We start from the raw sequence: 54,757 nt of genomic DNA, 5'->3' as shown, positions 1-54,757 counted from the left end.
TGGCCGAGCACGCCGGGTTCCGGCTGTTCGTCGATCCCGGCTACGCCACGTTCCCGAGGCTGCTGCGGCATGCCCCGGCCGCATCGGTCGACGCCGTGCTGATCAGCCACGGGCATCCCGACCACTGCGCCGGCCTCAATCCCCTGCTGCGGGCGCGGGCGCTGGCGGACGACCCGCCGCCCGCCCTGCCGGTGTACGCCCCGCACGGTGCGCTGGACGCCGTGCTCACGCTGGACCGGCCGGGCATGCTCGCCGCCGCGTACCGCCTGCACTCCTTCCGCCCCGGCGACCGTCTGCGGATCGGCCCGTTCACCGCCGAGACCCGGCTGCTGCCCCATCATGTGCCCAACGCGGGCATACGGCTCTCCGCCGCGGGTTCGGTGCTGGCCTACACCGGCGACACCGGCCCGAGCCCGGACATCGCGCACCTGGCCGAGGGCGCGGACGTGCTGCTGTCGGAGGCCACGTACGCCCGCCGGGTCCCGGCCGCCGACGCGCCCTACCTGCTGACCGCCGAACTGGCGGGCCGGTACGCCCGGCAGGCCGGAGCCGCGCGTCTGCTGCTGACCCACCTCTGGCCGGGGTCCGACCCGGCGGCGGCCCTGGAAGCGGCCGGGGAGACCTTCACCCGGCCGGCCGGCGTGGCCGTCGCGGACCTCGTCCTCGACTTCTGAACCCGCCGCCCCTTCCGCCCCGGCACCGCTCCGGCACCGCCCCTTCCGCTCCGGCACCGCCCCGCGACGCCGGACGCCGGACGCCGGTCACCGTGCCTGACGCGGTGGCCGGCGTCCGTCCCCTTGCCCGTCGGGCGGGCGGCGCTCAGTGGGCGGTGACCAGTTCCTGGCCGGCGCTGCCCTTCGCGCCGCTCCCGGAGCCGCGCAGCGCCGCGATCCCGATGAAGACCATGGACGACACGCCGGCCAGGGCGAAGGCGGTGAAGCCCCAGTCGCCGTGGCCCGCGGCGAGCAGCTGGCCGCCGAGCCACGGGCCGAAGACGGCGCCGAAGCGGCCCATGCCGGAGGTCCAGCCGACGGCGGTGGCCCGGCTGTCGGGCGTGGAGCGGATCGACACCGTCGCGTAGATCATCGTCTGGGCGCTGTTGAGGAAGACGCCGGTGAGGAAGACGACCGCCATGGTGACGCCGGTCGGCATGTGGACGCTCAGCAGGAAGACGCCGGCGGCGGTGAGCGCGAACCAGATCGCCGAGATGCGCGGGGCGCCGAAGCGGTCGGCGGCGCGGCCGGCCACCAGCATGCCCACAATGCCACCGAGGTTGAAGACGACGACGAAGGTCAGGGCCGAGCCGAGCCGGTAGCCCTCGCCGCGCATCAGGGTGGGCAGCCAGGTGGCGACGCCGTAGACGAGCAGCAGGCCGCCGAAGGAGGCCAGCCAGTACAGCAGGGTCTGGACCCACTCGCCGCCGCGGAACAGGCCCACCAGGGCGTCGAAGCGGTCGGCGGCGGTCTTCCTCTCGGCCGTGGCGGGCAGCTCCACGTCGTAGCGGGCGGCCAGCGCGCGGGCCTCCTCGTCGCGGCCCTTGGCGACCAGGAAGCTCAGCGACTCGGGCAGCATCTTCGCGAGCACCGGGGCGAACAGCAGCGGCGCCACGCAGACCCAGAAGGCGGCGCGCCAGCCGGCGGGCTCGATGAGCCACTTGGCCACGTAGGCGGAGAGGATGCCGCCCGCGTGGTGGGCGGTCATCAGCAGGCCGATGACGATGGCGGCGCGGCCGCGCGGGGCGTAGTCGGAGACCATGCTGATCGCGGTGGGCAGCAGGCCGCCGAGGCCGACGCCCGCCAGGGTCCGGCCGAGGCCGAAGACCTCGACGCTGCCCGAGATCGCGCAGACGCCGGAGGCCAGCGAGAACAGGGTGACGCAGGCGATCATCAGCTTCTTGCGGCCGATCCGGTCCGCGACGGTGCCGGCGGTCAGGGCGCCGACGAGCATGCCGAAGGTGGCGTAGCTGCCGAGGTCGCCGGCCTGCTCGGGGGTGAGGCCGAAGGTCTTCGTCTCGAGCAGGTGCGGCAGCACCGAGCCGTAGATGAACATGTCGAGGCCGTCGAAGAGGACGGCCAGCCAGCACAGGGCGACGGCCAGGAGGGCCAGTCTGCTGCCGCGAGCGGACAGGGAGGGGGAGGAGGACATCTTCGTTTTCCTCTCGTCCAGGAGACATTGCCTGGAGGGGATCTGGGATGCGGGCCGACGCGGCTCGTGCGGCTGACCCGTGCGCTAGACGCTAGGGAGCCACCCCAAAAGAGTCAACGCTTTTGTCAACAATCTCATCAACGATCCGGAAACGGCAGGGGGTGGGGGCACACTCCGGTGCGCCCCCACCCCCGTGGCCGTGACCGCTCTAGGCGACCGGCGGCGTGCCGTGCGTGTGGAAGGACTCGATGGTCTTCAGCCCCCAGGCCTGGCCCTTCCCGCGTTCCTCCTCGGTCCAGGTGATCAGCGGCCAGTCGGGCGCCAGCACCAGGCGGGTGAGCGGGTTGCACAGTTCGACGCGGTTGCCGCCGGGCTCGTAGACGTAGAGGAAGAACGTCTGCTGGATGGCGTGCTTGTGCGGGCCGGTCTCGATGAACACGCCGGTGTCGATGGCGAGGTCGGCGGCGCGCAGGATGTCCTCGCGGGTGTCGGTCGCGAAGGCGATGTGGTGCAGCCGCCCCGAGGAACCGGTCCAGTCCGACGTGTAGACGACGTCGTACGACTTGTTCGTGAAGGTCAGCCAGCGTGCGGCGATCTTCCCCGAGTCGAGCCGGATCTGCTCCGTGGGCCGCGCGCCGAGGACGTGTTGCTGGAACTCGGCGTTGGCGAGCACGTCGGAGGCGAGGAAGTTGACGTGGTCCAGGCGGCGCACGCCCACGCCCCGGTTGGGCTTGGCCTGCGGCTGGTTCTTCAGCGCCGGTCCGAGGTCGTCGGGGCAGCGGTAGTGTTCGCTCTCCCAGTACAGGGCGTGCTCGTGGCCGTCCGGGTCGGCGGTGACGTAGATCTTCCCCAGCCCGGGCTCGTCCTCGGTCCACCGTCCGGTGCCGCCCGCCTCCTCGATGGCCCGGACGCGGCGCTGGAGGGCCTCCTCGCTGGAGGTGCGCAGCGCGAGCCGGCCGAGACCGGGCTGTTCGCGGGCGGTGAGGACCAGGCTGTGGTGCTCGTAGTCGTCGAAGGTCCGCAGGTAGACCGTGTCTCCCTGCCGACCGTTGACCGTCAGGCCCAGGTAGTCGGTGAAGAAGGCGACACTGGCGTCCAGGTCGGGCGTGTAGAGCTGGGCGTGACCGATGTGGGCGATGTCGCCGAGCGGTGGAGTCATCGTCGACCTCCTGGGGATGGTGCGGGTAGGGGGGCCGTCTCGGCGGACCGGGGGAAGACGGTGCCGTCGAAGATCTTGCGGGCGGTGCGGACCACGGCCGTGCGGCGGGCGACGGGCCGGCCGGCGGAGTCGGTGCCGAGGGTACTTTCGATGTCGAGGAACCCGGTGGGGTGCTCGATGCGGACCCGGTCGCCGCCGACGGGCAGCTCGGCGAGGTCCGCGCCGACGGCGCCTTCGATCCGAAGGCCGGCGGCGACACTCGCGGCACCAAGTACGCCGATCGAGGGGTGGCAGCGCACCGGAATGAAGGTGCGGGTGGTGACCGCGCCACCGTCGCGGGGCGCGGCGAGGAGCGTGAGCTTGGGCACGGTGGTGTCGGAGACGTCCCCGAGGCCCATCAGCCGCCCCGCCTCCAGGCGGATCGCGCGGAGCCGGTCGGCGAGCGCGAGGTCCTGCTCCAGGTCCTCGGGCCGCTCGTAGCCGGTCGCCTGCAGGGAGGACGCGGCGATGAGCACCGTGGGCATGCCGTTGTCCACGCAGGTCACCGGGGTGCCGTCGATGTCGTCGCGGACGTTGCCGGTGGGCAGCAGCGGACCGGCGCCCGGCGGGAAGGCGATCACCACCGGCGCGGCCGTGCCCGGCACCCCGGAGATCTCCGCGTCGCCCGTGTAGCGGACCCGGCCGCCCGGGGTGGGGAAGGCCGCCGTGGCGTGGCCGCCGCTGTTGACCATCCTGATGCGTACGGCGGTCTCCTCCTCCCCCGCCGCGACCAGTCCGCGCTCGACGGCGAACGGGCCGACGCCGGCGAGGATGTTGCCGCAGTTCTGACGGTCGCTCACCTCGGGCCTTTCGACGCCCACTTGGAGGAAGAGGTAGTCGACGTCCGCCTCCGGGTCGGACGAGGGCGACACGACCGCCACCTTGCTGGTGAGCGGGTGGGCGCCGCCCAGTCCGTCGATCTGCCGCTCGTCCGGGCTGCCCATGATCCGCAGCAGCAGCGCGTCGCGGGCGGCCGGTTCGGCGGGCAGGTCGCGGGCCAGGAAGTAGGCGCCCTTGGAGGTGCCGCCGCGCATCAGCAGGCAGGGCACCGCGTCGGTCACGGCCGGTCTCCCGCGTGCGCGGCGTACTCCTCGTACGTCCGGTACTCGACACCGAGTTCCTCGAGCTTCTCGCGCAGCCGGTAGCGGTCCAGGCCGAGTTGGCCGCCGAGGAACGCGGCGCGGGACTCGGCCTCCCTGGCCTCCCGGGCCTCCGAGCGCTCGGCGGTCTCGCGGGCGCGCTCGCGGGGCACGACCACCACGCCGTCGTCGTCGGCGACGATCACGTCACCGGGGCGGACGACCTGGCCGTCGATGGCGACCGGCACGTTGACCGAGCCGCCGGTGGCCTTCACGGTGCCCTGCGCGGAGATCGCGCGGGACCAGGCGGCGAAGCCCATGTCGCGCAGTTCCTGGGTGTCGCGGATGCCCGCGTTGATGACGAGGCCGCACACGCCGCGCCGCCGCAGCGCGGTGGCGAACAGCTCGCCGAACATGCCGTCCGTGGAGGGCGAGGTGGTGGTGACGACGAGGACGTCGCCCTCACCGCACTGCTCGACGGCCGCGTGGATCATCAGGTTGTCGCCGGGCCAGCTCAGCACGGTCACGGCGGTGCCCGCGATCCGCACGCCCTGCTGGACGGGCCGGATCTCCGGGCCGAGCAGCCCGCCGCGGCCCATCGCCTCGCTCACCGTCGCCACGCCGAAGCGGGCCAGCGCCTCGACGTCCCGCGCGTCCGCCTTCGGAGGGCCGGTGACGATCACGCCGCTCATGCCAGCTCCTTCGCGATCTGCGGGTAGGGACGCATGTACGCCTCGGCCATGGTCTTGTGGGCCAGCCCCAGGTTGGGGCCGGCGTTGCGCTTGAGCTGGACGCCGCGGCGCACGGCGAGGTCGGTGTAGTAGTCCCACAGGTGCTGCTGGGCGCCGAGGCACTCCATCGCCTTGCGCTTGGTCTCCCACACCTCGGTGATGTCGAGCAGCACCTCGGGCCTGAAGCCGCTCATCTCGGGCTGGTGCGGCTCGAAGCAGAACACCGGCGGAGCGCCGATGATCCCGCCCTCGCCCGGGTAGCCGATGGCCTGGGCCAGGATCCTGGCCTGCAGCGCCATGCGGTTGGCGGCCGGGTGGTCGCCGTTGTACGGGTCCTCGGCCGGATGGGTGAGCACGACGTCCGGCTGGGTCTCGCGGTAGACGGCGACGAGCCGGTCGGTCAGCTCCTCGGTGGCCACCAGGGGGTAGTCGCCGGCGTCGAAGAAGCGGACCTCGGCGCCGAGGGTGGCGGCGGCGCGCTCGGCCTCGTCCCGGCGTATCGCCTTGATCTCCTCCAGTGTCCTGCCCTCGCGCCACGCCTTGGCGGACTCGCCGCGTTCGCCGAAGGTCAGGCACGCGATGGTGACCTGCTCGCCCCGGGACGCGGCCAGGGCGATGGCTCCGCCCGCCCGCCACACGAAGTCCCCGGCGTGCGCGGTGACGACGAGTGTGGATCGTGGGGCGGCGGGCGCGTTGGCCTGGGTCATTGCTCGAATCTCCTTGGTGGACAGGTGGGCGCGCCCGCCCCGCGCGTCAGTCGCGCACCGCGTCAGTCGCGCAGCGCCTCGATCACGCTGGTGAGGTGGGCGCGGACGGCCGTCTCGGCCGCCTGCGGGTCCCTGGCCCTGATCGCCTCGATCATCGCCAGATGCTCGTTCAGGGATTGCTGGGGACGCCCCGGCCGCAGCGCCAACTGGAAGCGGTGGCGCACCAGTTGTGCGTTCAGCCGCTCCAGGAGGTCCACGGCTGTCCGCTGGCCGGAGAACTCGCGGACCTTGGCGTGCAGTTCCTGGTTGAGTTCGGAGTACGTCACCGGCTCGCCGTCGGCGACGGCCTTGGTCATCGCCGTGCCGAGCTCCGTCAGCTCGGCGAGCTGGTCGTCGTCGGCCAGCACGGCCGCCTTGGCCGCGCACAGCCCTTCGAGGACCATGCGGCATTCGGTGATGGCGACCGCTTCCTCCACGGTCACCACCCGCACCCGCGAGCCGCGGTTGCGGATCCGCTCGACCAGGCCCTGTGCCTCCAGATCGATGAGCGCGGCACGGATGCTGGCCCGTGTCACACCGAACTGCTCGGCGAGTTCGTTCTCCACCAGCCGCTGTGCCGGTGCCATCTCGCCGTGCAGGATCGCCTGCCGCAGCTGCGCGAGCGCGTGCTGCTTGGCCTGCTCCCCGGTGCTCGGACGGGCTTCCTTCGGCATCGTTGCCCTCCCTGAGTGAGTGCCTGTCGAACCTAAATCTAGCCAGACAACATTGTCAACAATTTTGTCCGCCGTATTGCGGGCAGATATCGGTCACGCTTCCGCCGCCAAAGGTCCCCCGGCCCCGTGCTCGTGCCTGTCCGTCGTGACGAAGTGTCCTGTGCGCGGGGCCCAGAACCCACACTCTGTCGGCACCGGCGGTGCGGGTGCGGTGGCTAGGGTCGCCGTATGACCCACAGCTTCGCTCTCCACATCCCCGACGCCGAGCTCGAGCCCGAGCCGCTCGACCCCGCCCAGATCGTGTCCGGGACTCCGGAGGTGACCGGAAAGGTCGTCTGGGAGTCGCGGGACGGCCGGCAGATCCGCGGGATCTGGCAGATCACCCCCGGCGTCGTCACCGACACCGAGGCCGACGAGCTGTTCGTCGTGATCAGCGGGTCGGCGACCGTCGAGGTGGAGGGCGGGCCGACGCTGGAGGTCGGGCCGGGCGACATGGCCGTGCTGCGCGCGGGCGACCGCACGACCTGGACGGTCCACGAGACGCTGCGCAAGGCGTACGCGATCAACCTCTGAGAACCGTGTCAGTTCTGGTGAAACACGTCAGTTCCGGGAAACACGTCAGCCTCTGAGGGACAGCAGGCGCACGCCCTCGGCGAGGGCGTCGACGACCGGCTCCGGCGGGGTGTCCGGCTCTCCCGCCCGCCGTCCCGGCCGCCGGGTGCGGGCGAGCAGCGGAAGCTCCACCTGGACGCCGCCCCCACGGGTCAGGTTCACCGGGTTCCTCGCGTGCAGCCCGCGCAGCGCGCGCGGAATCTTCGCGAGGTCGGTGACCGCCTCGAACTCCGGCCGCAGCGCGCGCAGTCCGAAGGCGAGCAGCCGGGCCGCCGACCGGTTGCCGCCGCCGAGGAAGACGGTGCGCGGCGCCGCGTCGCGCAGGTGGCCGTGCAGGGAGACCGTCACCGAGACGTGGCAGAGGAAGTCCCGCAGCAGCGCGCAGTGGTCCGCGGCCATGCGCGGCGACGGGATGTGCACCGGCCGCCGCGCCCCCGGCCGGCTGAAGACGAGGCTGGTGGCGCCGCAGCGCGCGGCCAGCGACTCGGCGAGTTCGGCCGTACCCCCTTCGTTGGCGGCGTGCAGCGCCAGCAGCCCGATGCGGCTGCCCGGTGTCAGCGTGACCAGGAACGCGACGCCCTCGATCTCGACGCGCTCGGTCCGGACGCGCCGGGTCTGTCCGCGCTCGGTCTGTCCACGCTCAGCCTGTCCACGCTCGGTCTGTCCACGCTCAGCCTGTCCGCGCTCGGCCTGTCCGCGCTCGGCCTGTCCGCCCTCGGTCCGCTGTGTCATCACGGCTCCTCAACTCGTCGTCGGCGCGGGCATGTTGTACGGCGTCACCACCTGCGTGGCGGACGGCAGCGTGGGTCCCGCGGGCGGCAGCGCGCCGTGGAAGCGCATCACGAGGTGGCAGGCCTCGCGCATGTCCTGGCGCAGGTCGTGGTGGAGGACGGCGGACAGGCGGTGCTCACGCAGCAGGCGCGTGTTGTCGTGGTCGAGGTCGTGCGCGACGAACACCGCGCACTCGCGGCCCAGGTCCGCGAAGGCGCGCAGGGTGGCGATGTTGCCGCCGCCGATCGAGTAGACGGCGCGGATGTCCGGGTCCCGTTCCAGCGCGGCGCGCACCAGGTCGTACTGGGTGGTGTCCAGGCCCTGCCCCTCGGCGATCTCCACCAGGGTGCGGTCGGGGTGGTGGGTGCGCATCGCGCTGCGGAAACCCATCTCGCGCTCCTCCTCGTTGCGGAAGAAGCCGCTGCTGAGGCTGGTGAGCACATTGCCGGGGCGGTCGCCGAGCCACTGGCCCATGAGGTACGCCGCCGTCGCGCCGGCCGCCCGGTTGTCGATGCCGACGTAGGCCAGGCGCGGGGTGGCGGGCAGGTCGGTCACCAGGGTCACCACGGGGATGCCCGCGTCGGCGAGCCGGCCGACGGCGGCCGTGACCTCCGGGACGTCCGGCGCCTTGAGGATCACGCCCTGCGAGCCGCGCCGGGCGATGCGGTCCAGGGTGCGGGTCAGTTCCGCGGCCGGGCCGGTCTCACGGAAGTGGAAGCGCGAGCGGACGACCGCCGGGTGCAGGGAGGGCAGTTCCGTCTCCAGGGCGGCGCGCACGGCGGTGGAGAACCGCTCCGGCGCCTGCATCACTATGTCGATCATGAAGGTGCGGCCGACCAGCCGGACCTGGGTGCGCTGCCGGTCCAGATCGGCGATGGCCTGCCGGACCTCGCGGGCGGTGCTCTCCCGCACGCCGCCGCGCCCGTTGAGCACCCGGTCCACCGTGGCCTCGCTCAGGCCCGCCTGACGTGCGATCTCCCGGATGGGGAAGGGGTGGCCCACGGACGGCTCCTTGAGGGGTTTTTGATGGCTTCCTGCTGGTTGTTCGAGGGGTTTGTACTGACAACAATGACAGAGCTGCTTCGCTCCGTGCCCCCGAAGGGACGACGATGTCCTCGATGTCTTCGATGTCCTTGGCGTCCTCGGCGTCCTCGATGTCCTTCCGCTCCGCGCAACGCCGTGTGTGGCTGTCCGATCGGGACTGCGACCTCGACGCCTTCCGCGCGCTCGTCGAGACCTCCACCGACCGGGCCGACTACCCGTACGCCTCCGCCGTGCAGCACGGTGTCCTGGTCTACGACAGCGACCGGCTGCGCGGAGCCGCCGACCGCGCCGGCGTGCGGACCGAGCTGGTCCGGGCGCTCGCCGACGGGCCCGGCATCGTGGTCCTCAAGGGCGCCTTCCCCGACCCGGCCGTCGTCGACCGACTGAGCGCCGTCTTCGACGCCCTCATCGCCGGGCAGCGGGCCTCGGGCGCGCGGGCCGGCGACCACTTCGCCGCCCCCGGCGCCAACGACCGGGTGTGGAACGCGCTGGAGAAGGCGGCCCTCCACGACCCGGAGGCGTTCGCCGACTACTACGCCAACGACATGCTGGCGCTGGCCGCCACCGCCTGGCTCGGCCCCGGCTACCAGGTCACCTCGCAGGTCAACGTGGTCAACCCGGGCGGCGCGGCGCAGACCGTGCACCGCGACTACCACCTGGGCTTCCTCTCCGGCGAGGCGGCGGCCGGCTACCCGGCGCACGTGCACGCCCTCTCCCCCGTCCTCACCCTCCAGGGCGCGGTCGCGCACTGCGACATGCCCGTGGAGTCCGGGCCGACGACGTACCTGCCGCACTCGCAGAAGTACGGGCCCGGCTACCTGGCCTGGCGGCTGCCGGCCTTCCGGGAGTACTTCGAGGCGCACCACGTCCAGCTCCCGCTCGCCAAGGGCGACGCGGTCTTCTTCAACCCGGCGCTGTTCCACGCGGCCGGCGCCAACCGCTCCGCGGACATCCGGCGCACCGCCAACCTGCTGCAGGTGTCGTCCGCGTTCGGCCGGGCGATGGAGACGGTCGACCGCGAGGCCGTCGTCGGCGCCGTCTTCCCGGTGCTGCTCAGGCGCCGGGCGGAGGGCGCCGGCGAGGAGTGGCTGGAGAACGTGATCGCGGCGAGCGCCGAAGGCTACCCCTTCCCCACCAACCTCGACAGCGACCCGCCCGTCGACGGCCTCGCCCCGCCCGCGCAGGCGGACGTCGTACGGCGCGCCCTGCGCGAGACATGGACCCCGCAGGCCCTGCGCGACGCGCTGCGGGCCGGCGCCGAGCGGCGCGAAAGCCGACCGCGGGAAATCTGAAAGGACCTGCCCCTCATGGGACTTCTCGACGACAAGGTCGTCCTCGTCAACGGCGGCAGTCAGGGCGTCGGCGCCGCCGTCGCGCGGGCCGCGGTCCGCGAGGGCGCGGTCGTGGCCGTGACCGGGCGGCGCACGGCGCCCGGCGAGGCACTGGTGACCGAGCTGACCGCCGCCGGCGGCAAGGCCACCTTCGTACGGGCCGACCTGTCCGACGCCGAGCAGGCACGGTCCGCCGTCGGCGACGTGGTGGCGGTGTACGGCCGGGTCGACTGCCTGGTCAACTCCGCCGGCCTGACCTCCCGGGGCACGCTCCTGGACACCACGCCCGCCCTGTTCGACCAGCACATCGCGATCAATCTCAGGGCGCCGTTCTTCGCGATGCAGGCGGCGGTGGCGGACATGCTGAGCCGCGGGGCGCCGGGCACGATCGTCAACATCATCACGTCGTCGGCGCACGGCGGGCAGCCCTTCCTCGCGCCGTACGTCGCCGCCAAGGCCGGCCTCATCGGTCTGACCCGCAACGCGGCCCACGCCCACCGCTGGGACCGGATCCGCGTCAACGGCCTGAACATCGGCTGGACGGCGACCGAGGGCGAGGACGCGACGCAGAAGAGGTTCCACGGCGCCGGGGACGACTGGCGCGAGGAGGCCGCCGCGAAGCTGCCGATGGGCAAACTCGGCCAGCCGGACGAGATCGCCGACTTCGTGGTCCTCCTGCTGTCGGACCGGTCGGGCGTGGTCACCGGATCGGTGATCGACTGGGACCAGAACGTGCTCGGCGGACTCGACTGACCTCCCCCCGCCCCACCGCCCCGCTACGAACCGCACCACCCCGCACCACCCCGCACCCAAGGAGCAGCACCCCCATGCGCATCGGAATCCTCGGCCTCGGCCGCATCGGCGCCTTCCACGCCGAGACCCTCTCCGGACTCGACGCGGTGGACTCGCTCGTCGTGTCCGACCCGTTCACCCAGGCCGCCAAGTCCGCCGCCGAGCGGTTCGGCGCCGAGGTCGCGGACTCCCCCGAGGCCGTGCTGGCCGCCGGGGTGGACGGCGTGGTGATCGCCGCCGCGACCGACGCCCACCCGGACCTGATCCTGGCCGCGGTCGAGGCCGGCGTGCCCGTCTTCTGCGAGAAGCCGGTCGCGAAGACCATGGCCGAGGGCGTCGAGGTCCTCAAGGCCGTCGAGGGCGCCGGCGTGCCGATCCAGATCGGCTACAACCGCCGCTTCGACGCGGGATTCGTCGCGGCTCGGGCCGCCGTGCACAGCGGCGAGCTGGGCACGCTGCACACCGTGCGGTCGACCACCCTGGACCCGGCGCCGCCGCCGGCCGCGTACGTCGCCTCCTCCGGCGGCATCTTCCGCGACTGCTCGGTGCACGACTTCGACATCATCCGCTGGGTGACCGGCCGCGAGGTGACCGAGGTGTACGCCGTCGGCGGCAACCGGGGCGCCGACTACATCAAGCAGGCCGGCGACGCCGACACCACCGGCGCGATCCTCACCCTCGACGACGGCACCATCGCCGTGGTCTCCAACTCCCGCCACAACGGCCGGGGTTACGACGTCCGGATGGAGATCCACGGATTCGCGGACTCCATCGCCGTCGGCCTGGAGGACAAGCTGCCGCTGCGTTCCGTCGAGCCCGGCGTGACCTTCCCCGCGGGCACCCCGCACGACTTCTTCATGGACCGCTTCACCGAGGCCTACCGCGCCGAACTCACCGCGTTCACCGAGGTCGTGGCCGGTACCCGGACCTCCCCCTGCACGGTCGCGGACGCGCTGGAGGCCGGCTGGATCGCGGAGGCGTGCACCCTGTCGCTGCACGAGCACCGGCCGGTGACGATCGCCGAGGTGCGCGCCGGCTGAGGCCGGGGCGGCGTGGCCGCGCTCCCGGAGTGCGTCTACGGTCTTGTGGTTCGCCCGCACGGCGACCACGAGACCGTCCGCGCACCACCGACCGAGGAGCGACGACCATGACCAGCGGCCACGCCGTCCACCGACCTGCCCTCTTACCCGACGAGTTACCCGGCCCCGGCCCGCGCAGCGTGGTCGTGATCGGCGCGGGTCCCGGCGGTCTGACCGCCGCCCGGGAACTGGAGCGCGCCGGACACCGGGTGACCGTCCTGGAGGAGCTGGACGACGTGGCCGGCAAGTGCCGGAGCGTGCACGTCGACGGCCTGGCCTACGACCTGGGCGGCCACATCTGCACCAACCGGTACGAGCGGGTGGCGGAGTTGGTGACCGAGCTGGGCGTCAAGACGGAGCGCACCACCCGCTACCGCGTCCTGAACGTCGCGGAGCGCACCGCGAGCCGGCAGACGATGCCGTTCCTGCGCGACGAGGCGTTCGCCCGCTACCGGGCGCTGCGCGAGCGCGAGTTCCCGCGCATCGCCGAACCCGGGCTCGCCCATTCCGCGAAGGCGCTCGCCGCTCCCGTCGCCCAATGGCTCGCCGAGCACGGACTGCGGTCCATGGCCGAATCGTTCGGCACCGGGTTCACGGCGGCCGGCTACGGCCACCTGGACGACGACGTGCCCGCGCTGTACTTCGTCAAGTACGCCGAGATGACGGGGCTGTTGTCGGACGGGCCGGAACTGCTGGGCCACTCGGGCACGTTCACGGTGGCCGGCGGGTTCGCCACCCTGTGGAGCCGCGTCGCCGAGGAGCTGGAAGACGTGCGGTGCGGAGTGCGGGTCGGGTCGGTCGAGCGGCACGCGGACGGGGTACGGGTGCACACCGACGGGGGCCCGGTGGACGCCGACGACCTGGTGCTGGCCGTCCCCCTGGACCGGATCCTGCCGGTCCTGGACGCCACCGACGAGGAACGCGACCTCGCCGCCCGGATGCGCAGCAACGCCTACCACACCACCCTGGCCACCGCCCCCGGCCTGCCGGAGGACGCCTTCTACTTCCTGGACCGGCACACGGCGACCCGCGAGGCGGCCGGTCACTGTGTGTCGTACCACCACCGCTACCCCGGCAGCGACGTGCGGACCTTCTACTCCTACGGCCGTCCCGAGGACGTCGCCGCGCTGCTGCCGGACGACGTCGCCGAGCTGGGCGGCCGGCTGGAGCGGGTGCACCTGCGGCGCCGGTGGGCGTTCATGCCGCACTTCGGCGGCGACGACCTCGCGGCCGGCGCCCTGGACCGGCTCGCCGCGCTCCAGGGCCGGATGCGCACGTACCATGTCGGCGGCCTGCCCGCCTTCGAACTGGTCGAGTGCGTCGTCGCGCACGCCCAGGACCTCGTCCGCCGCCGCTTCCCGGCGGCGGACGGCACACCGACCCGGCGGGAGGACACTCCCGCCACGACCGAGGAGGAACGCACGGCATGAGCGGACCGGACCGGGAGCCCCTGCGCATCGGAATACTGGGAGCCGCGCGGATCACCGGGCGCGCGCTCGCCGACCCGGCCCGGGCCGGCGGCCACCGCCTCGTCGCGGTGGCGGCCCGGGACCGCTCCCGGGCCGCGTCCTTCGCCGCGGAGCACGGCGTGGAGCGGGTGCTCGGCTCGTACGCCGGCCTGCTCGCCGACCCCGAGGTCGAGGTGGTCTACAACCCGCTCCCCAACGGCCTGCACGGGCCGTGGAACCTCGCCGCCCTCGCGGCCGGCAAGCACGTCCTGACCGAGAAGCCGTCGGCGAGCGACGCCGCGGAGGCCGCCGAGGTGCGGCAGGCCGCCGCGAAGGCCGGGACGGTCTTCCTGGAGGGCTTCCACTACCTCTTCCACCCGGTCACCCGCCGCCTGCACGAGATCCTGGCGAGCGGCGAACTGGGCGAGCTGCGGCGGTTCGAGGCCCTGGTCGCGACGCCCGCCCCGCCGGACGGCGACCCGCGCTGGTCGCTGCCGCTGGCCGGCGGCGCCCTGATGGACCTGGGCTGCTACGCCCTGCACGCCGCGCGGATGCTCGCGCCCCTCGCGGGCGGCGCGCCACGGCTCGTCTCCGCGCGCGGCGGTGAGCGCGGCGGCGCGCCCGGCGTCGACGAGTGGCTGGACGCCGAACTGGCCTTCCCCGGCGGGGCCACCGCCTCCGCGCGCTGCCACATGGCCTACGGGGAGCTGGAGATGAGCTGCCGGATCGTCGGCAGCCTCGGTGAGGCGGCCGCCCCGAACTTCGTGCTGCCGCACCGGGACGACCGGGTCGTGGTGCGCACCGCGGACGGCGAGCGGACGGAACGGCTCGGCACCCGGTCGTCGTACGCCTACCAGCTGGACGCCTTCGCCGCCCGGGTACGCGACGGCGTGCCGCTGCCGCTGGACGCGGACGACGCGGTGGCGACGATGACGCTGATCGACGACTGCTACCGGGCCGCGGGCTTCGCACCCCGGCCGCGCACGGACGCCGGACGGACCGCCGGATGACCGACCGCACGACCGGCGACCGTACGACCGGCGACCGCATGACCGGCGGCGGCGCGACCGGCGGCGGCGCGACCGACGACCGCGCGGCCGACGGCCGCGTGACCGGTGCCGCGGCTGCCGCCCGGATCGTCCCCGCGCAGGTCGCCGACATCCAGCAGGCCCTCGACGATCACGCCCGCTACTGGGGCGAGCGTGACCTGCGGGCGCTGCATCTGCTGCCGCTGGTGCACGAGTTCGGGCGGACCTGCCTGGTCGCCCGGTCGGACGACGGCGTCCTCGGCTACCTGATCGGCTTCGTCACCCCGGACGGCACCGGGTACGTACATCTGGTCGCGACCCGCGACGACGCCCGCGGCGCCGGGCTGGGCCGCGCCCTGTACGAGGCCTTCGCCGAGGCGGCCGGCCGGCAGGGCGCCGTCCGGCTGAAGGCGATCACCACGGTGGGCAACGAGGGCTCCCTCGCCTTCCACCGCAGCCTGGGCTTCGACGTCCGGGTCGCGGAGGACTACAACGGCCCCGGCCGGCCACGGGTCGTCTTCACCTGCCCCCTCGCGGGCTTCACCGCCGGCCGGTGACGCGCCGGGGCGGCCGGCGCGTCACCGGTACAGCGGCGGCCGCTCCACGAGTTCCACCTCGGCCCGGCCGCCCTGCTCCAGGGCGCGCACGCCGGCCTCGCTGACCGCCGCCGCGGCGTAGCCGTCCCACACGCTGGGGCCGGTGACCTCGCCGCGGCGGGTGGCGTCCACCCACGCCTGGACCTCGCGGTCGTAGGCGTCGGCGAAGCGGTCGAGGTAGTCCTGGGCGATGGTGCCGCCCCAGCGGCCCGCCATGTTGGTGACCATGGCGTGGCCGTCGCCGATCCGGGCGGTGCCGCGTTCGCAGACCGCCTCGGCCTGGACCTGGTAGCCGAAGCCGCAGTTGACGAAGATCTCGACGTCGACGACCGCGCCGCCGTCGGTCTCGAACACCACGAACTGCGGGTCCTGCATCCCGTCCGGGGCGTTCGCGGACGGCGTCGGGCGCAGCACCGTCACGGCCGTGATCTCGTGGCCGAGCAGCCAGCGCGTGACGTCCATCTCGTGCACGACGGAGTCGTTGACGAGCATCTCGCTGCGCCAGCCGGGCGGGGAGGCGACGTTGCGGTGCCGGTGGTGCAGCAGCAGCGGCCGGCCCAACTGGCCGCTGTCCAGCAGGGTTTTGAGTTTCAGGTACTCGGCGTCGTAGCGCCGCATGAAGCCGACCTGGACGCGGCGCCGGCCCAGGGACCGCTCGGCTTCGAGCACCCGCAGGGCGGAGGCCGCGTCCGGGGTGAGCGGCTTCTCGCACAGCACGGGCAGGTCGTGCGCGAACGCCGTCAGCAGCGCCGCCTCGTGAGCGGGCCCCGGGGAGGCGATCAGCACGGCGTCGACGTCGGCCGCCGCCATCGCCGCGGCCGGATCGGTGTACGGGGTGCAGCCGTCGACGCCGGCCGCGACGGCCTTGGCGCGTTCCGCGTCGACGTCGACGACGGCGGTCACCCGGGCGCCGCTGGTGACCTCCTGGATCCGGCGGACGTGGTCGGCGCCCATCCTGCCGGTGCCGACGACGGCGACGCGCAGTGTGCCGGGCTGTGCCATGGTCGTCCCCCTTCGGGCGGTCAGGCTCCGCAGGACCTCAGGAACTTGCGGGTGCGCACCGCGATGGGCAGCGGCTTGTCCGGCTCGCACGGGTACATGTCCTGCTCGACGATCGCGAACAGGTCCACGCCGAGCCGCTGCGCCGCCTCCAGCACCGGACCCAGTTCCGGCACGCCGGAGGGCGGTTCGCACATCACGCCGCGCTGCACGGCCGGGCCGAACGGCACCTCGTTCGCCCGCACGTCGGCGAGGATCTCCGGGTCCACCTGCTTGAGGTGCAGGTAGCCGATGCGTTCGCCGTAGGTCTCGATCAGCTTGACGCTGTCGCCGCCGCAGTAGGCGTAGTGCCCGGTGTCGAGGCAGAGGTTGACCAGGCCGGAGTCGGTCGAGTCGAGGAAGCGCTCGACGTGCGCCTCGGTGTCGATGTGGGTGTCGGCGTGCGGGTGCACGACGATGTCGAGGCCGTACGTCTCCTTCACCTCGTGGCCGAGCCGTTCCATGCCCTTGGTGAGGTGGGCCCACTGCTCGCCGGTCAGCTCCGGGGGCTCGAGGATCTCGGCGGTCTTGTCGTCCCGCCAGAAGGACGGGATGACGACCAGGTGCTCGGCGCCCATCGCCTGGGTGAGCGCCGCGACCCGGCTGACCTGCTCCCAGGTGCCGTCCCATTCGGCCGGGCCGCGGTGCAGTCCGCAGAAGATGGTGCCGGCGGAGACCTTCAGGTTCCGCTTGTTCACCTCGTCGGTGAGCCGGGCCGGGTCGGTCGGCAGGTAGCCGTAGGGGCCGAGCTCGATCCAGGAGTAGCCGGCCTCGGCGACCTCGTCCAGGAAGCGTTCCCAGGGCACCTGCAGGGGGTCGTCGGCGAACCAGACGCCCCAGGAGTCGGGTGCGGAACCGACCCGGATGCGGTCCAGCGCAGCGGGCATGTCAGGACTTCCCTTCGGGTGCGGCCGCGCCGGGTGCGGTGAGGGCGTCCTCTTCGGGGAGTTCCTCGACGTCGACACCGCGGACCTGCGCGAGCTCGTGCTTGAGCGCGGCGAGTTCGGCGCCGCCGGCCATGTGGTTGGTGAGTTCCTCGAGGCTGACCTGGTCGCGGGACGCGGACATCTCCAGGGTGCCCAGGCGCAGCACGCTGAAGTGGTCGCCGACCATGTAGGCGTGGTGGGGGTTGTGGGTGATGAAGATGACGCCGAGGCCGCGGTCGCGGGCGGCGGCGATGTACTTGAGCACCACGCCGGACTGCTTGACGCCGAGGGCGGCGGTCGGCTCGTCCAGGATCAGCACGCGGGCGCCGAAGTAGACGGCGCGGGCGATGGCCACGCACTGGCGCTGACCGCCGGAGAGGGTGCCGATGGGCTGCTCCAGGTCGTCCAGGACGATGCCCATCTCGCGCAGCTCGTGGTCGGCCGTCCTCTTCATCTTCTCGATGTCGAGGCGGCGCAGCGGCCAGGGGCCCTTGGTCATCTCCGAGCCGAGGAAGAAGTTGCGCCACACCGGCATCAGCGGGACGACCGCGAGGTCCTGGTAGACGGTGGCGATGCCCTTGTCGAGCGCCTCGCGGGGGGTGGAGAAGCGCACCGGTGCGCCGTCGACGAGGAACTCGCCCTCGGTGTGCTGGTGCAGACCCGAGATGATCTTGATGAGGGTGGACTTGCCGGCGCCGTTGTCGCCGAGCACGCAGGTGACCTGGCTGGGGTACACCTTCAGGTCGACGCCGTGCAGGGCGCGGATGTTGCCGTAGGACTTGCCCGCGCGGCGCAGTTCGACGATCGCCCCGTCCCCGTCGTCGGCGGCGGTGTCGGCGATGATGGCGCCGTGGGTGCCGGCTTCGTCGGCTGTCGTCATGTCGGTCACCTCCGGGTCGCCGTGCGCTGGATGTACAGGTTGATCAGCACCGCGCCGAGCAGCATCGCGCCGAGGAACGCCTTGAACCAGTCGGGGTTCCAGCCGGCGTAGACGATGCCCTGCTGCACCATGCCGAACATGAAGGCGCCGAAGACCGGGCCGATCGCCGAGCCGGCGCCGCCGGTCAGCAGGCAGCCGCCGATCACGGCCGCGGAGATGTAGATCAGCTCCTGGCCCACGCCCTCGCCGGACTGCACGGTGTTGAAGGTGAAGAGCTGGTGCATGCCGACGAACCAGGCGCCGAAGCCGACCAGCATGAACAGCGAGATCTTGGTGAAGTTCACGGGCACGCCGACGGCCCGCGCGGACTCCTTGTTGCCGCCGACGGCGAAGATCCAGTTGCCGTACCTGGTGCGCAGCAGCACCCAGGTGGCCAGGGCGGCGAAGACCAGCCAGTAGACCACGGTGATCTTGACCTGGACGCCGCCGACCTCGAAGGTCGACGCGAAGATCTTCTTCGCCTGGTCGAAGCCGTCCATGTCGCTGATGTCGTCGGTGGCCACGTTGCCGGTGACCAGCTTGGTCACCGCGAGGTTGACGCCCTGCAGGATCAGGAAGCTGCCCAGGGTGATCAGGAAGCTGGGCAGGCCGGTCTTGACCACCATCCAGCCGTTGAAGAAGCCGACCGCGAGGGACACGGCGAGCGCGAGGACCACGCCGACCCAGACGTTCACGGTCAGCTGGTAGCTCAGCATGCTCGCGGTCAGCGCCGAGGTGATCACGGCGACACCGGACGACAGGTCGAACTCCCCGCCGATCATCAGCAGCGCCACCGGAAGCGCCATGATGCCGATGGTCGACGACTGGTAGAGCACGTTCGCCATCGAGGATCCGTCGCGCACCGGCGGGGCGGTGACGAGGAAGAAGAGGTACACCGCTACGGCGCCGAGGAAGACGCCCACCTCGGGGCGGGCCAGCAGCCTGAGCGCCAGGGGGCGACGGGCGGTGCGCCCGTCGGTTTCCTTGCCGGGGCCGGAGGCCGGCGGTGTGGTCACCGCCGGCTCGGCGTCCTGGGTCATACTCATCACCGAGTGCCCTTCGCGGCGTACTTGGCGACCGCGTCGACGTTGGACTTGTCCACGAAGGCGGGACCGGTCAGCACGGGCTGCTCGCCGCCGCCCATGTAGTTGCCGTTGTTCTTGTACAGCCACAGCGAGTCGATCGCCAGGTAGCCCTGGAGCCAGGGCTGCTGGTCCACGGCGAACTGGATGGTGCCCTTGCTGATGGCGCCGGTCAGGTCCTTGTTCAGGTCGAAGGTCGCGATCTTGGCCTTGCTGCCGGCGTCGGACACCGACTGCACCGCGGTCAGCGCGAACGGGGCGCCGAGGGTGGCGACGTAGTCGATGGACTTGTCCTGCTTGAGCTTGGCGGTGATGGTCGACTTCACGGACGGCATGTCGGTGCCGTTGACGTACAGCACGTCGGTCTTGCCGGAGAAGGTCTTCTTCAGGCCGTCGCAGCGCTGGGTCAGGCCGACGTTGCCCTGCTCCTGGACGACGCAGACGGCGTGCTTGGCCTTGAGTTCGTTGAGCTTCTTGCCGAACGCCTCGCCGGCCACGGTCTCGTCCTGGCCGAAGAACTCCATCAGGCCGAGCTTCTTCCAGTCGCTGACACCGGAGTTGAGGCCGACGACGGGTATGTTCGCCTGGGTCGCCTTGGACACGACGTCCTTCATGGCGTCGGGCTTGGCGAGGGTGATGGCGATGCCGTCGACCTTCTGGTCGATGGCGTTCTGGACCAGGGTGGCCTGGGCGCCGGCGCTCGGGTCCGCGGAGTAGACGAGCTTGATGTTGTCCTTGGCGGCGGCGGCCTCGGCGCCCTTGCGGACGATGTCCCAGAAGGTGTCACCGGGCGACTGATGGGTGACCAGGGCGACCGTCATGCGGGGCGTGGTGGCCTTGCCCGCGGAGGCGCCGTCCGCGCTCTCCTCGGCCTTCTTGCCTCCGGAGCTGCTGGAGCAGCCCGCGACGGTCAGTGCCGCCGCAGCTGCCAGGGCCACCGCGGGGGCCAGTCTGCGGGAGAGAGAAGAGCGTTCCATCTGTCCTGCACCTCACTGTGCGACGGGGGGAGACGGGGAATGCCGGCGGATCGTCGGGATCCGGGGCCCGGACCTGCGGTGCGGGTCCGGGTCGTGAGCCGCGGAAGCGGCGGTCGTGCTGGGACGGGATCCAATCCCTTGGCGCGCTCGCTGTCAATACTTTGTTAAGACATCATTTCACTTGCAGGTCCGAATGTCCGTACAAACTATTGACAGCGTCGGCCACGGCGGCCTACACCTGGGAGGCGGGAGGCCCACGGGCCCCCGCGTCCCCAGCACAGCTCGAGGAGCGTCGCGCATGGCTGAGCCGTTGGAGTCCGTCGTCCAGTCCTTCGACTTGATCACTATGGGCCGTCTCGGAGTCGATCTCTATCCTATGCAGTCGGGCCTGCCCCTCACGCACGTGGAGACCTTCGGCAAGTTCCTCGGCGGTTCGGCCGCGAACGTGGCGGTCGCCGCCGCGCGGCTCGGCCGGCACACCGCGCTGATCAGCCGCACCGGGAACGATCCCTTCGGCGCCTATCTGCACCGGGCGCTGCGGGAGTTCGGCGTCGACGACCGCTGGGTGACGCCGGTGGACGCCTACCCGACGCCGGTGACGTTCTGCGAGATCTTCCCGCCGGACGACTTCCCGCTGTACTTCTACCGCCAGCCCAAGGCCCCTGACCTGGAGATACACGCCGGTGAACTGGACCTCTCCGCCATCCGCGCGGCCCGCGTCCTGTGGATCACCGGCACCGGACTGAGCGAGGAGCCCAGCCGCTCCGCCACGCTCGCCGCGCTCGAGGCCCGCGGCAGGGCCGGGACCACGGTCTTCGACCTGGACTGGCGCCCGGTGTTCTGGCGCGACGCCGAGGAGGCCCGCCCGTACTACGCGCAGGCCCTGCGCCATGCCACGGTCGCGGTCGGCAACCTCGACGAGTGCGAGATCGCCACCGGTGTCCGCGAGCCGCGCGCCTGCGCGGCCGCGCTGCTGGCGGCGGGCGTGGAGCTGGCGGTGGTGAAGCAGGGGCCCGAGGGGGTGCTCGCGGTGCACCGCGACGGCACCACCGCCGAGGTCCCGCCGGTGCCCGTCGAGGTCGCCAACGGTCTCGGCGCGGGCGACGCGTTCGGCGGCTCGCTGGTCCACGGGCTGCTGTCCGGCTGGACGCTGGAGAAGACCATGCGGTACGCCAACGCCGCCGGCGCCCTCGTCGCCTCCCGGCTGGCCTGTTCCTCCGCGATGCCGACCGCGGCGGAGGTCGGCGACCTGCTCGCCCGCGCCGCCGCCTGAACTCCCCGAACGGAGCTTTCGTCTTGACCATCAGCATCCCCGACCTCGTCTCGGTCAGGGCCCGGCACCCCGAGGCCGTCGCCGAGGCCGCCGCCCGCCGGGTGCGCCGGCCCCTGCTCGGCGACAGCGGCCGCCTCATGATCGTGGCCGCCGACCACCCGGCGCGCGGCGCCCTCGGCGTGGGCGACCGGCGCCTGGCCATGGCCAACCGGGCGGACCTGCTGGAACGTCTCTGCACGGCGCTGTCCCGGCCCGGCGTCGACGGGGTGCTGGCCACCGCCGACATCCTGGAGGACCTCCTCCTGCTCGGCGTGCTGGAGAACAAGGTCGTCATGGGCTCCATGAACCGCGGCGGCCTGGCGGGCGCGGCCTTCGAGATGGACGACCGCTTCACCGGCCACCGCGCCGAGGACATCGCCCGGCTCCGCTTCGACGCCGGCAAGCTGCTGCTGCGCGTCGACTATGACGACCCCGGGTCGCTGACCACGCTGGAGTCGGCCGCCCGCGCCGTCGACGCGATGGCCGCGCACCGGCTCCCGCTGTTCGTGGAGCCCTTCGTCTCCCGCCGTGTCGAGGGCCGGGTGCGCAACGACCTGTCTGCCGAGGCCGTCACCCGGTCCATCGCCATCGCCTCGGGGCTGGGCGGCACCTCCGCCTACACCTGGCTGAAACTGCCCGTCACCGAGGACCCCGACGACATGGGCGAGGTGCTGGAGACGTCCACCCTGCCGGCCGTCCTGCTCGGCGGCGAGGTCGGCGACGACCAGGAAGGCGCCTACGAACGCTGGCGCAAGGCCCTGCGGCTGCCCACCGTCATGGGCATGGTCGTCGGCCGTTCGCTGCTCTACCCGGCCGAGGGCAGCGTGGAGAGCGCGGTCGACACGGCCGTGGGGCTGCTGTGAAGCGCCGTCGTGCCGTGCGCTGTGCCGTGCCCGGAGCCGTGGCCTGTGCTGCGCCCCGTGCCGTGACCTGTGCTGTGACCTGTGCTGTGACCTCTGACGAGCTCGCCGATCCGCCCGCCGATCCGCCCGTCGTGACCCGGAGGAACCGATGACGTATCACCTTCCCGCCCGAAAGGCCGGCAGCGGCCCGTACGCCGTGGACGTCACCCCCGAGAAGGCCGGCTGGGGCTACTCCAGCCTGCGCGTGCTCCGGCTCCCGCCGGGCGGCACGCACACCTTCGAGACGGGGGAGAGCGAGTGGATCGTGCTGCCGCTGTCCGGCGGCTGCACCGTCGCCGCCGACGACGACTTCGGCCACGACACCTTCGAACTCACCGGCCGCGAAAGCGTGTTCACGGCCGTCAGCGACTTCGCCTACGTGCCGCGGGACGCCCGGGTGACCGTCTCGTCCCCCGGCGGCGGGCGGTTCGCGCTCACCGGGGCGCGCTGCACCCGCCGGCTGCCCGCCCGTTACGGCCCCGCCTCGTCGGTGCCGGTCGAACTGCGTGGCACCGGCAACAGCAGCCGCCAGGTGAACAACTTCGGCGCGGCCAACGTCTTCGAGTGCGACAAGCTCATCGCGGTCGAGGTGATCACACCGGGCGGCAACTGGTCGTCGTTCCCGCCGCACAAGCACGACGAGCACCGCCCCGGCGAGGAGTCGGTGCTCGAGGAGATCTACTACTTCGAGTTCGCCGCCCACGACGCCGTTCCCGGTCTCGGCTACCAGCGCGTCTCGCCCTCAGGCCACGGCCGGGGCACCGACGTCCTGGCCGAGGTGCGCGACGGCGACGTCGTCCTCATCCCGGACGGCTGGCACGGGCCGTCGATGGCGGTGCCCGGCCACCACATGTACTACCTCAACGTCATGGCGGGTCCCGAGGCCGAGCGCGCCTGGCTGATCTGCGACCACCCCGATCACGCCTGGATCCGCGGCACCTGGCCCGACCAGCCCGTCGACCCCCGTCTCCCCCTCTACACGGCACCGGAGAAGTCCTGATGAGCACCCCCACCCGCCGCCTGACCGTCGCGCAGGCCCTGGTGCGCTTCCTGTCCGTCCAGTACACCGAGCGCGACGGCGTCCGGCGCCGGCTGATCGCCGGCACCTGGGGCATCTTCGGGCACGGCAACGTGGCGGGCATCGGCCAGGCCCTGCTGGAGGCGGGCGTCGGACCGGACGCGGCGATGCCGTACCACCAGGGCCGCAACGAGCAGGCCATGGTGCACGCGGCCGTCGGCTACGCCCGGCAGCTCAACCGCCTGTCCGCGCAGGCCGTGACCACCTCCATCGGCCCCGGCGCCACCAACCTGGTCACCGGCGCCGCGCTGGCCACCGTCAACCGGCTGCCGGTCCTGCTGCTGCCCGGCGACTACTTCGCCACCCGCGCCGCCGACCCGCTGCTGCAGCAGCTGGAGCACCCCACCGAGGCCGATGTCTCGGTCAACGACACCCTGCGCCCGGTCTCCCGGTACTTCGACCGCGTCACCCGCCCCGAGGCCCTGATCCCCTCGGCGCTGAACGCCGTGCGCGTCCTCGCCGACCCGGCCGAGACCGGCGCAGTGACGCTGGCCCTGCCCCAGGACGTGCAGGCCGAGGCGTACGACTGGCCGGAGGAGTTCTTCGCCGAGCGCGTCTGGCACGTACGACGGCCCGCGCCGGACCCGGCCGAGCTGGCCGCGGCCGTCGACGCGATCCGCGCGGCGCGCCGCCCGCTGATCGTCGCGGGCGGCGGCGTCCACCACAGCGAGGCGGAGGAGGCGCTGAAGGCGCTGGTGGACGCCACCGGCATCCCCGTCGCCTCCACGCAGGCGGGCAAGGGCTCGCTGCGCCACGACCACCCCGCCGACCTCGGCGGCATCGGCCACACCGGCACGGCCGTCTGCGACGACGTCGCCCGCACCGCCGACCTGGTGATCGGCGTCGGCACCCGGTACACGGACTTCACCACCGCCTCCGGCACCCTCTTCCAGGACCCGGCCGTGCGGTTCGTCAACCTCAACATCGCCGCGTTCGACGCGCACAAGCTGGCCGCGCGGACGGTGGTGTGCGACGCGCGGGCCGGTCTGGAGCGGCTGGCCGAGGCGCTCGCCGGGCACCGCGTCGACGCCGGTTACGAGGCCGGGTACCGGGCCGGCAAGGAGCGCTGGGAGCGGGTGGTGGAGGCCGCCTACCGCTCGGACGACGACAGCGCCGTGCCCACCCAGACGCAGGTGCTCGGCGCGCTGGACGCGGTCGTCGGTGACGACGACGTGGTGATCAACGCGGCCGGTTCGCTCCCCGGCGACCTGCACAAGCTGTGGCGGGCGCGCAGTCCGCGCCAGTACCACCTGGAGTACGGCTACTCGTGCATGGGCTACGAGATCCCGGCCGCGATCGGCGTCCAGCAGGCCGCGCCCGGCACCCCGGTGTGGGCGCTGGTCGGCGACGGCACCTACCTGATGATGCCGACCGAGATCGTCACGGCCGTGCAGGAGGGCCTGCCGGTCAACCTGCTGCTCATCCAGAACCACGGCTACGCCTCCATCGGCGGCCTGTCGGAGAGCGTCGGCGGCGAGCGCTTCGGCACCGCCTACCGCTACCGCGCCGCCGACGGCACCTTCACCGGCGACCCGCTCCCGGTCGACCTGGCCGCCAACGCGGGCAGCCTCGGCATGGACGTGCTGCGCGCCGGGACGGCCGGCGAGCTGCGCGCGGCGCTCGCCGCGGCCCGCGACTCCGACCGGCCGACGTGCGTGTACGTCGAGACGGGCACCGCCGGCCCGGCCGCTCCCCCGGCCGAGGCCTGGTGGGACGTGCCGGTCGCCGAGACCGCCTCCCGCGAGGCCGCGGTGCGGGCCCGCGAGGCGTACGACCGCCAGGTCGCCGACCGCCGCCACCACCTCTGAACTCCGCTTTCGGATAAGGCCCTTCGGTTTCCCCAGCCACTCCTGACACACCATCACAGGGAGGTACGGCCATGGCGAGGACCAGTGGCTCCGCACGTGCCACGAACGCCGCCGCGCTCGACTCGCTGGACTTCGCCCTGGACCGGGGCAGTCCCGTGCCGCTGTACTACCAGCTCGCGCAGCAGCTGGAGGCGGCGATCGAGCACGGGGTCCTCGCCCCGGGCAACCTGCTGGGCAACGAGGTCGACCTGTCCGGCCGTCTGGGCCTGTCCCGGCCCACCGTCCGCCAGGCGATCCAGTCCCTGGTCGACAAGGGGCTGCTGGTGCGCCGCCGGGGCGTCGGCACCCAGGTGGTGCACAGCCAGGTCAAGCGCCCGCTGGAGCTCAGCAGCCTCTACGACGACCTGGAGGCGGCCGGGCAGGGGCCGACCACCGAGGTGCTGCGCCACGAGCACCAGCCGGCGTCCGCCGAGGTGGCGGCCGCGCTCGGTGTCGCGGAGGGCGGCGAGGTCGTCGCCCTGGAGCGGCTGCGCAGCACGCACGGCCATCCGGTGGCGTTCCTGTGCAACTACCTCCCCGCCTCCCTGCTCGAACTCGACACCGCCCGGCTGGAGTCGACGGGCCTGTACCGGCTGATGCGCACCGCCGGCATCACCCTGCACAGCGCCCGGCAGACCGTCGGCGCCCGCTGCGCCACCGCCGAGGAGGCCGCCCGCCTCGGCGAGAAGGAGGGCGCCGCCCTGCTGACCATGCAGCGCACCGCGTACGACGACACCGGCCGGCCGGTCGAGTACGGGACGCACATCTACCGCGCCTCCCGGTACGCGTTCGACTTCCAGCTCCTGGTCAGACCGTGACGGAGGCGCCGGGGCTGTCGTCGAGGAAGCCGCCCGACTGGTGCTGCCACAGCCGCGCGTAGGCGCCGTCCCGCGCGAGCAGTTCCTGGTGGGTGCCCTGCTCGACGATCCGGCCGCGGTCCAGGACGACGAGCCGGTCCATGGCGGCGACCGTGCTGAGCCGGTGCGCCACCACGAGCGCCGTCCGCCCCTCCATCAGCCGCCACAGCGCCTCCTGGACCAGGACCTCGCTCTCCGAGTCCAGGGCGCTGGTCGCCTCGTCCAGCAGCAGGATCGGCGCGTCGCGCAGGATCGCCCTGGCGAGCGCGACGCGCTGGCGCTGTCCGCCGGACAGCTTGACGCCGCGTTCGCCGACCATGGTCTCCAGGCCCTCCGGCAGCGCGTCGGCGAACTCCGTGACGTGCGCCGCCTCGGCCGCGGCGCGGATCTCGGCGTCGCTGGCGTCCGGTCGGGCGAAGGCGATGTTCTCCCGCAGCGTGCGGTGGAACATCGCCGGTTCCTGCGGCACGTAGGCGATCAGTCCGCGCAGGTCGGCCTGGCGGAGCCGGCTGATGTCGCGGCCCCCGATCAGGATCCGGCCGGCGTCGATGTCCGTCATCCGCAGCAGCAGCCGGGTGAGGGTGGACTTGCCGCCGCCGGACCTGCCGACCAGGCCGATCCGCGCCCCGCCGGGCACGTCCAGGTCCAGGCCCTCGAAGAGCGGTTCGGCGCCCGCGTGGGCGAAGGTGACGCGCTCGAAGCGGATGTCGGCGGCGCGGGTCGGTGGGGGTTGCGGCGACGGCGGGTCGAGGACGGTCGGCGGGGTGTGCAGCAGCTCGGTGAACTGCGCCGCCTCCGTCATGGCGCTCTCCAGGCGCCGGTAGATCTGGTTGAACTCGAACATGATCCGCGTCGCGTTGGTGTAGTAGGTGAAGGCGACCACGACCGCCTCCACGCTGTGGCCGCCCCCGCCGAGCGCGATCGCGAGCAGCAGGCCCAGCGCGTTGGTCAGCACGGACAGCGGCGCGACCAGCGTGTCGATGCGCAGGTTGCCGTAGTCCCACGACTTCAGCGTCAGGCGCCGGGAGTGCGCCACGCGGGAGCGGTGCTCGGCGGCCTCGCGTTCCTCGGCGGCGAACGCCCGGACGGTGTCCATGTTCATCAGGCTGTCGGCGACATGCCCTGACACCCGCGCGATCGCCTCCTCGCGCCGGCGCACCAGCGTCTGACGGCGCCGGATGAGGGGCGCCACGCACAGTGCCGTGACGGTGATCATCACCAGCAGCCCGACGACGAGCCACGGGTCGTAGCGCCACAGCACCACCGACCCGAACAACAGCGGCACCAGGCTGCCCACGATCTGGAACGTGACAGTGTCGACGAACGCCTCGAAGCGGGAGGCGAAGCTGAGCACCCGCTTGGTCAACGACCCGGCGAAGTTGTCGTGGAAGAACGCGGCGTCCTTCGCGAACAGTTCGTCCATGCCGATCACGTACAGGTGCTCGATGCCGAGGGCGTCGAGGCGGTTGAGGCAGTGCAGGCCGACGCGCCACAGCACCTCCGCGAGCAGCAGCACGCCGGCGAAGGCGAGGACGTAGGGCAGCGCCGCGTGGAGGGTGAGTCTCGCGCCGCCGGCGATGCGTCCGGCGAGCTTCGCGACGGCCAGCGGCGCGAGGTAGTTGATGCCGATGTTGCCGAGGGCCGGTAACAGCATCGCCGGCAGCGTGAGCCACCTCAGCCGGGTCAGCTCCCGTCCGTAGTACCGCAGTGCGAGCAGCACCGAGCCCCTGCCCGGCGCGTGTGATTCAGCCGATCCCATGACCACCCCGAGACGTCGTACGGCAGCCCGCCACGTGCCGCCGCAAGGCCTCGAAGTGTCCCGCGACGCCGCCGACGCGGTCCATGCGTTTTTCTCGGCCGACGTGGCCTGTCCCGCACCCGCCCGAGCGTCGTTGACCTGGGGTTTCGGGGGTTTCGTGGTCTCAGTCCAGAGTGACCCAGGTCCCCCGTTCGGCGGAGCGCGTCATGGCGTCGAGTGCCACCGCGCTCGCGACCGCGTCGTCCAGTGTCGCCCCGTGTGCGCCGCCCTCGGCGATGGAGCGCAGGAAGTGGCGGGCCTCCACGACCTTGAGGTCGTCGTAGCTCATGGCGTTGGCCGAGCCGGGCTGGAACGCGGCGTACTCGCCGTCGCCCGGGCCGACGTAGCGGGTGGTGACGGGCTGGTCCTGGTACTCGGTGCCGCGGCTGACGCCGAGTTCGCCCATGCGGCGGAAGTCCCAGAAGAGGGCTCCGGTGGTGCCGTGGATCTCGAAGCCGTAGTTGTTCTGCTCGCCGACGGAGACCCGGCACGCCTCCAGGACGCCGCGGGCGCCGGAGGCGAAGCGCAGCAGGCAGCTGACGTAGTCGTCGTTCTCGACCGGGCCGAGCTCGCCGCCGGCCGCCCGGGTGTGCCCGGCGGTGGCGCCGGCCGGCCGCGCCCGCTCGGGGACGAAGACGGCCGTGTCGGCGGTCAGGGAGGCGATGTCGCCGAGCAGGTACCGGGCCAGGTCCACGCCGTGCGAGGCGAGGTCGCCCAGCACTCCGCTGCCGCCGCGCCCGCGCTCGTAGCGCCAGGTCAGGGCGCCTTCGGGGTGGGCGGCGTAGTCGCTGAACAGCCGGATGCGCACGTGGGTGACGGCGCCGATCCCGCCGGCGGCGATCAGCTCGCGGGCCGCCTCGACGGCGGGCGCGTTGCGGTAGTTGAAGCCGACCGTGCCGTGCACGCCCGCAGCGGCGACGGCGCCGGCGACGGCGCGGGCGTCCTCGGCGGTCAGGCCCACCGGCTTCTCGATCCAGATGTGCTTGCCCGCCTCGGCCATCGCCACGCCGATCTCGCGGTGCAGGAAGTTGGGGGCGGTGATGCTCACCGCCCCCACCCGCGGATCGGCGGCGATCTCGCGCCAGTCGCGGAGCGCGGAGGCGAAGCCGTAGCGCCGCGCGGCCTCCTCGGCGCGGCCGGGCACCTCGTCGGCGACGGCGACCAGTTCCGGCCGCAGCGGCAGCTCGGGGAAGTGGTGCGGCAGGCGGCTGTACGCCTGGGTGTGGACGCGCCCCATCCAGCCGAACCCCACGACGGCGACGCCGAGCGTATTCACCATGACAGCCCTTCTTTGGACCGATCCAAAAGCCTGGAATCACCATGGTTGGCGCTTCCGTGAGATGTCAAGCGCCTGCGGCTGGGGCGTCAGGGGCTTTACAGCACGACAGCATCTATGGAACGGTCCACACCATGACCGCTCCGACCATCCGTGACGTCGCCGCGCGGGCCGGCGTCTCCAAGTCCCTGGTCTCGCTGGTGCTGCGCGGCGCCAAGGGCGTGCGGCCGGAGAAGCGGGCGGCGGTGCTCGCCGCGGTCGAGGAGCTCGGCTACCGGCCCAACGCGGCCGCGCGCAGCCTCAGCGAGCGGCGCACCCGCACCGTCGGCGTGCTCCTGAACGACCTGCGCAACCCCTGGTTCGTGGAACTGCTCGACGGTCTGAACTCCCGCCTGTACGACAGCGGCCTGCACACGCTGCTGGCCGACGGCCACCTCAACCGGCGCCTCGGGGAGGACCTCACCAGGACCTTCGCCGAGCTGCGCGTCGACGGCCTGGTCGCCGTCGGCACCCTGCACGACCCGGGGGCGCTGCGCGCCGCCGCCGGTCGGGTCCCCACCGTCGTGGCCGGCACCCGCGAACCGGTGCTGCCCGGCGTGGACCTGGTCGCGGGCGACGACGAGGTCGGTGCCCGCCTGGCCACCGAGCACCTGATCGCCCTCGGCCACCGGCACATCGCCCACATCGCCGGCCGGGGCGCGGTCGGCGACCTGCGCCGCCGCAGCTTCGAGGCCACCATGCGGGAGCACGGGCTGGCCGCCACGGCGGTCGTGGAGCAGGGCGACCTCACCGAGGAGGGCGGCTACCGGGCCACCGTCCGGCTGCTGAGCCGCCCGCGGCGGCCCACCGCCGTGTTCGCGGTGAACGACATGAGCTGCGTCGGCGCCCTGTCCGCCGCCGAGGAGAGCGGCCTGCGAGTCCCCCGCGACCTCTCCCTCGTCGGGTACGACAACACCTACCTCTCCCGCCTGCGGCACCTGTGGCTGACCACCGTCGACAACGCCGGCCACGAGGTGGGCCGACGGGCCGCCCAGCGCCTCCTGGAGCGCATGGACGCCCCGGACCGCCCCGCGCAGGTCGACCTCGCCGCACCGGCGCTGGAGGTCCGCGGCTCCACGGCCGCACCGGCGAGCGCCGCCTGACGACCGCGACAGGGAGCGCCTCCTGACGGCGGTGCCGTGGCCGCGGCATCACTACCGAGGTCCCACGACCGTGGTCCCGTGGCCGCGGGCACGAGCGATGCCCGGCACCGGCGCGTCGAGCCGCCCGTTGCAAGGTTTCCGCAAGGTCCCGGCAGGTCTTCCGTCCACCGGTGGGGGCAAAGGCTCGCCGAACGGGCCGAGCCGGGCCCGCACGGACAACGGGGGACATCATGTCGGCATTGCGGAAAGGCACGGAAGCGTCGGTCGAGGGCCGTGAGTGGCTGACGCTCGTCGAGCGCAAGACGGTACTGGTCGTCGTGCACACCCTCACCTACGGAAAGCGGCTGGTCGACGTCCTGTCGCTGCTGGAGGCCGACTTCCGGGTACAGGTGGTGTTCACCGCCCCGCCGCACGTCTTCGGGGACGAGGTGCCGCGCTTCCTGCAGTTGCTGGGCGGCGCGGTGCTGCCCTGGGACGAGGCCGTGCGGATGACGTTCGACCTGGCCCTGGCGGCCGGGCCGCGCGGCGTCGAGCGGATCTCCGCCCCGCTGATCACGCTGCCGCACGGGGCCGGTTATCTCAAGCGTCTGGACTCGGGGCCGCACACCGGTGTGGCCGGGCTGCGCCGGCAGGACCTCGCCCCCGGCGGCCGGCTGCCCGCCGCCGTCGTGGTGCCCCACCACGCCGAACTGGCCGAGCTGGCACGGCACTGCCCGGAGGCGCTCCCGCTCGCCCACGTCGTGGGGGATCCGGCGCACGACCGGATCACCGCGAGCCTGCCGCTGCGCGCGGACTACCGCCGGGCCCTGGGCCTCGCGGACGGCGAGAAACTGGTGGTCGTGGTCTCGACGTGGGGCACTCGCTCGTCCTTCGGCCGGCTCGAGGCCCTGCTGCCCCGGCTCGTGGCGGAACTGCCCCCCGGCCGGTTCCGGTGCGTCGTCCTGGTTCATCCCAACGTGTGGTCGGGGCACGGCGCCTGGCAGGTCAGGGCGTGGCTGGCGCGCTGCGCCGGGCGGGGCATCACGCTCGTGCCCCCGGAGGCGGACTGGCGCAGTGTCCTGATCGCGGCGGACTGGATCATCGGCGACCACGGTTCCGTGACGCTGTACGGCACGCTCACCGGCGCGCCGATCCTGCTGGCGAGCGCGCCGGAGCGGGAGATCAACCCCGCCTCGCCCGCCGCCGCGCTCGCCGTGACCGCGCCGTTCCTGTCCCCCGCGCATCCGCTCCTCGGCCAACTGCACTACGCGGCTGCCGAATACCGGCGGGAGGAGTACGCGGCGATCGCGGCGCGCATCACCTCGGAGCCCGGCCGCTTCAACCGCAACATGCGGCGGCTCATGTACCGCCTGCTGGAGCTCGGCCGGCCCGCTCACGAGCCGGAGACGGCCACCCTGCCGGAGCCGCCGTCACTGACGGCGTGGGCGCGCGGACACCGGGAGATTCCGGCGTGATGCGCATCGTCTCGGTCCGTCTGGAGACGCCGCGGCCGCACGCCGGCACCGTCCGCCGCCACGACGCCGTGCCGGACCTGTGGCTCCGCGTACGTTCGGCCGGGAGGCACTACGACCTGCTGGCCCGCGTCGGCCGCACGGCGCCGGCTGCCGATGACCCGTCGGACGACACGGACGACACGGACGACATGGGCGACATGGGCGCTACGGGCGGTACGGACGAGCACGTCGCCGCGGAGGCCGCGCTCCGTCCCGGGAGCGGGTGGCCCGCCGTCTGTGCCGACGTGCTGCATGACCGGCGCCCGCGCGCGTTCGCCGACGCGGCACGCCGGCTGGACGACATCGCGGCCGCTCATCCGGGATGCGGACTGGTGGCGGCGCCGCTGACCGCGGGCGGCTGGGCGGTCGCCGGGGGAAGGACCCGGACGGCGGTGCCGCTGGCCCACCGGGTGCGGCCGGACCAGCCGTTGCTCGCGTCCTGTCTGCACGCCTGGCTGGCGACGGGACACACGCTGGGGTCGATCCAGGACATCCGGGTGCTGCACGGCACGTGAGGAGCGGCGCCTGCGACGGTGCCTACGAGCCCCGCAACCGGCGTGCGTCCGCCGGGCTCGTGGTCTCGTACAGGGCGAGGGCCCGGCGGTGGAAGTCCTCGGCGGCCGTGTCCTCGCCCCGTTCACGCGCGGTGTCGCCGAGCATCTCCAGCGTGCGGGCCTGCCAGTGGACGGCTCCGGAGGCCGTGAACACGGCCAGCGCCTCCGCCAGTTGCGCGGCGCCCGTCTCGTGGTCGCCGGTCCGGGCGCGGGCCCGGCCGAGGAAGGCGAGGGCGCGGGCCGCGTCATGCGGGTCGGACACGGCGAGGAGCTCGGTCCGGGCCCGGGCGAAGCAGTCGACGGCCCGCTCGGGATCGCGCCGGGCGAGGGCGACCTCGCCGAGCAGGACTCGGGCGAGGGCGACTCCGCGCCGGTAGCCGCACTCCTCCCAGGTCGCCACCGCGCGGTCCAGGTACGGCACGGCTTCCGCGTAGTGTCCCGCCTCGTAGTGGCAGCCGCCGAGGCCGAGCAGTGCCTGCCCCTCGTCCCGTGCGTCGCCGGCCTCCCGGGCAGCACGCAGGGAGGCCGTGTACCACTCGGCGGCGTCGTCCAGCCGGCGGGCGGCGCTCAGACCGATGGCCCCGGAGTTGAGCATCTGCCGTTCGGCCTCGCGGTGTCCGTCCCTGCGGGCGGCTTCCAGGCCGATGCGGTGGGCCTCGATCCACAGGTCGTAGTGGCGCAGCCGGAGAAACAACGGCCACATGGCGTCCACGAGTTGCCAGGCCGTGGCGTGCCAGTCACGCTCGGCCGCCAGGCGCAGGACCGCCATGAGGTGGGCGCGCCGGTCGTCCAGCCAGCGCAGCGCCCCGGCCTCGTCCGTGAAGGGCACGGGCAGCCGGGACGGGTGGGCGTAGTCCCGGGTGAGGGTCGACTGGGCCGGTGTGATGCGGCGTTGCGCCTCGGTGGCGGTCTTCAGGTACCAGTCGGCGACCCGCCGGAGCACGCGCTCGCGGTCCGCGTCGGTGTCGGTCGCCGTCGCCCGGTCGTGGGCGTGGACGCGGACCAGGTCGTGGAAGCGCACCGTGTCCGGGCCGATCTCCTCGAGCACATTGGCCTCGACGAGTTCGTCCATCCGGCGCTCCGCCCACTCCAGGGACTCCGCGCAGGCCGCGGCGACCGTCCGGACGTCGAAGTCGGGCAGGGGCAGCAGGCCGAGCGCCCGGTAGGTCCGGGCCGCCTCGGGGCCCAGCACCGCGTACGACGCGTCCAGGGCCTTGCGCACGGTGGCCTCCCCTTCGACTTCCAGCGCGGCCAGACGGCCGGCGTCGGGCGTGAGCGCGTCCGCGAGCGCGGCGACCGGCTGTCTCGGGCGGGCGGCGAGCCGGGCGGAGGCGAGGCACACGGCGAGGGGCAGGCCCGCGCAGAGGTCGACGACCTGCCGGACGGCGGGCAGTTGATCCGATACGCGGTTCTCGCCCGCACCTCGGATGAACAACTCCATCCCCGCGTCGGGCCCGAGCGCCCGCAGCCGGTGGAACTCCGCCCCGTCCAGCCGCAGTCCGGTCAGCCGGTGCCGGCTGGTCACCACGACGAGGCCACCGGGTCCGCCGGGCAACAACGGCCGGATCTGCGCCGCGGAGAAGGCGTTGTCCAGCATGACCGAAATCCGCAGGTCCGTGGTGACGGACCGCCACAGCGACGCCGCCTCCGCCAGTTCCACGGGCACGGCCCAGGTGCCGAGCGACCGCAGGAACCGCCCGAGCACGTCACCGGGGTCCGCCGGTCCGTCCGCCGCGTGTCCGCGCAGGTCGGCGTACAACTGCCCGTCGGGGAAGTCGGACTGGTGCCGTCGCAGCCATCGCGAGACCAGGGTGGTCTTGCCGATGCCGGCCGGACCGTTGACCACGATCAGCGGCTGGGTCGAGCCGGCGTCCGCGTGTCGTGCGAGGAGCCGGTCCAGGGCGGCCAGTTCGTCCTGGCGGTCGGTGAAGTGCGCTGATACGGGCAGCAGTTGGCGCGGCGTCGGCGGAGGCGGAGGCGGCGCGCTCTCGATCCGGACGCCGCCGTGGATGTCGCGGGCCTGGACGGTGGGTCCGTTGAGCTGGGCCGATCCGCTGATGGAATTGCGGCTCCGGCTCCCTCCGCCGTCCTGCCCCGCCGCACTCATGGTGTCCGCCCCCCGGCCGGTCGCCCGTTCCCTCGGTCCAGTCGGTCCTACCCCCGCCGCACCCCGGACGATGCGGCCCGCGCGGGCCGGCCGCGCCGCAGAGCCACCTTTCGGCCAGCACGCGGCCGCACCTGGAAACACCCTCCGCTCCCTGTCATGCTCGTCGCTCCATGACATGCCCGATTCCCTCTGCACAGTTCGTCGAAGTGGTCGGACCAGCGGGAGGCACTGATGGATTTCCAGCTACTGGGCCCGGTGGGGCTCCGGGTGCACGGCCGGCGGGTGGAACTCGGATCGGACAAGGAACGCGCCCTGTTGGCCCTGCTGGCGCTGGACGTGGGCCGGCCCGTGGCGCTGGACGTGCTCGTGGACCGGCTCTGGGACGGTGAGCCTCCGCCGCGTGCCCGCGAGAGCGTGCACAGCTATGTCTCGCGGCTGCGCAGGCGGCTGCGGCCGGCCGGCCCGTCGCCCGGCCCCGCGCCCCGCATCGTCAGCCGGGCCCACACCTACACGCTGGAGGCCGACCGCGAACACGTCGACTGGCACCGGTTCCGGCATCTCGTGACCCGGGCCGGCGTCCTCGCCGCGCGCGGTGACGACGAACGGACGGCCGCCGTGCTGGAGCGCGCCGAACGCCTGTGGCGGGGCGAGGCCCTGGCCGGGCTGCCCGGCCAGTGGCCCGGGACCGTGCGCCGGACGCTGGCGGAACGGCGGCTGGCCGCCACCGTCTCCCGGATCGCCGCCGCGCTGCGGCTGGGCCGGTTCGCTGAGGTGACCGCGGAGCTGCGCGCGCTCGTCGACCGGCATCCTGGCGACGAGACCCTGGCGGGCCAGCTGATGCTGGCGTACTACGGCGGCAACCGCTACACCGACGCGCTGCGGGTGCACCAGGAGACCCGCCGGCTGCTGATGACGCAGTACGGCTCCCGTCCCGGTGCCGAGCTGAACCGCATCCACCGGGGCATTCTCGACCGCTCACCGGTCGCCGACCTGGTGCGGGGCAGGCAGCCACCCGCACCCCGGCCGACCGCGCCTCCGTCTCCGCCCTCGCCTCCGTCTGCGCCCACGCCCCCGTCTGCGCTCACGCCCCCGCCCTGGCCCTCGCCCTCGCCTGCGCCTTCTTCTCCACCGGCGCCGAGGAACCTGCCGCACCAGCCGCCGCTGGTCGGCCGTCGCGCGGAACTGCGGGCACTGAGCGCCGCGGTGGAGGCCGCGGCCGAGGACGGCTCGGTGATCAGCCTGGAGTGCGTCAGCACCATCAGCGGCATGGCCGGGATCGGCAAGACCGCCGTGGCCGTGCACGGCGCGCACCGGCTGGCGGAACGGTTCCCCGACGCCCAGCTGTACCTGGACCTGCGCGGCCACTCACCCGCCGGCGATCCGCTGGGGCCCGGCGCGGCCCTGGCCACGCTGCTCAGACTGCTGGGCGCCCCGGCGGAGACCATCCCCGTCGAGCTGGAGGGCCGTACCGCGCTGTGGCGGACCATGCTGGCCGGGCGCCGGGCCGTGATCGTCCTCGACGACGCGGTGAGCGCCGCTCAGATCCGCCCGCTGCTGCCGGGCGGCTCGCCCTCGTTGACGATCATCACGAGCCGACGCCATCTGCCCGGTCTGCCGCACGCCCGGCACATCCCGCTGGACGTGCTGCCGACCGGCGACGCCATCGCCCTGTTCCGCGCGTTCGCCGGCCGGGAACGCACCCAGGACGCCGGGCAGACCGCCCTGATCGTGCGATTATGCGGCCGTCTCCCGCTCGCCATCGAGCTGGTGGCGGGCCGTTTCCGCGCCCATCCGGCCTGGACGCTCAGCACCCTCGCCGACCGCCTGACCCGCGCCGAGGGCAGGCTGGGCGAGATCCGCGACACCGAGAAGGAGATGGTCCGCGCCTTCGACCTGACGTACCAGACCCTCACGGAGGAGCAGCGCGCCGCGTTCCGCCGGCTCAGCCTGCACCCCGGTCCGGACCTCACGACGGAGTCGGCGGCCGCCGCACTGGGCCTCGGCCCGACCGCCGCGGAACGGATGCTGGAATCGCTGCTGGCCTGCCATCTGCTGCGCGAACCGGTCCCGGACCGGTACCAGTTCCACGACCTGCTGCGCGAGTACGGCCACTCCAGGTCCCACGCCGACGACACCGACCGGGAACGCGCCGACGTCCTGCGACGGCTGCTGGACTTCTACGCCGACGCCGCCGACCGCGCCGACCGCGTCGCCTACCCCCGCCGTACCAGGACCGCCCCGCCACCGGACCACGTCCACGACCGGCCGCCGCGCTGGCCGGACGCCGACGCGGCGAGGTCCTGGCTGACCGCCGAGCGGGCGAACCTGCTGGCCACGGAGCACCACGCGCGCAGCCAGGGCCACCCCGGCCCCGCCGCCCGGCTCGCCTACGCCATGGCCGGTCACCTCGACGAGGAGTGCCACTGGCACGATGCCCGGATCGTGCTCGAGAAGGCCGTCGACCACTGGTCCCGGACCGGCGAACAGGCCGCGCTGTGCCGCGCCCTGCTCCACCTCAGCGCGGTCCACGCACATACCGCCCGCTATCAGGAGGCCGCCGACAGCGGTGACCGGGCCCTGCGCATCGCCCGCGCGACGGGGGACGCGGAGGCGGAGGCCGAGGTGCTGCGTACGCTCGGCACCCTGCACTGGCACCTGGGCGACCACCGGGCGGCCCTCGCCCTCTTCCAGAAGTCGTACGCCATTGTCGCGGTGTCCGGAGATTCCCCGGCCCGCGCCCGCCTGCACAACAACATGGCGGTCACCCTGCTGTTCCTCGGCGATCACGATCGCGCACTGGAACATTTCGACAAGGCCCTGCGCGGATTCACCGAGGCCGGCGATCACGCGGCCGTGGGCAAGGCGCTGAACAACATGGGCGACCTGCACATGCGCCGCGGAGACCTGCGGTCCGCCCGAGGCGCGCTGGAGGAGGCCCTTTCCATTCTCGAACACGGCGGAAACCGCTACGACCGCGCCACGGTGCGCAGCAGCCTGGCCGACGCGCTGACGGAAATGGGCGACATCTCCGCAGCGCTCCCGCTCTATCGGGAGACGCTCGCGGAATTCGGCGCACTCGGCGACCGCAAGAGCCAGGCCGACGCCTTGATCGGCCTGGGCGAGGCGCACCGCAGAGCGGGCGACGCGGAGGGGGCGGTGCGGCATCTGTCGGAGGCCCTGGACGTCGCCCGTCTGATCGGTGCCGCGCACCAGGAGATACGGGCCCTGCGGCGCATCGGGCAGGCCCATCTCGACGCGGGCCGCCCCGGCCCGGCGAGGGAGCACCTCGAGGCCGCGATCTCCCTGGCCGAGCGCACCCACGACCTCGACGAGAAGGCGCGGGCGGAGAGCGTTCTGACACGCACTCTGAGCGGCAACCACCCTCAAAGTCAGTGAAATTGCTTCGATTTCACAGAAAGCTGATCATCGGATAATCTCCCTGCCCTGGTAATGGATCAAGGGAGAGTGCTGTTCACGTGAGGATGATGCGCAGCTGCACCGCCATCGTCGGCCTGGTCGTCGCCTTCGGCGTTCTCGGCGCGGCGAGCGCTACGGCAGCGGAGCCGGTCTCCAGCACGGACGGATGCATCATGATGCGGATTCAGTGAAAGGGCTGGTCCACACACCGGGGTGACAGCACCCGCCGTCACCCCACCGTTCGGACGGGCGGGGTCGAGCGCGCACGGCACTCGCGGTACGGGACGCCCTGAACGCGGACTTCCGCACCGACTTCGCGGCGGTGGCAGACGCCGGACCGAGGCCGCCCTCCTCACCTCTCGCCGACCGGGCAAGCGTCAAGTCTGTTGGCTGCTGCGGCCGGGCAGGGCGAGCAGCGACACGGCCGCCGACCACATCGAGACCACCCGCCTGGCACTGGCCCAGCTGCCGGGAAAGTTCCGGCGCGGCCGGCGCACCCTGATCCGCACCGACTCCGCCGGCGGCACCCACACGTTCCTCGACCGGCCTCACCGCGCGCGCGGTGGCTGCCGTACTCAGTGGGCATGACCATCACCGAGCAGATCCATCAGGCGGTGCTGAATATCCCCGCCTCGGCGTGGCCGCCGGCCGTCGAACCCGGCGGTGAGATCCTTGACGGTGTCTGGGTCGCCGAACTCGCCGGAGATGTCCTGGACGGCCGGCCCAAGGGCATGCGGCTGATCGTCCGCAAGCAACGCCCGCGCCCCGGCGCCCAGTTACGCTTCACCGATGCCGACGGCATGCGCCTGACGGCGTTCGCCACCAATACCAAAACGTCCCGATCCCGGCACTGGAACTGCGGCACCGCCAGCGGGCCCGCGCCGAGGACCGCATCCGCGCCGACCGGACTGCGCAATCTTCCACGACAGCGCAAAGAACCAGGCCTGGCTGGAGATCGCCCAGATCGCCCTCGACTCGCTGGCCTGGATGCCGATGCTCGCCCTGGCCGACCCGGCCCGACTGTGGGAACCCAAGCGCCTGCGACTGCGGCTGTTCTCCGCCGCCTCCCAGCTTGTTGATGACCGGCGTCGCCGTTCACGGAGCGACCGCGCACACGAGGAGCGTCCCGATGTGCCCAGGCTCAGGGGCATCGAGGACACGCACATCGGCCGTGGCGAACCCGGCCCGGGTGAGCAGGCGCTCCCAGACGGCCGGTCGGTAGCTGTAGCGGTAGGTGAACATCGCCTTGCCGGCGAAGCCTCCCTTGTACATGCCCTGCGGCCCGTACGCGCCGGGAATGGCCGGCGGCTGGGAGAAGACGAAGACGCCACCGGAGGTGAGCCGTCGGCGGACAAGCGGGAAGAGGCGGCTCGGGTCGGTGAACCATGCGGCACCGAAGATCGAGTAGACGGCGTCGTACGTGTCCTCGTGCTCGCTCAGGTACTCCAGGACCTCGGAGCACACGAAGTCCGCGCCGGTGTCGGCCCACTTCCTGGTGGTCTTCTTCACCATGACGGGGGAGAGGTCCACCCCCCGGGCCGTGACGCCGCGTTCTGCGAGATAGGCGAGGGCGCGGCCGGTGCCGCAGCCGATCTCCAGGACGGAGCGAGGGTCGCCGAGCAGTTCCGGGCCGGGGCCGTGACCGGCGTACTGGGTCCAGCAGAAGATCGGCTCCGCGTCGTCCTTGAAGGCGGAAGCGGCGAAGGTGTCCCACAGTTCCGTCTCAGCGGCGATGTCGTGTTGTGCGGGCAAGGCGATTCCTCTTCGCAAGAGTCGGCCCCCGTCCTCCGGGGACCGAGGACAGGGGCCAGCGTAGGGCCGTTCAGTGGCTGTCGGGGACCTTGTTGTCGCATGGCGAGCAGTCCGTGCCGTCGATCGCCCACAGCTCCTCGTCGACGTCGAAGCCGATGGACTTCAGGAAGTCCGCCGTGCGCAGGCACAGACCGTCGCGCCGACGCTCGATCAAGGGGGCGTGGTGCTTGTAGCGGCCCTCGTTGTACACGTCGCAGAGTGCCCACCACACCGGCGTGTCGAGGATGAGCTGGTGAACGCCGATGTCGACGAGCTTGCCGACGCCCAGGTGGACCTCCGGGTGCTCCATGCAGCCGATGGTGTACATCACGGCGTTGCCGAGAACGCGTTCGGCCATGTCGCGGACCATCGTGTGGTCGCGCAGCAGCAGAGCCACCTCGCGGTCCCAGAGGGCCATGCCACCGTCCAGCACGTTGATCGTCAGGTGCTTGATACGCGGCTGGACTGCGTTGAGGAGTTCCTTGGGATCCCGCGTGCGGGTGCTCGCGGGCCGGTCGAGTGTGACGGTCATGGACTGCCCCTTCGAAGAAAGGTCGTTTCGTACCGATGTGAGCCCGTTCTGCCTGTCAGCCCGTCCTGGGCAGCAGGCGCGGGGCAGGCGCCTTACAGATCCCGCTCCAGAGGACTATTGGCCGGCCTGGTGGACCCGTGCGAGTCGGCGGTGTTCCGGTTCTTTCGTGGCCATGAGCAGGACGCTAGAAGGCGGCTGCGGCCTGGCGGTACGCTGTTTTCTCGAATTTGCTCGTCGCACTGCCCAAGTTGCTGGTGTTTTCTCCTGAACCCTGCCGACACCCGTAGTGCCGGGCTGGAGCCTCGACCCATGCTGATGGGGTCAGCACCCCACGGAAGGAGAGCGTTCGTGGTTCGTCGGTTGCGCTTCACCGGCACGGACAGCAAGGTCGACGGTTGCCCCGCCCTGCACACGGACGAAGGCACCGGCGAGATCATCGTTCAGGGCACGCCCGTCACCGATCCCGAAGAGCTCGCGCAGCTCCAGCACTTCGGAGTGAACGAGGCAGCGGTGGCCGTGCCGCGCGAACTGCTCGTGAACTGGGGGCCGAAGGAGATGGAGCGGGTGCCGCAACTCGTGGACCGGGCCACCTTCCGCCGCCTGTTCGAGTCCTTCGAGCACACCGCCTGGCGGCTGGAGACACGGCGCGGTTACGCGTCGGACCGGCAGGATCCCGACTTTCAGGCGTTCCTGGCGACCGGATCGTCGCCCTGCGACCCCGAAGAACCCTGGTTCGTCAACATCAAAGCCCAGACGGGCGCGGGCAAAACGGTCGGCCGGGTCCGCATCGCCGACGACCCGCCCACCGTGGAACAACGGTTCCTGCTCGACTACGCCCGGCACAACGCCGCCTTCGGCGAGGACATCCGGTACCTGTGGCGCGAGGACGCCGCGCGGGCAGGCCTGCCGGCTGAGGACTTCTGGCTCTTCGATTCACGGCTGGTCGCCCTGCTGCACTTCGATGACGAGGACAACCTGCTCGATATCGAGCTGATCACCGAACCGGCTGAGGTCGTGCGGTACGCCATCGTGCGCGACGCGGCGATGCACCACGCGATCCCGCGCGACCAGTTCGCCGCGCAGGTGGGCACGAGCGAATAGCGCGTGACCGGTGAGCACTGACTACCAGCAGGCACGGGCGGCGTTGGGCGCGCGGCTGCGCGAACTCCGTTTCACGTGCCCCAGTGGTCGGCTCACCGGCCGACAGCTCGCTCAGCGCCTCGGCTGGCCGGGCTCCAAGGTCAGCAAGCTGGAGAACGGCAGGCAGACGGCCACCCCCGAGGACCTGAGGGCGTGGGCCGACGCGACCGGGCAGCCGGGTGTTTACCCCGAACTCGCCGCCCGACTGGCCGGGTTCGAGTCGCACATCCGGTCATGGCGGCGAGCACTGGCGAACGGCTTCAAGCCCCTTCACGAGGGGCTGAGCGCCGAGATCGACCGCACCTCGCAGATGTGGGTCTGGGAAGAGTCGTTGATCGCCGGACTGCTGCAAACCCCGGAGTACGCCAGCCACGTCATCCAGCGGTACGCGGAGCTGCTGGGCGGAGCCGGCGACATCGAGGCAGCCGTCCGCTCCCGGGTGCAGCGCCAGGAATGGCTGTACCGTTCCGGCCGCAAGCTGCACGTGTTGATGTGGGAGGCCGGGTTGCGGTCGCTGATCTGCCCGCCCTCGGTGCTGGCGAGCCAACTCGACCGCCTCAACGGCATGATCGGTATGGACACGGTCGAGCTGGGAGTCGTCCCCTTCACCGCGGCTGTCAAGATCGTGCCTGCCAACGGTTTCTGGGTGCTCGATGACCGGCTGGTCGTCGCCGAGGACTGGCACGCCGAACTGTGGCTGGACGACGCCGACAACATCGCCTTGTACAAGAAGGTCTGGAAGACCCTCAACGAGTCGGCGGTGTACGGGGCCGACGCCCACAACGTCATCAACTCGGCCCGCCGAGCGTTGAACGCGCGCTGACCACGTTGTGGGCGTGCGTCCGCGGAACCGGGTCGTGAGCGCCACACGACCGAGGCCTGCCGTCAGGACGGCACGTTGGGAGGCGGCTCCCGTTGGACGTGCGCAGCGCCCTGCGCACGCGCACGCCTGCCCAGGGCCCTGTCCCTCTCAGAGTGCCGCGAACTCGACGAACGCGGTCCAGGCCGTGGGCTTCACGGCCAGTGCGGCACGGGTTGTGTCCTTCGAGTCGCGGACGTGAACCCTGTCGGGGGTGGTGGCGACCTCTACGCATTCGCCGCCGTCACCTGCGCTGAAACTGCTCTTGAACCAAGCCAGTCCGTCCAGGCCGAGCATGGCCGTCTCCCCGCTCATGTCTCTCCCAACAGCTTCTCGATCAACGAACGTGATTCTGCCGGAGTGTGGGCCTGCGCGCGTAGGGACCCGTACGTTCGTTCAAGTTCCCGGACCTTCTGCCGCTCCGTGTGAACACGGCTGTCGCCCTGCACCTCCGCGTAGGCGATCCTGCGCCCATCCTTCATCTCCATCAAGGTGAACGGGCCGGCCAATCCTGCATGTTCCTGACGAGAGAGCGGCATCACCTGGATCTCCACGTTCCGCTTCTCCTCAATCAGCAGGAGCTGCTCCAACTGCCCCCGCCACACCACCTCACCACCGAGCGGACGCAGAAGTACGGCCTCCTCGATCACAAAGCTCAGGTGCGGAGCGGGCCGTCGATCGAAGATCTCCTGTCGTGCCAGTCGGGCGGCCAGCCGCTGCTCGATGACCACTTCGTCCAGTTGTGGGCGCCACATGGCGAACACCGCCCGCGCATACTCCTGCGTCTGCAGGAGTCCTGGCACAGCCTGGATGGCGTACACGTGCAGCACGACCGCCTCGGCTTCCAGCTTGGCCGCATCCCGGAAGAACGCTGGATACTGAGCCCGAGCCACCTCCTCCTTGCTCGCGCTCAGTAGCCCACCCGCGCCAAGCAGTTCATCCGCCTGGTCGATGAACTTGGGCGGTGGAATACGTCTCCCTTGCTCGAAGGAGGCGATCGTCGAGGCCGAGTACCCAGTCAGCGAGCCGAACCTCGGGCGGTCCATGCCCGCTCGTTCCCGGAGCAGCTTCAACTGCCGCCCGAACACGCACAGCATGCCCGTCCCGACCTCGTACTCCGGCTGCTGAACCTCGTCGTCCACGCCGCAGCTCCTCATGTACGACCATCCCCGTCACCAGACTCCACCGGGCCGAACGCACAGCCCGCAAACCGGTCACGCCCGACACCACGTACAAGCGCACCGCCCACGTGTACAGCCCGCACCGGTCAGTACGTCGCTGCTGTTCAACGCTACGCAGAGTCCGCGAACGTTGACTGCATGAAGTCAGCAACTCTCCCGAACGAGCATGTGCCACAGCGTCTCGCGCCCGAACGCGAGTTCACCATGCGCTTCACCTCGACCCCACGCGGTGCGCGCCTCGCCCGCCGGCTCGTCTCGCACCGCCTGGACGACTGGGGGCACCCGTACACGAACCCGGTCAACGAGACGCTCACCCTCATCACGGCCGAACTCAGCGCCAACGCCGTGCGCCATGGCCACGTGCCCGGTCGGGACTTCCACATCCAGCTCACCCTGGTCGAGGGCACCTTCCGGATCGAGGTGACCGACACCCGCGCCGAGAAGCAGCCCCCGTCCACTCCCCCGGCCCCGGACCCCGCATCCGAGTCCGGCCGCGGCCTCCACCTCGTCGCCGCCCTCGCGGACGACTGGGGCGTCACCCCTCATCCAGCCGCCCCCGGCAAGACCGTTTGGGCCGAGCTGCGCGTACCGACCGGAGGCCACCCTGACACACACCCGGTGGCCCCTCGCCCGGCCGAGACGGCATCGGCGCACGGGCACGACGCCGAGTCGTTCCCGGCTACTTCTTCACGGCGGCGCGACGGCCTCGCGTTGCAGCCGGGGGACGCCAATTGCGGAGTTCGTCGTCCGTGAGTCCGTGCTCGCCCTGCTGCTGGCGGTAACCGGCGAAGAAGTCCGCCGGGGAGCCGCTGTAGAGCAGCCTGCAAGGAACGGGTTGATCTCTTCGGTGGACAGTAGGGTGTTGGTGAAGTACGCGGCGAGGGCCTGCGCCTGCTCCCGGTGGTCCCAGCCGGCCCACCCTTACAGCTCGGGGGTGGCGGCGCTGGTCTGCCCGTAGGAGATGAACCGCTCATTGGGCACGTCCAGCTTGCCGCGCGCCTTCCAGTGGGACGGGCGGAGGAAGTCGGCCGAGGTCTACTTCGGCGGCACGGGGATGGAGTCCCGGATCTTCCGCTTGGCAGGCTCATCCGGCGCGGCGTCCTGCTTGCGCTGGAGGTCCCACACTTCTTTCCAGTCGGCACGCTTCTTGAGCCCGGCGGGCTTGTAACGCAGGGCGGCGAGGCACGGCACATGCTCGTCGGTGATCAGCTCGGCGACGACTTGGCGAGTTCCTTGCGGGTGGCGTAGAGCTTGGCGACGGAACGAAGTCCTTGTCACGGGAGAGGGCGTCCGCGAGACGGGCCAGCGTGTGCACCCACAGCACGGCCGGCCGGACCGGGCCGACCTCGTGCCGCGCCCGCCGCAAGGCCGCACGGAACTGCCCGGCGTCGGAGTAGTCCGCCGGCAGGGGCAGCACCTCGCCGGGAGGCGCGGCGGCGTCGGCCAGCGCGTTCAGCGCCGCTTCGCTCCGGGCGACCACGGCGGTACGCCGGCCGTCGGCCACCAGCCCGCGGACGACACCGGCGAGCATGCCCGTGCCGCCCACGACGAGGGCCGGCGGCGGAGCGGACGGACCGAGCCGGGACAAGGACACCGAGGAAGACAACGGCTTTTGAGTGCTCGTGATCGTCGGGTTCTCGTGGCCGCATGTGCCGCACGGGGCGCCCGGTCCGGCCGGAACATGATCCAGGCCCCCACCCCGCTGTGCGGGGTGGGGGCCTTCGATCTGCGACTACGGAGCGGAGCTCCCGTCGGGACGACAGGATTTGAACCTGCGACCCCTTGACCCCCAGTCAAGTGCGCTACCAAGCTGCGCCACGTCCCGGTGCGCCGCACACGGTCGGCCGTGTGATCGCGCGGACAGTACTTTACCCCACGCGCGGGGCCGGGCCGAAGCGGGCGCGGGGCGCGGAGGCTCGGGGGCGCGGGACAATCGGCGTATGGATGACACGGGCTCGGGGCGGCAGGCGGGCGTGCGGGACCGGGACGGTGCGGGGCGGGCGCGCAGCGCGCGGCCCCGGGACGGGCTCGGGCGGCCCCTGCCGTACGGGGCGCAGGGCGTGGCCCGGCAGCCCGAGGGGGTCGTGCGCACGCCGGAACGGACGGTCGCCGAGGCCCAGGAGCTGCTGGACGCGGGCAGGCCCTTCCACGCGCACGAGGTGTTCGAGGACGCCTGGAAGTCGGGGCCCGAGCAGGAGCGGGGGTTGTGGCGGGGCCTGGCCCAGCTGGCCGTGGGGCTCACGCACGCCGCCCGGGGGAACGTCACGGGCGGTGCCCGGCTGCTGCGGCGGGGCGCCGGGAACGTCGCGGAGTGGGCGGCGCGCTCGGGGGTGCGGCGGCCGTACGGGATGGATCTCGCGGCGCTGGACGTCTGGGCGCGGGAGCTGGCCGACGCCGTGGAGCGGGACGGCGGGGCCGTGGACCCGGCGGCGCGGGCGCCCAGGCTGCGGTGAGGCGGCCGGGCGGAGCCGGGGCGGACGCGGTGCGGGCGCTGTCAGTGGCGTGCGGCAGACTCGGGGCGTGCGAAAGATTCATGTCATCGGTATCGGCGCGGGCGACCCCGACCAGCTGACCCTGCAGGCGGTCAAGGTGCTGCGCGGCACGGACGTCTTCTTCGTCCTGGACAAGGGCGAGGTGAAGAACGACCTCACCCGGCTGCGCCGGGACATGCTGGACGCGCACCTGCCGCAGGGGTCGTACCGCGTGGTCGAGGCGCGGGACCCGGAGCGGGACCGCAGCGCGGGCGGAGCCGACTACTCCCCCGCCGTCGGGGACTGGCGCAGCGCCCGTGCCGGCATCTACGAGCGGCTGATCGCCGAGGAACTGGGCGAGGACGAGAGCGGGGCGTTCCTGGTCTGGGGGGATCCCGCGCTGTACGACAGCACGCTCGGGATCCTGGAGGAGGTGCTGGCGCGGGGCGCGGTCGCCTTCGAGTACGACGTCGTACCGGGCATCAGCAGCGTCTCGGCGCTCGTCGCCCGGCACCGCGTCGGGCTGAACCGGGTCGCCCGTCCGGTCCAGATCACCACCGGCCGGCGGCTCGCGGAAGGATTTCCGGAGGACGTGGACGACGTGGTCGTGATGCTGGACGCCCACCAGACGTTCCGGAAGTACACCGACCAGGACATCGACATCTACTGGGGAGCGTACATAGGCACGCCGGACGAGATCCTCGTCTCCGGCCCGATCGCGGAGGCCGCCGGCCGCATCGAGCGGCTGCGGGCCGAGGCCCGCGAGCGCAAGGGCTGGATCATGGACACGTATCTGCTGCGGCGGCATCGCGGCGAGTAGGGCGGAGCGGGCGGGCGCCGGTCAGGGTGCGGTGAGGCCGAGGCGGGCGAGCACCCCCGCCACGTCGGGCACCGCGGTCACGCCGTACGGCAGCGGTGGCCGTCGTACGACCACGACGGGCAGGGCGAGTTCGCGCGCGGCCGTCAGCTTGGCGGCCGTCGCCTCTCCCCCGCTGTCCTTCGTCACCACCACGTCGACCAGGAACTCCCGCAGCAGCGCGGTCTCGTCGGCCACCGTGAACGGCCCGCGGGCGAGCAGCACCTCGGTGTGCGGCGGCACGGGGGGCTCGGGCGGCTCCACCGACCGTACGACGAAGTGGAGTTCCGTCAGGTGGGCGAAGGCGGCGAGGCCCAGGCGCCCCGTGGTGAGGAACACCCGGCGGCCGAGCGAGGGCAGCAGGCCGGCCGCCGCGGTGAGCGACGGGACCGGGTGCCAGCGGTCGCCGGGGCCCGGCTGCCAGCCGGGGCGGCGCAGCACCACCGCCGGCACGCCGGTCTCCGCGGCGGCCCGCGCCGCGTTCGCGGTGATCGTCTCGGCGAACGGGTGGGTGGCGTCGACGAGGGCGTCCACGCGCTCCTCGCGCAGCCAGCCGGCCAGGCCCGGCGCGCCGCCGAATCCGCCGACGCGCACCTCTCCCGCCAGCGCGCCCGGCCGTTTCACGCGCCCGGCGAGGGACGTGGTGACGCGTGTGCCGGGGCGTGCGGTGAGGACGGCGGCCAGTTCGCGGGCCTCGGCGGTGCCGCCGAGGATCAGGACGTGCGGGGACATGCCAGGAGCGTACGAGGTCCGGGGGCGGACAGGGGCAAGGGCCCGCCCGAGGGTGCCGGCGACACGGGCGGGCGGGCGGCCGCCCGGGACGGACGGCCGCCCGCGATCACGCTGTCGTCAGCCCTGGCGGGCCTTGAAGCGGAGGTCCTTCTTGTTGAGCACGTAGGTGACGCCCCGCCGGCGGACCACCTGGGCGCCGGGGCGGGACTTCAGCGCGCGCAGGGACTTGCGCACCTTCATGGGTGGACTCTCCTCGTTCGTTCTCCGGGAACTTGCCCGGGCTTCCCCGGGATTCTCAGGGGCACCCTGGGGTCTCAGGGGTTCCCCGGGGACCCCGGGTTTCCCCGGGCGCCGGGCGGCGTCAGTGCCGGGCTGTGGCCGGGCGGCGGCCGTAGCGGCGCTCGAAGCGCTCCACACGGCCGGCGGTGTCCAGGACCCGCTGGTTGCCGGTGTAGAAGGGGTGGCTCGCCGACGAGATCTCGACGTCGATGAGCGGGTAGGTGTTGCCGTCCTCCCACTCGATCGTCCGGGGCGAGTCGGCGGTGGAGCGGGTCAGGAAGGCGACGTCCGCGGCGCGGTCTCGGAAGACCACCGGACGGGTGACGGGATGGATGCGGGGCTTCACGGTGTTTCCTTCCTCGTGGCCGTCCGCCGGATGGCGGAGGTTCGTCAGCGCGTCTCCCGGAACGGGACGTGCGCCGCGGCCACCGGGTCGTACTTGCGCAGGACCAGCCGGTCGGGGTGGTTCTGCCGGTTCTTGCGGGTCACGTAGGTGACGCCGGTTCCGGCCGTCGACCTCAGCGTGACGACGGGGCGCGCCTTGCTGCGTGCCATGAGGGTCATCTCCTTTCACCCACGCCGCGGACCGGGATCGATTTCCTTGATCCGAGCATGTCAATCACAGCCGGTCCAACAACGACCCCCGCCGTCGCATTCCCGCCCCGGGCGTCTCTTCGCGGCTATCGTCCGGGCATGGAGTCTGTACGTGCCGTGCTCATCGACATCGACGGAGTCCTCACCGTCTCCTGGCGGCCGCTGCCGGGTGCGGTGGAGGCGCTGCGGGAGATCCGCGCGGCCGGGTTCGGCGTCGCGCTGGTCACCAACACGACCTCCCGGACGCGGGCCGTGATCGCCGGGACGCTGCGCGAGGCGGGGTTCCCGGTGGACGCGCGGGACATCCTGACGGCTCCCGTCGTCACCGCCGCCCATCTCGCCGAGCACGCTCCCGGGGCCCGCTGCCTGCTGCTGAACAGCGGGGACATCGCGGAGGACCTCGGGGACGTGACCCTCGTCGACCCGGAGGCCCCTGAGGACGCGGAGGACGCGGAGGGCGCGGCCGGCGGGCCGGACGTCGTCATCGTCGGGGGCGCCGGTCCCGAGTTCGGCTACGCGGCGCTCAACCGGGCGTTCCGGCACGTCCGGCGCGGGGCGCGGCTGGTCGCCGTGCATCGCAACCTGTACTGGCGCACCGACGAGGGGCTGCAGCTCGACTCCGGCGCCTTCCTGCTGGGGCTGGAGAAGGCGGCCGGCGTCGAGGCCGAGGTCGTCGGCAAGCCGTCCCGCGCGTTCTTCGAGGCGGCGCTGGCCCGGGTCGGGGCCCGCCCCGGCGAGGCGGTGATGATCGGGGACGACGTCGAGTCGGACGTGCTGGCGGCGCAGGCGGCCGGGATCACCGGGGTGCTGGTGCGGACCGGCAAGTACCGGCCGGACACGCTCCGGGCGGCGAGCGGCAGGCCCGACCACGTGATCGACTCCTTCGCGGAGCTGCCCGCGCTGCTGCGGGGGTCAGTGCAGCAGTAGCTGCACACCGCCGACCACGGTCGCCGCGATGACGAGCTGCTCGAACGGCCGCTGGTTGATGCGGGTCACGGCCCATTTGCCGAGCAGCGCGCCGGGGACGACGAACACCGCGAGCGCGGCGTCGAGGAGCAGCGAGCGGCCGTCGATCAGACCGAGACCGGCGCTGAAGGGCAGCTTGGAGACGTTGACGATGAGGAAGAAGAAGGCCGACGTGCCGAGGAAGCCGAGCTTGCGGAAGCCCGCGGACAGCAGGTACAGCGACATCACCGGGCCGCCCGCGTTGGCCACCATCGTGGTGAAGCCGCCGAGGACGCCGTAGGAGCGGGCCTTGACGCGGCCCGCCCGGCCGGCCCGGCCGGTGACCGGTTCGGGCTCCCGGTCGGCGTCGGCCGTGCGCCGCCGCCACACCGTCACCGCCGCCATCAGCAGCAGGATGGCGCCGATGGAGGTCCGCACGACGGCGTCGTCGGCCCACACCAGGAACAGCGTGCCGACGACCACGCCTGCGGCGACGGCCGGGAACAGCCGCCACAGTGTGGGCCAGTGGGCGTGCCGCCGGTAGGTGAGGACGGCGAGCACGTCCCCGGCGATCAGGACCGGCAGGAGTACGCCGGTGGAGGCGCGGGCCGGAAGCACCGCCGCGAAGATGGCGAGACTCACGGTGTTGGCCCCGCTCACGGCGGTCTTCGAGAAGCCGACCAGGAGGGCCGCGAAGGCGAGGGCGGCGAATCCCCAGCCGGTCATGTGCCACAGCGTCATCGTGTCCATGCGGGCACCGATGCTATGCGCAGGCGTCCGGAGCGGTAAGGACCGTCTCGCCAGTCGGCCCCGCGGCCACGTCGCAGCCGCCCCGCAGCCGCCCCGCAGCCACGTCGCAGCCGCCCCGCAGCCGCCCCGCAGCCGCCCCGCTCAGTGCCGCTCAGTGCCGCTCGACGAGCACCGCGCTGCCCTGGCCCACGCCCACGCACATGGTCGCCAGCCCGCGCCGCGCCCGCGTGCGGCGCATCCGGTGCAGCAGGGTCGTCAGGATGCGGGCGCCGGAGCAGCCGAGCGGGTGGCCGAGGGCGATCGCGCCGCCGCTCGGGTTGACCAGGTCCGGGTCGATGCCGAGCTGGTCGACGCAGGCCAGGGCCTGGGCGGCGAAGGCCTCGTTGAACTCGGCCTCCTCGATGTCGCCGATCCCCCAGTCGACGCGGGCCAGCGCCCGGCGCGTGGCGGGGACCGGCCCGATGCCCATCACATCGGGGTGGACGCCGGCCGAGGCGCCGGCGACGTACCGGCCCAGCGACTCCAGGCCCAGCTCGTTCAGGGCCTCCTCGCTGACCAGCAGCAGACCGGCCGCGCCGTCGTTCATCGGCGAGGCATTGCCCGCGGTGACCGTGCCGCCCGGGCGGAAGACGGGCTTGAGCCGGGCCAGCTTCTCGGGGGAGGTGTCCTCGCGGATGCACTCGTCGGTGTCGACGACGACCCCGTCCGGGCGCCGCACCGGCAGCAGTTCGTCGTCGAAGTGGCCCTTCCCGCGCGCCGCGGCGGCCAGCCGGTGGCTGCGCAGGGCGAAGCCGTCCTGCCGCTCACGGGAGACGCCGTACCGCTCGGCGACCTCCTCGGCGGTCTCACCCATCGACAGCAGACCGTGCAGCTCCCGCATCGCGGGGTTGACCAGGCGCCAGCCGAGGCGGGTGTCGACGGTCTCCATGCGGTGCGGGAGGGCCTCGTCCGGACGGGGCAGCACGAAGGGGGCGCGGCTCATCGACTCGGAGCCGCCCGCGAGCACGATGTCGGCCTCGCCCGCGGCGATGGTGCGGGCGGCGGCGGTGACCGCCTCCAGACCGGAGGCGCACAGGCGGTTGACGGTGGCGCCCGGGACGGACGCGGGCAGGCCCGCGAGGAGGGCGGCCATGCGGGCGACGTTGCGGTTGTCCTCGCCGGCCTGGTTCGCCGCGCCCCAGTAGACGTCGTCGACGCGCGCCGGGTCGAGGGCGGGCACGTCGGCGACGAGACCGCGGATCACGGCCGCGGCGAGGTCGTCGGGCCGCACGCCGGAGAGGGCTCCGCGCAGCCTGCCGATGGGGGTGCGGCGGGCGGCCGCGAAGTGGACGGGACGCACGAACGGGACTCCTGACCGACGGCACACGGCAACGGTTAATTAGCGATGCTAGTTTCGGACTATAGAATGCCCCCGCGCCCGCTGGGAAGATTCCCGGCAGGCCCTGGCCGACACCACAGCCGGAGGAGACGAGGAGACATGGCCGACTCCCGCGTCCGCGACCTGCCGGGACGCCGCGGCTCGCTCGCCGTACACGAGTGGCCGCGCGAACGGCCCCGGTACGTGGCGCTGGTGGCGCACGGCTACGGGGAACACGCCGGCCGGTACGCGGAACTGGCCGGTGTCCTGGCCGGGCACGGGGCGGCGGTGTTCGCGCCCGACCACATGGGCCACGGCAGGTCGGCGGGCGAACGGGTGCTGATCGACGACTTCGAGGACGTGGTCGCCGACCTGCGCACGGTGGCGGAACTGGCGCGGGCCGACTGCCCGGACGTGCCGGTGGTCCTCGTCGGGCACTCCATGGGCGGGCTGATCGCGGCCCGTTACGCCCAGCGGTACGGCGGCGAGCTCGCCGCGCTGGTGCTGTCCGGCCCGGTGATCGGCGCGTGGGAGCTGCCGGGACGGCTGCTCGCCCTCGACGAGATCCCGGACACGCCCGTCAGCCCGGCCGCGCTCTCCCGTGATCCGCGGGTGGGCGCGGCGTACGCGGCGGACCCGCTGGTCTGGCACGGGCCGATGAAGCGGCCGACGGTGCGGGCGTTCGCCCGTACCCTGCGGGCCGTGGCCGAGGGCGGCGACCTCGGTCCGCTCCCGCTGCTGTGGCTGCACGGCGACGACGACCGGCTCGTCCCGCTCGCCGGCAGCCGGATCGGTGTCGAGCGGCTCAGCGGCGGCCGTCTCACCGAGCGGATCCGGCACGGCGCCCGGCACGAGGTCTTCCACGAGACGGACCGGGCGGAGGTCTTCGCGGAGCTCACCCGGTTCCTGGACGGCGTCCTCGCGGGCTGAACCCGGCCCACGGCGCCGCGTTTGCACCACTTCGCCCAGGGCACCCGCGCCCGCGTGGAGTGGTTGCGGAGCGCTGCCCGCGTGGGCGCGGCCCCCGGATCGTCCTTCCCGGTGAGTACGACGGGGCCGGCCCGGCGGGACACCGCCGCCGCACATGTCCCCGGACGACGCGAGGAGGAGGACCCCGCTATGACCGTCGTGAAGAGCACCCTGCCCGAAGAGGCCCGGCAGGTGGTCCGCACCGCGCTCCAGGACACACTCGTGGACCTGCTGGGGCTGTCGCTGACCGGCAAGCAGGCGCACTGGAACGTCGTGGGACCGAGGTTCCGTTCGATCCACCTCCAGCTCGACGAGATCGTCGCCACGGCGCGCGCCCACGCCGACACGGTGGCGGAGCGGGCCGCGGCGCTCGGCGATCCGCCGGACGGCCGGCCGGAGACCGTCGCCAAGGACTTCGGCCTGCCCGTGCCGGCGCGGGGCTGGCTGCGGGACTCCGACGTCGTCCAGCTGATGGTGGACTCCCTGGAGACCGCGATCGGGCGGCTGCGCGAGCGCATCGACGCGACCGAGAAGGCCGACCTGGTCACCCAGGACCTGCTGATCACCGTCACCGCCGACCTGGAGAAGCAGCGCTGGATGTTCGCCGCGGAGAACGTGCCGCGCGGCGACTGAACGACCCACGGGAGGGGCACGTGATGACCGACGCCCTCGAATTCCACACCCCCGGACTCGACGCCCCCGGACTCGACGCGCCGCGGTCCGCGACGCCGTGGAGGACACGGAACCGGAAGCGGCGCACCAGCCGCACCGAAGGGCCCCTGACGCCATGAGCACGCAGCAGGACGTCGTACGGGAACTCGTCCGCGCCCACGGGACGACGCTCGCCGAGGAGGCGGGCATCACCCTGCGGGACACCCCGCAGCCGCTGTACCGGCTGCTGGTCCTCGCGGTCCTGCTCAGCGCGCGCATCCGCGCCTCCGTCGCCGTCGCGACCGCCCGTGAGCTGCACCGGGCCGGGCTGCGCGACCCGCGCCGGATGGCGGGGGCCGACTGGCAGGAGCGCGTCGACGCGCTGGGCCGGGGCGGCTACCGGCGCTACGACGAGCGGACGGCCACTCAACTCGGCGACGGCGCAAAGCTGTTGATCGAGCGGTGGGGCGGCGATCTGCGCCGGATGCGGGCGGAGGCGCACGGCGAGGCCGCCGGTTTGCGCCGCCTGCTGCAGGAGGTCCCCGGCCTGGGGCCCACGGGCGCGGACATCTTCCTGCGCGAGGTGCAGGACGTGTGGCCGGAGACCGCGCCGTACCTGGACCGCAAGGCGCTGGCCGGGGCGGAGCGGCTCGGGCTGCCGGCCGACCCCGACCGGCTGGTGGAGCTGGCCGGTGACGTCCGGCCGGCCGTGCTGGCGGCCGGGCTGGTGCGGGCGGCGCTGGACAAGGAGGTGGCCGAGGACAGTCTCCGCCGCGCCGCGTGAGACACCGGCACACCGCTGAGACACGTGGGACACCGGCACCCCACTGAGACACGTGGGACACCCGCACACCGCGGGAGACGCCGAAGCGCCGCTCGCCGCCTGACGCCCTCACCGCTTGCGAAGGAGTCCGCCGCCGCCCCGGGCGCCGGCGGCTCAGAGCCGTACGGGCAGGTCCAGGACGCGCGCGATGGTGCGCAGGACGCCGTTGTCGTTGTTGGAGGGGGCCAGGTGGCGGGCCTTCGCGACGACGTCCGGGTGGGCGCCCGCCACCGCGTAGGACCACTCGGCGGCGTCCAGCATCCCCAGGTCGTTGAGGTAGTCGCCGAACACCATGGTCTGCTCCGGTGTGATGCCCAGCTCCCGCTGGAGCCGGCGCACCGCGGTGCCCTTGTCGGCGGTGCGGTTCATCACGTCGACCCAGTGCTCGCCGGAGACGACGACCCGGTGGGTCGCGGCGAGGTCCGCCAGCGCCGGGGCGGTGGTCCGGGCGGCCGCGCCGAAGTCGAAGAGGGCCACCTTGACGACGTCGTCGCCGACCTCCGTGGCGTCCTGGACGACACGGTGCTCGACGTAGTACTTGCGCACCTCGGCCAGGAACGCCCCGTCGGCGCGCTCGACGTAGGCGGACCGCTTCCCGCAGACGACGGCGCCCACGTCCACGCCCCGCGCCGCCAGTCGCCGTACGGCGTGCACGACGCGGGCGGCGACGCCGGGCTCCAGCGGGTCGGAGCTCAGTTCCACGCCGTCGCGCACGACGTGCGCGCCGTTCTCCGCGATGAACACCATGCCCTCGGCGACGCCGGCGAAGTCCCGCGCCAGGGTGGCGTACTGGCGGCCGCTCGCCGGGCTGAACAGCACGCCGCGCCG

General features: G+C 72.7%; 53 protein-coding genes, 1 tRNA gene and 2 pseudogenes (2 of these 56 running past the window's edge). 27 read left to right on the top strand and 29 right to left on the bottom strand.

Annotated features, from left to right (window positions below):
* Positions 1–674 carry the 3' portion of an MBL fold metallo-hydrolase gene (locus ACH4ZX_RS06965; RefSeq protein WP_398268688.1) on the top strand. Its footprint begins 67 nt before the window's first position, so the window shows 674 of its 741 coding nt (coding positions 68–741); the start codon falls outside the window, past its left edge; it ends in the stop codon at positions 672–674.
* A gap of 145 nt (positions 675–819) precedes the next feature.
* Here the strand turns inward: ACH4ZX_RS06965 and ACH4ZX_RS06960 are convergent, their stop codons facing one another.
* The 6 genes from ACH4ZX_RS06960 to ACH4ZX_RS06935 all read right to left on the bottom strand — a co-directional run bounded on the left by ACH4ZX_RS06960 (position 820) and on the right by ACH4ZX_RS06935 (position 6,573).
* The gene (locus ACH4ZX_RS06960; protein ID WP_398268685.1) at positions 820–2,145 is read right to left on the bottom strand and encodes an MFS transporter; all 1,326 of its coding nucleotides are present in this window, start codon (positions 2,143–2,145) and stop codon (positions 820–822) included.
* Between the two features lie 208 nt (positions 2,146–2,353).
* Positions 2,354–3,304 carry a catechol 2,3-dioxygenase gene (locus ACH4ZX_RS06955; protein ID WP_398268682.1) on the bottom strand — a complete coding sequence of 317 codons (951 nt, stop codon included), beginning with the start codon at positions 3,302–3,304 and terminating at the stop codon, positions 2,354–2,356.
* Complete coding sequence (locus tag ACH4ZX_RS06950; RefSeq protein WP_398269111.1) at positions 3,301–4,377, bottom strand: 4-oxalomesaconate tautomerase; 1,077 nt, start codon at positions 4,375–4,377, stop codon at positions 3,301–3,303. The genes ACH4ZX_RS06955 and ACH4ZX_RS06950 overlap by 4 nt, the downstream gene beginning before the upstream one ends.
* A 23-nt stretch (positions 4,378–4,400) precedes the next feature.
* The gene (locus ACH4ZX_RS06945; protein ID WP_398268679.1) at positions 4,401–5,114 is read right to left on the bottom strand and encodes a 4-carboxy-4-hydroxy-2-oxoadipate aldolase/oxaloacetate decarboxylase; all 714 of its coding nucleotides are present in this window, start codon (positions 5,112–5,114) and stop codon (positions 4,401–4,403) included.
* Positions 5,111–5,860, bottom strand: coding sequence for a PIG-L deacetylase family protein (locus tag ACH4ZX_RS06940; RefSeq protein WP_398268676.1), 750 nt, complete (start codon positions 5,858–5,860; stop codon positions 5,111–5,113). The genes ACH4ZX_RS06945 and ACH4ZX_RS06940 overlap by 4 nt, the downstream gene beginning before the upstream one ends.
* Positions 5,861–5,922: 62 nt before the next feature.
* Positions 5,923–6,573 (bottom strand): GntR family transcriptional regulator, encoded by a 651-nt coding sequence (locus tag ACH4ZX_RS06935; RefSeq protein WP_398268673.1) that lies wholly within the window; start codon positions 6,571–6,573, stop codon positions 5,923–5,925.
* Between the two features lie 228 nt (positions 6,574–6,801).
* Between ACH4ZX_RS06935 and ACH4ZX_RS06930 the strand changes: the two genes are divergently transcribed.
* Positions 6,802–7,146, top strand: coding sequence for a cupin domain-containing protein (locus tag ACH4ZX_RS06930; protein WP_398268670.1), 345 nt, complete (start codon positions 6,802–6,804; stop codon positions 7,144–7,146).
* A 45-nt stretch (positions 7,147–7,191) separates the two neighbouring features.
* Here the strand turns inward: ACH4ZX_RS06930 and ACH4ZX_RS06925 are convergent, their stop codons facing one another.
* Positions 7,192–7,917, bottom strand: coding sequence for a poly-gamma-glutamate hydrolase family protein (locus ACH4ZX_RS06925; RefSeq protein WP_398268667.1), 726 nt, complete (start codon positions 7,915–7,917; stop codon positions 7,192–7,194).
* 9 nt (positions 7,918–7,926) lie between these two features.
* Positions 7,927–8,958 (bottom strand): LacI family DNA-binding transcriptional regulator, encoded by a 1,032-nt coding sequence (locus ACH4ZX_RS06920; RefSeq protein ID WP_398268664.1) that lies wholly within the window; start codon positions 8,956–8,958, stop codon positions 7,927–7,929.
* Positions 8,959–9,110: 152 nt separating this feature from the next.
* Here ACH4ZX_RS06920 and ACH4ZX_RS06915 point away from each other — a divergent pair, with 152 nt between their 5' ends.
* The 6 genes from ACH4ZX_RS06915 (at position 9,111) to ACH4ZX_RS06890 (ending at position 15,235) form a co-directional block, all read left to right on the top strand.
* Positions 9,111–10,292: a phytanoyl-CoA dioxygenase family protein gene (locus ACH4ZX_RS06915; protein WP_398269108.1), complete on the top strand. Its 1,182-nt coding sequence runs from the start codon at positions 9,111–9,113 to the stop codon at positions 10,290–10,292.
* 15 nt (positions 10,293–10,307) lie between these two features.
* Complete coding sequence (locus ACH4ZX_RS06910) at positions 10,308–11,084, top strand: SDR family oxidoreductase (RefSeq protein WP_351899338.1); 777 nt, start codon at positions 10,308–10,310, stop codon at positions 11,082–11,084.
* Positions 11,085–11,158: 74 nt separating this feature from the next.
* On the top strand, positions 11,159–12,163 hold the full coding sequence (locus ACH4ZX_RS06905; RefSeq protein ID WP_398268660.1) for a Gfo/Idh/MocA family oxidoreductase: 1,005 nt from the start codon (positions 11,159–11,161) through the stop codon (positions 12,161–12,163).
* 107 nt (positions 12,164–12,270) lie between these two features.
* Positions 12,271–13,632, top strand: coding sequence for a protoporphyrinogen/coproporphyrinogen oxidase (locus tag ACH4ZX_RS06900; protein ID WP_398268657.1), 1,362 nt, complete (start codon positions 12,271–12,273; stop codon positions 13,630–13,632).
* Complete coding sequence (locus ACH4ZX_RS06895; protein WP_398268654.1) at positions 13,629–14,660, top strand: Gfo/Idh/MocA family protein; 1,032 nt, start codon at positions 13,629–13,631, stop codon at positions 14,658–14,660. The genes ACH4ZX_RS06900 and ACH4ZX_RS06895 overlap by 4 nt, the downstream gene beginning before the upstream one ends.
* A gap of 98 nt (positions 14,661–14,758) precedes the next feature.
* Positions 14,759–15,235, top strand: coding sequence for a GNAT family N-acetyltransferase (locus ACH4ZX_RS06890; RefSeq protein WP_398269105.1), 477 nt, complete (start codon positions 14,759–14,761; stop codon positions 15,233–15,235).
* Positions 15,236–15,256: 21 nt separating this feature from the next.
* Here the strand turns inward: ACH4ZX_RS06890 and ACH4ZX_RS06885 are convergent, their stop codons facing one another.
* Genes ACH4ZX_RS06885 through ACH4ZX_RS06865 form a run of 5 tightly spaced genes read right to left on the bottom strand, consistent with a single transcriptional unit; the run spans position 15,257 to position 20,216 of the window.
* Entirely contained in the window at positions 15,257–16,276 is a 1,020-nt protein-coding gene (locus tag ACH4ZX_RS06885) for a Gfo/Idh/MocA family protein (protein ID WP_398268651.1), read from the bottom strand.
* A 20-nt stretch (positions 16,277–16,296) separates the two neighbouring features.
* Complete coding sequence (locus tag ACH4ZX_RS06880; RefSeq protein ID WP_398268648.1) at positions 16,297–17,199, bottom strand: sugar phosphate isomerase/epimerase family protein; 903 nt, start codon at positions 17,197–17,199, stop codon at positions 16,297–16,299.
* Position 17,200: 1 nt separating this feature from the next.
* Positions 17,201–18,118 carry an ATP-binding cassette domain-containing protein gene (locus ACH4ZX_RS06875; protein ID WP_398268645.1) on the bottom strand — a complete coding sequence of 306 codons (918 nt, stop codon included), beginning with the start codon at positions 18,116–18,118 and terminating at the stop codon, positions 17,201–17,203.
* Between the two features lie 5 nt (positions 18,119–18,123).
* On the bottom strand, positions 18,124–19,203 hold the full coding sequence (locus tag ACH4ZX_RS06870; RefSeq protein WP_398268642.1) for an ABC transporter permease: 1,080 nt from the start codon (positions 19,201–19,203) through the stop codon (positions 18,124–18,126).
* Entirely contained in the window at positions 19,203–20,216 is a 1,014-nt protein-coding gene (locus ACH4ZX_RS06865; RefSeq protein ID WP_360747743.1) for a sugar ABC transporter substrate-binding protein, read from the bottom strand. The genes ACH4ZX_RS06870 and ACH4ZX_RS06865 overlap by 1 nt, the downstream gene beginning before the upstream one ends.
* Positions 20,217–20,514: 298 nt before the next feature.
* Here ACH4ZX_RS06865 and iolC point away from each other — a divergent pair, with 298 nt between their 5' ends.
* The 5 genes from iolC to ACH4ZX_RS06840 all read left to right on the top strand — a co-directional run bounded on the left by iolC (position 20,515) and on the right by ACH4ZX_RS06840 (position 26,173).
* On the top strand, positions 20,515–21,489 hold the full coding sequence (gene iolC / locus ACH4ZX_RS06860; protein ID WP_398268639.1) for a 5-dehydro-2-deoxygluconokinase: 975 nt from the start codon (positions 20,515–20,517) through the stop codon (positions 21,487–21,489).
* A gap of 23 nt (positions 21,490–21,512) precedes the next feature.
* Positions 21,513–22,391 (top strand): deoxyribose-phosphate aldolase, encoded by an 879-nt coding sequence (locus tag ACH4ZX_RS06855; protein WP_398268636.1) that lies wholly within the window; start codon positions 21,513–21,515, stop codon positions 22,389–22,391.
* Between the two features lie 148 nt (positions 22,392–22,539).
* Positions 22,540–23,430: a 5-deoxy-glucuronate isomerase gene (gene iolB / locus ACH4ZX_RS06850; protein WP_398268633.1), complete on the top strand. Its 891-nt coding sequence runs from the start codon at positions 22,540–22,542 to the stop codon at positions 23,428–23,430.
* Positions 23,430–25,316: a 3D-(3,5/4)-trihydroxycyclohexane-1,2-dione acylhydrolase (decyclizing) gene (gene iolD / locus ACH4ZX_RS06845; RefSeq protein ID WP_398268630.1), complete on the top strand. Its 1,887-nt coding sequence runs from the start codon at positions 23,430–23,432 to the stop codon at positions 25,314–25,316. Before iolB ends, iolD begins: the two co-directional genes overlap by 1 nt.
* 71 nt (positions 25,317–25,387) lie before the next feature.
* Entirely contained in the window at positions 25,388–26,173 is a 786-nt protein-coding gene (locus ACH4ZX_RS06840; protein ID WP_398268627.1) for a GntR family transcriptional regulator, read from the top strand.
* On the opposite strand, the gene ACH4ZX_RS06835 is transcribed toward ACH4ZX_RS06840, so the two are convergent.
* A complete protein-coding gene (locus tag ACH4ZX_RS06835; protein ID WP_398268624.1) occupies positions 26,163–27,971 on the bottom strand; it encodes an ABC transporter ATP-binding protein in 1,809 nt (602 codons plus the stop codon). The two genes, ACH4ZX_RS06840 and ACH4ZX_RS06835, sit on opposite strands and share 11 nt — an antisense overlap.
* A gap of 163 nt (positions 27,972–28,134) precedes the next feature.
* Positions 28,135–29,289, bottom strand: coding sequence for a Gfo/Idh/MocA family protein (locus tag ACH4ZX_RS06830; protein ID WP_398268621.1), 1,155 nt, complete (start codon positions 29,287–29,289; stop codon positions 28,135–28,137).
* Between the two features lie 131 nt (positions 29,290–29,420).
* Here ACH4ZX_RS06830 and ACH4ZX_RS06825 point away from each other — a divergent pair, with 131 nt between their 5' ends.
* The 3 genes from ACH4ZX_RS06825 (at position 29,421) to ACH4ZX_RS06815 (ending at position 32,436) form a co-directional block, all read left to right on the top strand.
* A complete protein-coding gene (locus tag ACH4ZX_RS06825) occupies positions 29,421–30,428 on the top strand; it encodes a LacI family DNA-binding transcriptional regulator (RefSeq protein ID WP_398268618.1) in 1,008 nt (335 codons plus the stop codon).
* A gap of 230 nt (positions 30,429–30,658) precedes the next feature.
* Complete coding sequence (locus ACH4ZX_RS06820; RefSeq protein WP_398268615.1) at positions 30,659–31,882, top strand: hypothetical protein; 1,224 nt, start codon at positions 30,659–30,661, stop codon at positions 31,880–31,882.
* Positions 31,882–32,436 carry a hypothetical protein gene (locus ACH4ZX_RS06815; protein ID WP_398268612.1) on the top strand — a complete coding sequence of 185 codons (555 nt, stop codon included), beginning with the start codon at positions 31,882–31,884 and terminating at the stop codon, positions 32,434–32,436. The genes ACH4ZX_RS06820 and ACH4ZX_RS06815 overlap by 1 nt, the downstream gene beginning before the upstream one ends.
* 22 nt (positions 32,437–32,458) lie before the next feature.
* Here the strand turns inward: ACH4ZX_RS06815 and ACH4ZX_RS06810 are convergent, their stop codons facing one another.
* On the bottom strand, positions 32,459–34,582 hold the full coding sequence (locus ACH4ZX_RS06810) for a tetratricopeptide repeat protein (protein ID WP_398268609.1): 2,124 nt from the start codon (positions 34,580–34,582) through the stop codon (positions 32,459–32,461).
* Positions 34,583–34,813: 231 nt separating this feature from the next.
* On the opposite strand from ACH4ZX_RS06810, the gene ACH4ZX_RS06805 reads away from it, so the two are divergent.
* Together ACH4ZX_RS06805 and ACH4ZX_RS06800 are read left to right on the top strand one after the other, a co-directional pair.
* A complete protein-coding gene (locus ACH4ZX_RS06805) occupies positions 34,814–37,978 on the top strand; it encodes an AfsR/SARP family transcriptional regulator (protein WP_398268606.1) in 3,165 nt (1,054 codons plus the stop codon).
* Positions 37,979–38,380: 402 nt separating this feature from the next.
* Positions 38,381–39,094, top strand: a pseudogene (locus ACH4ZX_RS06800) (transposase); the annotation flags it as partial.
* Here ACH4ZX_RS06800 and ACH4ZX_RS06795 read toward each other — a convergent pair.
* Positions 39,095–39,751 carry a class I SAM-dependent methyltransferase gene (locus ACH4ZX_RS06795; protein WP_398268603.1) on the bottom strand — a complete coding sequence of 219 codons (657 nt, stop codon included), beginning with the start codon at positions 39,749–39,751 and terminating at the stop codon, positions 39,095–39,097. It abuts the pseudogene before it with no gap.
* Between the two features lie 70 nt (positions 39,752–39,821).
* On the bottom strand, positions 39,822–40,322 hold the full coding sequence (locus tag ACH4ZX_RS06790) for a hypothetical protein (protein ID WP_398268600.1): 501 nt from the start codon (positions 40,320–40,322) through the stop codon (positions 39,822–39,824).
* A 348-nt stretch (positions 40,323–40,670) separates the two neighbouring features.
* Here ACH4ZX_RS06790 and ACH4ZX_RS06785 point away from each other — a divergent pair, with 348 nt between their 5' ends.
* Both ACH4ZX_RS06785 and ACH4ZX_RS06780 read left to right on the top strand, forming a co-directional pair.
* Positions 40,671–41,423 carry a DUF6879 family protein gene (locus ACH4ZX_RS06785; RefSeq protein WP_398268597.1) on the top strand — a complete coding sequence of 251 codons (753 nt, stop codon included), beginning with the start codon at positions 40,671–40,673 and terminating at the stop codon, positions 41,421–41,423.
* 10 nt (positions 41,424–41,433) lie between these two features.
* Complete coding sequence (locus tag ACH4ZX_RS06780) at positions 41,434–42,285, top strand: helix-turn-helix domain-containing protein (RefSeq protein WP_398268594.1); 852 nt, start codon at positions 41,434–41,436, stop codon at positions 42,283–42,285.
* Between the two features lie 147 nt (positions 42,286–42,432).
* Here the strand turns inward: ACH4ZX_RS06780 and ACH4ZX_RS06775 are convergent, their stop codons facing one another.
* Both ACH4ZX_RS06775 and ACH4ZX_RS06770 read right to left on the bottom strand, forming a co-directional pair.
* Positions 42,433–42,636, bottom strand: coding sequence for a DUF397 domain-containing protein (locus tag ACH4ZX_RS06775; RefSeq protein ID WP_398268591.1), 204 nt, complete (start codon positions 42,634–42,636; stop codon positions 42,433–42,435).
* Positions 42,633–43,463, bottom strand: a complete 831-nt coding sequence (locus tag ACH4ZX_RS06770; RefSeq protein ID WP_398268588.1) for a helix-turn-helix domain-containing protein — start codon at positions 43,461–43,463, stop codon at positions 42,633–42,635. The genes ACH4ZX_RS06775 and ACH4ZX_RS06770 overlap by 4 nt, the downstream gene beginning before the upstream one ends.
* Before the next feature lie 177 nt (positions 43,464–43,640).
* Here ACH4ZX_RS06770 and ACH4ZX_RS06765 point away from each other — a divergent pair, with 177 nt between their 5' ends.
* Positions 43,641–44,255 (top strand): ATP-binding protein, encoded by a 615-nt coding sequence (locus ACH4ZX_RS06765; protein WP_398268585.1) that lies wholly within the window; start codon positions 43,641–43,643, stop codon positions 44,253–44,255.
* Here the strand turns inward: ACH4ZX_RS06765 and ACH4ZX_RS06760 are convergent.
* Together ACH4ZX_RS06760 and ACH4ZX_RS06755 are read right to left on the bottom strand one after the other, a co-directional pair.
* A pseudogene (locus ACH4ZX_RS06760) lies at positions 44,182–44,811 on the bottom strand (DUF7008 domain-containing protein); the annotation flags it as partial. The gene ACH4ZX_RS06765 and the pseudogene ACH4ZX_RS06760 sit on opposite strands and share 74 nt — an antisense overlap.
* A gap of 442 nt (positions 44,812–45,253) precedes the next feature.
* Positions 45,254–45,327 (bottom strand) — tRNA-Pro (locus tag ACH4ZX_RS06755).
* 115 nt (positions 45,328–45,442) lie between these two features.
* On the opposite strand from ACH4ZX_RS06755, the gene ACH4ZX_RS06750 reads away from it, so the two are divergent.
* Positions 45,443–45,955 (top strand): DUF309 domain-containing protein, encoded by a 513-nt coding sequence (locus ACH4ZX_RS06750; RefSeq protein ID WP_398268583.1) that lies wholly within the window; start codon positions 45,443–45,445, stop codon positions 45,953–45,955.
* Between the two features lie 67 nt (positions 45,956–46,022).
* Positions 46,023–46,793, top strand: a complete 771-nt coding sequence (cobF, locus tag ACH4ZX_RS06745; protein ID WP_398268580.1) for a precorrin-6A synthase (deacetylating) — start codon at positions 46,023–46,025, stop codon at positions 46,791–46,793.
* 21 nt (positions 46,794–46,814) lie between these two features.
* On the opposite strand, the gene ACH4ZX_RS06740 is transcribed toward cobF, so the two are convergent.
* From ACH4ZX_RS06740 to rpmG, 4 genes are all read right to left on the bottom strand, one after another.
* A complete protein-coding gene (locus ACH4ZX_RS06740) occupies positions 46,815–47,561 on the bottom strand; it encodes a cobalt-precorrin-6A reductase (protein ID WP_398268577.1) in 747 nt (248 codons plus the stop codon).
* Between the two features lie 117 nt (positions 47,562–47,678).
* The gene (locus ACH4ZX_RS06735) at positions 47,679–47,801 is read right to left on the bottom strand and encodes a ribosomal protein bL36 (protein ID WP_398268574.1); all 123 of its coding nucleotides are present in this window, start codon (positions 47,799–47,801) and stop codon (positions 47,679–47,681) included.
* Between the two features lie 121 nt (positions 47,802–47,922).
* Positions 47,923–48,186, bottom strand: coding sequence for a type B 50S ribosomal protein L31 (locus ACH4ZX_RS06730; protein ID WP_398268571.1), 264 nt, complete (start codon positions 48,184–48,186; stop codon positions 47,923–47,925).
* A gap of 44 nt (positions 48,187–48,230) precedes the next feature.
* Positions 48,231–48,395 carry a 50S ribosomal protein L33 gene (rpmG, locus tag ACH4ZX_RS06725; RefSeq protein WP_324785832.1) on the bottom strand — a complete coding sequence of 55 codons (165 nt, stop codon included), beginning with the start codon at positions 48,393–48,395 and terminating at the stop codon, positions 48,231–48,233.
* Between the two features lie 138 nt (positions 48,396–48,533).
* Here rpmG and ACH4ZX_RS06720 point away from each other — a divergent pair, with 138 nt between their 5' ends.
* Positions 48,534–49,361 carry an HAD-IIA family hydrolase gene (locus tag ACH4ZX_RS06720; protein ID WP_398268567.1) on the top strand — a complete coding sequence of 276 codons (828 nt, stop codon included), beginning with the start codon at positions 48,534–48,536 and terminating at the stop codon, positions 49,359–49,361.
* On the opposite strand, the gene ACH4ZX_RS06715 is transcribed toward ACH4ZX_RS06720, so the two are convergent.
* Positions 49,347–50,129, bottom strand: coding sequence for a sulfite exporter TauE/SafE family protein (locus ACH4ZX_RS06715; RefSeq protein WP_398268564.1), 783 nt, complete (start codon positions 50,127–50,129; stop codon positions 49,347–49,349). The two genes, ACH4ZX_RS06720 and ACH4ZX_RS06715, sit on opposite strands and share 15 nt — an antisense overlap.
* Positions 50,130–50,280: 151 nt before the next feature.
* Positions 50,281–51,468, bottom strand: a complete 1,188-nt coding sequence (locus ACH4ZX_RS06710) for a thiolase family protein (protein WP_398268561.1) — start codon at positions 51,466–51,468, stop codon at positions 50,281–50,283.
* Between the two features lie 138 nt (positions 51,469–51,606).
* On the opposite strand from ACH4ZX_RS06710, the gene ACH4ZX_RS06705 reads away from it, so the two are divergent.
* From ACH4ZX_RS06705 to ACH4ZX_RS06695, 3 genes are all read left to right on the top strand, one after another.
* A complete protein-coding gene (locus ACH4ZX_RS06705; protein WP_398268558.1) occupies positions 51,607–52,416 on the top strand; it encodes a lysophospholipase in 810 nt (269 codons plus the stop codon).
* Positions 52,417–52,605: 189 nt separating this feature from the next.
* Positions 52,606–53,088, top strand: a complete 483-nt coding sequence (locus ACH4ZX_RS06700; protein WP_398268555.1) for a Dps family protein — start codon at positions 52,606–52,608, stop codon at positions 53,086–53,088.
* A 154-nt stretch (positions 53,089–53,242) separates the two neighbouring features.
* A complete protein-coding gene (locus ACH4ZX_RS06695; protein WP_398268552.1) occupies positions 53,243–53,890 on the top strand; it encodes an endonuclease in 648 nt (215 codons plus the stop codon).
* A 153-nt stretch (positions 53,891–54,043) separates the two neighbouring features.
* Here the strand turns inward: ACH4ZX_RS06695 and ACH4ZX_RS06690 are convergent, their stop codons facing one another.
* On the bottom strand, positions 54,044–54,757 hold the 3' portion of the coding sequence (locus ACH4ZX_RS06690) for a Cof-type HAD-IIB family hydrolase (RefSeq protein WP_398268549.1). 150 nt of this gene lie beyond the right edge of the window; 714 of the gene's 864 nt are visible here — the last part of the coding sequence; its start codon lies off the right edge, out of view; the stop codon is at positions 54,044–54,046.

Source organism: Streptomyces sp. NPDC020490, assembly GCF_044335305.1.
In the GTDB taxonomy this organism is placed as follows: domain Bacteria; phylum Actinomycetota; class Actinomycetes; order Streptomycetales; family Streptomycetaceae; genus Streptomyces.
The sequence above is the reverse complement of the archived record's forward strand: the minus strand, read 5'-3'. Positions and strand labels throughout refer to the sequence as shown.

Excerpts from the sequence above, each read along its gene's own strand:
- ACH4ZX_RS06940 (WP_398268676.1), bottom strand. The coding sequence starts at position 5,860 with ATGACCCAGGCCAACGCGCCCGCCGCCCCACGATCCACACTCGTCGTC.
- ACH4ZX_RS06910 (WP_351899338.1), top strand. The coding sequence starts at position 10,308 with ATGGGACTTCTCGACGACAAGGTCGTCCTCGTCAACGGCGGCAGTCAG.
- ACH4ZX_RS06830 (WP_398268621.1), bottom strand. The coding sequence starts at position 29,289 with ATGGTGAATACGCTCGGCGTCGCCGTCGTGGGGTTCGGCTGGATGGGG.
- ACH4ZX_RS06945 (WP_398268679.1), bottom strand. The coding sequence starts at position 5,114 with ATGAGCGGCGTGATCGTCACCGGCCCTCCGAAGGCGGACGCGCGGGAC.
- ACH4ZX_RS06870 (WP_398268642.1), bottom strand. The coding sequence starts at position 19,203 with ATGAGTATGACCCAGGACGCCGAGCCGGCGGTGACCACACCGCCGGCC.
- ACH4ZX_RS06950 (WP_398269111.1), bottom strand. The coding sequence starts at position 4,377 with ATGCGCGGCGGCACCTCCAAGGGCGCCTACTTCCTGGCCCGCGACCTG.
- ACH4ZX_RS06810 (WP_398268609.1), bottom strand. The coding sequence starts at position 34,582 with ATGAGTGCGGCGGGGCAGGACGGCGGAGGGAGCCGGAGCCGCAATTCC.
- ACH4ZX_RS06720 (WP_398268567.1), top strand. The coding sequence starts at position 48,534 with ATGGAGTCTGTACGTGCCGTGCTCATCGACATCGACGGAGTCCTCACC.
- ACH4ZX_RS06895 (WP_398268654.1), top strand. The coding sequence starts at position 13,629 with ATGAGCGGACCGGACCGGGAGCCCCTGCGCATCGGAATACTGGGAGCC.
- ACH4ZX_RS06900 (WP_398268657.1), top strand. The coding sequence starts at position 12,271 with ATGACCAGCGGCCACGCCGTCCACCGACCTGCCCTCTTACCCGACGAG.
- rpmG (WP_324785832.1), bottom strand. The coding sequence starts at position 48,395 with ATGGCACGCAGCAAGGCGCGCCCCGTCGTCACGCTGAGGTCGACGGCC.
- ACH4ZX_RS06700 (WP_398268555.1), top strand. The coding sequence starts at position 52,606 with ATGACCGTCGTGAAGAGCACCCTGCCCGAAGAGGCCCGGCAGGTGGTC.
- ACH4ZX_RS06705 (WP_398268558.1), top strand. The coding sequence starts at position 51,607 with ATGGCCGACTCCCGCGTCCGCGACCTGCCGGGACGCCGCGGCTCGCTC.
- ACH4ZX_RS06875 (WP_398268645.1), bottom strand. The coding sequence starts at position 18,118 with ATGACGACAGCCGACGAAGCCGGCACCCACGGCGCCATCATCGCCGAC.
- ACH4ZX_RS06840 (WP_398268627.1), top strand. The coding sequence starts at position 25,388 with ATGGCGAGGACCAGTGGCTCCGCACGTGCCACGAACGCCGCCGCGCTC.
- ACH4ZX_RS06775 (WP_398268591.1), bottom strand. The coding sequence starts at position 42,636 with ATGAGCGGGGAGACGGCCATGCTCGGCCTGGACGGACTGGCTTGGTTC.
- ACH4ZX_RS06935 (WP_398268673.1), bottom strand. The coding sequence starts at position 6,573 with ATGCCGAAGGAAGCCCGTCCGAGCACCGGGGAGCAGGCCAAGCAGCAC.
- ACH4ZX_RS06695 (WP_398268552.1), top strand. The coding sequence starts at position 53,243 with ATGAGCACGCAGCAGGACGTCGTACGGGAACTCGTCCGCGCCCACGGG.
- ACH4ZX_RS06925 (WP_398268667.1), bottom strand. The coding sequence starts at position 7,917 with ATGACACAGCGGACCGAGGGCGGACAGGCCGAGCGCGGACAGGCCGAG.
- ACH4ZX_RS06915 (WP_398269108.1), top strand. The coding sequence starts at position 9,111 with ATGTCCTTCCGCTCCGCGCAACGCCGTGTGTGGCTGTCCGATCGGGAC.
- ACH4ZX_RS06750 (WP_398268583.1), top strand. The coding sequence starts at position 45,443 with ATGGATGACACGGGCTCGGGGCGGCAGGCGGGCGTGCGGGACCGGGAC.
- ACH4ZX_RS06905 (WP_398268660.1), top strand. The coding sequence starts at position 11,159 with ATGCGCATCGGAATCCTCGGCCTCGGCCGCATCGGCGCCTTCCACGCC.
- ACH4ZX_RS06825 (WP_398268618.1), top strand. The coding sequence starts at position 29,421 with ATGACCGCTCCGACCATCCGTGACGTCGCCGCGCGGGCCGGCGTCTCC.
- ACH4ZX_RS06820 (WP_398268615.1), top strand. The coding sequence starts at position 30,659 with ATGTCGGCATTGCGGAAAGGCACGGAAGCGTCGGTCGAGGGCCGTGAG.
- iolD (WP_398268630.1), top strand. The coding sequence starts at position 23,430 with ATGAGCACCCCCACCCGCCGCCTGACCGTCGCGCAGGCCCTGGTGCGC.
- iolB (WP_398268633.1), top strand. The coding sequence starts at position 22,540 with ATGACGTATCACCTTCCCGCCCGAAAGGCCGGCAGCGGCCCGTACGCC.
- ACH4ZX_RS06790 (WP_398268600.1), bottom strand. The coding sequence starts at position 40,322 with ATGACCGTCACACTCGACCGGCCCGCGAGCACCCGCACGCGGGATCCC.
- ACH4ZX_RS06815 (WP_398268612.1), top strand. The coding sequence starts at position 31,882 with ATGCGCATCGTCTCGGTCCGTCTGGAGACGCCGCGGCCGCACGCCGGC.
- iolC (WP_398268639.1), top strand. The coding sequence starts at position 20,515 with ATGGCTGAGCCGTTGGAGTCCGTCGTCCAGTCCTTCGACTTGATCACT.
- ACH4ZX_RS06740 (WP_398268577.1), bottom strand. The coding sequence starts at position 47,561 with ATGTCCCCGCACGTCCTGATCCTCGGCGGCACCGCCGAGGCCCGCGAA.
- ACH4ZX_RS06880 (WP_398268648.1), bottom strand. The coding sequence starts at position 17,199 with ATGCCCGCTGCGCTGGACCGCATCCGGGTCGGTTCCGCACCCGACTCC.
- ACH4ZX_RS06930 (WP_398268670.1), top strand. The coding sequence starts at position 6,802 with ATGACCCACAGCTTCGCTCTCCACATCCCCGACGCCGAGCTCGAGCCC.
- ACH4ZX_RS06885 (WP_398268651.1), bottom strand. The coding sequence starts at position 16,276 with ATGGCACAGCCCGGCACACTGCGCGTCGCCGTCGTCGGCACCGGCAGG.
- ACH4ZX_RS06735 (WP_398268574.1), bottom strand. The coding sequence starts at position 47,801 with ATGAAGGTGCGCAAGTCCCTGCGCGCGCTGAAGTCCCGCCCCGGCGCC.
- ACH4ZX_RS06805 (WP_398268606.1), top strand. The coding sequence starts at position 34,814 with ATGGATTTCCAGCTACTGGGCCCGGTGGGGCTCCGGGTGCACGGCCGG.
- ACH4ZX_RS06955 (WP_398268682.1), bottom strand. The coding sequence starts at position 3,304 with ATGACTCCACCGCTCGGCGACATCGCCCACATCGGTCACGCCCAGCTC.
- ACH4ZX_RS06765 (WP_398268585.1), top strand. The coding sequence starts at position 43,641 with ATGAAGTCAGCAACTCTCCCGAACGAGCATGTGCCACAGCGTCTCGCG.
- ACH4ZX_RS06960 (WP_398268685.1), bottom strand. The coding sequence starts at position 2,145 with ATGTCCTCCTCCCCCTCCCTGTCCGCTCGCGGCAGCAGACTGGCCCTC.
- ACH4ZX_RS06865 (WP_360747743.1), bottom strand. The coding sequence starts at position 20,216 with ATGGAACGCTCTTCTCTCTCCCGCAGACTGGCCCCCGCGGTGGCCCTG.
- ACH4ZX_RS06835 (WP_398268624.1), bottom strand. The coding sequence starts at position 27,971 with ATGGGATCGGCTGAATCACACGCGCCGGGCAGGGGCTCGGTGCTGCTC.
- ACH4ZX_RS06715 (WP_398268564.1), bottom strand. The coding sequence starts at position 50,129 with ATGGACACGATGACGCTGTGGCACATGACCGGCTGGGGATTCGCCGCC.